The organism is Pseudoxanthomonas sp. PXM02, assembly GCF_014851805.1.
Lineage (GTDB): Bacteria > Pseudomonadota > Gammaproteobacteria > Xanthomonadales > Xanthomonadaceae > Pseudoxanthomonas_A.
The window spans coordinates 373634-429253 of record NZ_JACVAK010000003.1 but is presented as its reverse complement, the minus strand read 5'-3'; the positions used below and the strand labels follow the sequence as shown (position 1 = coordinate 429253).

General features: G+C 67.2%; 52 protein-coding genes (2 of these 52 only partly in view). 34 read left to right on the top strand and 18 right to left on the bottom strand.

What is annotated here, in order from left to right:
- The 4 genes in view from IB225_RS15990 to IB225_RS15975 are tightly spaced (at most 35 nt apart) and all read left to right on the top strand, a layout consistent with a single transcriptional unit that may run on beyond the window.
- Positions 1–512, top strand: the 3' portion of a protein-coding gene (locus tag IB225_RS15990; RefSeq protein ID WP_192274192.1) for a ParA family protein. 121 nt of this gene lie to the left of the window's left edge; only the last 512 of its 633 coding nucleotides appear in the window; the start codon falls outside the window, past its left edge; its stop codon occupies positions 510–512.
- A 30-nt stretch (positions 513–542) separates the two neighbouring features.
- Entirely contained in the window at positions 543–1019 is a 477-nt protein-coding gene (locus IB225_RS15985; RefSeq protein ID WP_192312329.1) for a histidine phosphatase family protein, read from the top strand.
- Positions 1016–1600 carry a YceI family protein gene (locus IB225_RS15980; RefSeq protein ID WP_192312327.1) on the top strand — a complete coding sequence of 195 codons (585 nt, stop codon included), beginning with the start codon at positions 1016–1018 and terminating at the stop codon, positions 1598–1600. Before IB225_RS15985 ends, IB225_RS15980 begins: the two co-directional genes overlap by 4 nt.
- Positions 1601–1635: 35 nt before the next feature.
- Positions 1636–3567 (top strand): phospholipase D family protein, encoded by a 1932-nt coding sequence (locus tag IB225_RS15975; RefSeq protein ID WP_192312899.1) that lies wholly within the window; start codon positions 1636–1638, stop codon positions 3565–3567.
- On the opposite strand, the gene IB225_RS15970 is transcribed toward IB225_RS15975, so the two are convergent.
- The gene (locus tag IB225_RS15970) at positions 3564–4574 is read right to left on the bottom strand and encodes an amidohydrolase family protein (protein WP_192312325.1); all 1011 of its coding nucleotides are present in this window, start codon (positions 4572–4574) and stop codon (positions 3564–3566) included. The two genes, IB225_RS15975 and IB225_RS15970, sit on opposite strands and share 4 nt — an antisense overlap.
- Positions 4575–4664: 90 nt before the next feature.
- On the opposite strand from IB225_RS15970, the gene IB225_RS15965 reads away from it, so the two are divergent.
- The 6 genes from IB225_RS15965 (at position 4665) to IB225_RS15940 (ending at position 10707) form a co-directional block, all read left to right on the top strand.
- On the top strand, positions 4665–5093 hold the full coding sequence (locus tag IB225_RS15965; protein ID WP_192312323.1) for a hotdog fold thioesterase: 429 nt from the start codon (positions 4665–4667) through the stop codon (positions 5091–5093).
- A gap of 94 nt (positions 5094–5187) precedes the next feature.
- Complete coding sequence (locus IB225_RS15960) at positions 5188–5985, top strand: lysophospholipid acyltransferase family protein (protein ID WP_225583915.1); 798 nt, start codon at positions 5188–5190, stop codon at positions 5983–5985.
- Positions 5986–6073: 88 nt separating this feature from the next.
- Positions 6074–7066, top strand: a complete 993-nt coding sequence (locus IB225_RS15955; protein ID WP_192312319.1) for an alpha/beta fold hydrolase — start codon at positions 6074–6076, stop codon at positions 7064–7066.
- Positions 7067–7115: 49 nt separating this feature from the next.
- The gene (locus tag IB225_RS15950; protein ID WP_192312317.1) at positions 7116–9185 is read left to right on the top strand and encodes a tetratricopeptide repeat protein; all 2070 of its coding nucleotides are present in this window, start codon (positions 7116–7118) and stop codon (positions 9183–9185) included.
- A gap of 26 nt (positions 9186–9211) precedes the next feature.
- Positions 9212–9829, top strand: coding sequence for a YbhB/YbcL family Raf kinase inhibitor-like protein (locus IB225_RS15945; RefSeq protein ID WP_192312315.1), 618 nt, complete (start codon positions 9212–9214; stop codon positions 9827–9829).
- Between the two features lie 8 nt (positions 9830–9837).
- On the top strand, positions 9838–10707 hold the full coding sequence (locus IB225_RS15940; protein ID WP_192312313.1) for a hypothetical protein: 870 nt from the start codon (positions 9838–9840) through the stop codon (positions 10705–10707).
- Between the two features lie 33 nt (positions 10708–10740).
- Here IB225_RS15940 and IB225_RS15935 read toward each other — a convergent pair whose 3' ends face one another.
- Together IB225_RS15935 and IB225_RS15930 are read right to left on the bottom strand one after the other, a co-directional pair.
- Positions 10741–11562: an META and DUF4377 domain-containing protein gene (locus tag IB225_RS15935; RefSeq protein ID WP_192312311.1), complete on the bottom strand. Its 822-nt coding sequence runs from the start codon at positions 11560–11562 to the stop codon at positions 10741–10743.
- Positions 11563–11638: 76 nt separating this feature from the next.
- Complete coding sequence (locus tag IB225_RS15930; protein WP_192312309.1) at positions 11639–12433, bottom strand: undecaprenyl-diphosphate phosphatase; 795 nt, start codon at positions 12431–12433, stop codon at positions 11639–11641.
- A gap of 216 nt (positions 12434–12649) precedes the next feature.
- On the opposite strand from IB225_RS15930, the gene glnA reads away from it, so the two are divergent.
- The 6 genes from glnA (at position 12650) to IB225_RS15900 (ending at position 19520) form a co-directional block, all read left to right on the top strand.
- Positions 12650–14059 (top strand): type I glutamate--ammonia ligase, encoded by a 1410-nt coding sequence (gene glnA, locus IB225_RS15925; RefSeq protein ID WP_192312307.1) that lies wholly within the window; start codon positions 12650–12652, stop codon positions 14057–14059.
- A 432-nt stretch (positions 14060–14491) separates the two neighbouring features.
- Positions 14492–14830: a P-II family nitrogen regulator gene (locus IB225_RS15920; RefSeq protein ID WP_055941078.1), complete on the top strand. Its 339-nt coding sequence runs from the start codon at positions 14492–14494 to the stop codon at positions 14828–14830.
- A 15-nt stretch (positions 14831–14845) separates the two neighbouring features.
- On the top strand, positions 14846–16324 hold the full coding sequence (locus tag IB225_RS15915) for an ammonium transporter (RefSeq protein WP_192312305.1): 1479 nt from the start codon (positions 14846–14848) through the stop codon (positions 16322–16324).
- A 37-nt stretch (positions 16325–16361) separates the two neighbouring features.
- On the top strand, positions 16362–17438 hold the full coding sequence (locus tag IB225_RS15910; RefSeq protein ID WP_192312303.1) for an ATP-binding protein: 1077 nt from the start codon (positions 16362–16364) through the stop codon (positions 17436–17438).
- The gene (ntrC, locus tag IB225_RS15905; RefSeq protein WP_192312301.1) at positions 17428–18870 is read left to right on the top strand and encodes a nitrogen regulation protein NR(I); all 1443 of its coding nucleotides are present in this window, start codon (positions 17428–17430) and stop codon (positions 18868–18870) included. Before IB225_RS15910 ends, ntrC begins: the two co-directional genes overlap by 11 nt.
- Positions 18871–18947: 77 nt before the next feature.
- Complete coding sequence (locus tag IB225_RS15900) at positions 18948–19520, top strand: superoxide dismutase family protein (RefSeq protein WP_192312299.1); 573 nt, start codon at positions 18948–18950, stop codon at positions 19518–19520.
- A 52-nt stretch (positions 19521–19572) separates the two neighbouring features.
- Here the strand turns inward: IB225_RS15900 and IB225_RS15895 are convergent, their stop codons facing one another.
- Complete coding sequence (locus IB225_RS15895; RefSeq protein WP_192312297.1) at positions 19573–20457, bottom strand: hypothetical protein; 885 nt, start codon at positions 20455–20457, stop codon at positions 19573–19575.
- Positions 20458–20564: 107 nt separating this feature from the next.
- Between IB225_RS15895 and IB225_RS15890 the strand changes: the two genes are divergently transcribed.
- Positions 20565–21845, top strand: a complete 1281-nt coding sequence (locus tag IB225_RS15890; RefSeq protein WP_192312295.1) for an acetyl-CoA C-acetyltransferase — start codon at positions 20565–20567, stop codon at positions 21843–21845.
- A 45-nt stretch (positions 21846–21890) separates the two neighbouring features.
- On the opposite strand, the gene ggt is transcribed toward IB225_RS15890, so the two are convergent.
- Positions 21891–23633, bottom strand: coding sequence for a gamma-glutamyltransferase (gene ggt, locus IB225_RS15885; RefSeq protein ID WP_192312293.1), 1743 nt, complete (start codon positions 23631–23633; stop codon positions 21891–21893).
- 157 nt (positions 23634–23790) lie between these two features.
- On the opposite strand from ggt, the gene IB225_RS15880 reads away from it, so the two are divergent.
- Positions 23791–24795, top strand: coding sequence for a DUF4349 domain-containing protein (locus IB225_RS15880; protein WP_192312291.1), 1005 nt, complete (start codon positions 23791–23793; stop codon positions 24793–24795).
- Positions 24796–24797: 2 nt separating this feature from the next.
- On the opposite strand, the gene IB225_RS15875 is transcribed toward IB225_RS15880, so the two are convergent.
- The 3 genes from IB225_RS15875 to IB225_RS15865 form a co-directional block, all read right to left on the bottom strand.
- On the bottom strand, positions 24798–26057 hold the full coding sequence (locus IB225_RS15875) for a heme biosynthesis HemY N-terminal domain-containing protein (protein ID WP_192312288.1): 1260 nt from the start codon (positions 26055–26057) through the stop codon (positions 24798–24800).
- Positions 26054–27034 carry a uroporphyrinogen-III C-methyltransferase gene (locus IB225_RS15870; RefSeq protein ID WP_192312896.1) on the bottom strand — a complete coding sequence of 327 codons (981 nt, stop codon included), beginning with the start codon at positions 27032–27034 and terminating at the stop codon, positions 26054–26056. Before IB225_RS15870 ends, IB225_RS15875 begins: the two co-directional genes overlap by 4 nt.
- A gap of 95 nt (positions 27035–27129) precedes the next feature.
- On the bottom strand, positions 27130–27900 hold the full coding sequence (locus tag IB225_RS15865) for a uroporphyrinogen-III synthase (RefSeq protein WP_192312286.1): 771 nt from the start codon (positions 27898–27900) through the stop codon (positions 27130–27132).
- Positions 27901–27916: 16 nt separating this feature from the next.
- On the opposite strand from IB225_RS15865, the gene IB225_RS15860 reads away from it, so the two are divergent.
- The 5 genes from IB225_RS15860 to IB225_RS15840 all read left to right on the top strand — a co-directional run bounded on the left by IB225_RS15860 (position 27917) and on the right by IB225_RS15840 (position 31039).
- Entirely contained in the window at positions 27917–28375 is a 459-nt protein-coding gene (locus IB225_RS15860; RefSeq protein WP_192312284.1) for a YiiD C-terminal domain-containing protein, read from the top strand.
- 8 nt (positions 28376–28383) lie between these two features.
- Entirely contained in the window at positions 28384–28824 is a 441-nt protein-coding gene (locus tag IB225_RS15855; RefSeq protein ID WP_225583913.1) for a hypothetical protein, read from the top strand.
- 63 nt (positions 28825–28887) lie between these two features.
- Positions 28888–29331 carry a rhodanese-like domain-containing protein gene (locus tag IB225_RS15850; RefSeq protein WP_192312282.1) on the top strand — a complete coding sequence of 148 codons (444 nt, stop codon included), beginning with the start codon at positions 28888–28890 and terminating at the stop codon, positions 29329–29331.
- A 99-nt stretch (positions 29332–29430) separates the two neighbouring features.
- Complete coding sequence (gene secB, locus IB225_RS15845) at positions 29431–29949, top strand: protein-export chaperone SecB (RefSeq protein WP_192312280.1); 519 nt, start codon at positions 29431–29433, stop codon at positions 29947–29949.
- 52 nt (positions 29950–30001) lie between these two features.
- Positions 30002–31039, top strand: coding sequence for an NAD(P)H-dependent glycerol-3-phosphate dehydrogenase (locus IB225_RS15840; RefSeq protein ID WP_192312278.1), 1038 nt, complete (start codon positions 30002–30004; stop codon positions 31037–31039).
- Between the two features lie 153 nt (positions 31040–31192).
- Here IB225_RS15840 and IB225_RS15835 read toward each other — a convergent pair whose 3' ends face one another.
- Positions 31193–31750: a diffusible signal factor-reguated Ax21 faimly protein gene (locus IB225_RS15835; RefSeq protein WP_192312275.1), complete on the bottom strand. Its 558-nt coding sequence runs from the start codon at positions 31748–31750 to the stop codon at positions 31193–31195.
- A 275-nt stretch (positions 31751–32025) separates the two neighbouring features.
- On the opposite strand from IB225_RS15835, the gene IB225_RS15830 reads away from it, so the two are divergent.
- Positions 32026–32448, top strand: coding sequence for a transposase (locus IB225_RS15830; RefSeq protein ID WP_192312273.1), 423 nt, complete (start codon positions 32026–32028; stop codon positions 32446–32448).
- A 249-nt stretch (positions 32449–32697) separates the two neighbouring features.
- Here the strand turns inward: IB225_RS15830 and IB225_RS15825 are convergent, their stop codons facing one another.
- From IB225_RS15825 to IB225_RS15805, 5 genes are read right to left on the bottom strand one after another with little or no spacing between them, the layout of a single operon-like run.
- On the bottom strand, positions 32698–33960 hold the full coding sequence (locus IB225_RS15825) for a dicarboxylate/amino acid:cation symporter (RefSeq protein ID WP_192312271.1): 1263 nt from the start codon (positions 33958–33960) through the stop codon (positions 32698–32700).
- Positions 33957–34751 (bottom strand): hypothetical protein, encoded by a 795-nt coding sequence (locus IB225_RS15820; protein WP_192312269.1) that lies wholly within the window; start codon positions 34749–34751, stop codon positions 33957–33959. Before IB225_RS15820 ends, IB225_RS15825 begins: the two co-directional genes overlap by 4 nt.
- Positions 34751–35608: a MurR/RpiR family transcriptional regulator gene (locus IB225_RS15815; RefSeq protein ID WP_192312267.1), complete on the bottom strand. Its 858-nt coding sequence runs from the start codon at positions 35606–35608 to the stop codon at positions 34751–34753. Before IB225_RS15815 ends, IB225_RS15820 begins: the two co-directional genes overlap by 1 nt.
- Before the next feature lie 56 nt (positions 35609–35664).
- The gene (locus IB225_RS15810; RefSeq protein WP_192312265.1) at positions 35665–36762 is read right to left on the bottom strand and encodes a dipeptide epimerase; all 1098 of its coding nucleotides are present in this window, start codon (positions 36760–36762) and stop codon (positions 35665–35667) included.
- Positions 36759–38198, bottom strand: a complete 1440-nt coding sequence (locus IB225_RS15805) for an SH3 domain-containing protein (protein ID WP_225583911.1) — start codon at positions 38196–38198, stop codon at positions 36759–36761. The genes IB225_RS15810 and IB225_RS15805 overlap by 4 nt, the downstream gene beginning before the upstream one ends.
- Before the next feature lie 215 nt (positions 38199–38413).
- On the opposite strand from IB225_RS15805, the gene IB225_RS15800 reads away from it, so the two are divergent.
- The 5 genes from IB225_RS15800 (at position 38414) to IB225_RS15780 (ending at position 45966) form a co-directional block, all read left to right on the top strand.
- Positions 38414–39118 carry an N-acetylmuramoyl-L-alanine amidase gene (locus IB225_RS15800; RefSeq protein ID WP_192312887.1) on the top strand — a complete coding sequence of 235 codons (705 nt, stop codon included), beginning with the start codon at positions 38414–38416 and terminating at the stop codon, positions 39116–39118.
- Between the two features lie 331 nt (positions 39119–39449).
- Positions 39450–42338: a TonB-dependent receptor gene (locus IB225_RS15795; RefSeq protein ID WP_192312263.1), complete on the top strand. Its 2889-nt coding sequence runs from the start codon at positions 39450–39452 to the stop codon at positions 42336–42338.
- A 112-nt stretch (positions 42339–42450) separates the two neighbouring features.
- Entirely contained in the window at positions 42451–43995 is a 1545-nt protein-coding gene (locus IB225_RS15790) for a serine hydrolase (protein WP_192312261.1), read from the top strand.
- A gap of 1 nt (position 43996) precedes the next feature.
- Positions 43997–44704 carry a M15 family metallopeptidase gene (locus IB225_RS15785; RefSeq protein WP_192312259.1) on the top strand — a complete coding sequence of 236 codons (708 nt, stop codon included), beginning with the start codon at positions 43997–43999 and terminating at the stop codon, positions 44702–44704.
- Complete coding sequence (locus IB225_RS15780; RefSeq protein WP_192312257.1) at positions 44701–45966, top strand: FAD-dependent oxidoreductase; 1266 nt, start codon at positions 44701–44703, stop codon at positions 45964–45966. The genes IB225_RS15785 and IB225_RS15780 overlap by 4 nt, the downstream gene beginning before the upstream one ends.
- Before the next feature lie 192 nt (positions 45967–46158).
- On the opposite strand, the gene trmL is transcribed toward IB225_RS15780, so the two are convergent.
- The 3 genes from trmL to IB225_RS15765 all read right to left on the bottom strand — a co-directional run bounded on the left by trmL (position 46159) and on the right by IB225_RS15765 (position 48216).
- Positions 46159–46638 (bottom strand): tRNA (uridine(34)/cytosine(34)/5-carboxymethylaminomethyluridine(34)-2'-O)-methyltransferase TrmL, encoded by a 480-nt coding sequence (trmL, locus tag IB225_RS15775; protein WP_192312255.1) that lies wholly within the window; start codon positions 46636–46638, stop codon positions 46159–46161.
- A gap of 110 nt (positions 46639–46748) precedes the next feature.
- Positions 46749–47111: a hypothetical protein gene (locus tag IB225_RS15770; protein WP_192312254.1), complete on the bottom strand. Its 363-nt coding sequence runs from the start codon at positions 47109–47111 to the stop codon at positions 46749–46751.
- Positions 47112–47511: 400 nt separating this feature from the next.
- A complete protein-coding gene (locus IB225_RS15765; RefSeq protein WP_192312252.1) occupies positions 47512–48216 on the bottom strand; it encodes an SDR family oxidoreductase in 705 nt (234 codons plus the stop codon).
- 142 nt (positions 48217–48358) lie between these two features.
- On the opposite strand from IB225_RS15765, the gene IB225_RS15760 reads away from it, so the two are divergent.
- The 4 genes from IB225_RS15760 (at position 48359) to IB225_RS15745 (ending at position 53742) form a co-directional block, all read left to right on the top strand.
- A complete protein-coding gene (locus IB225_RS15760; protein WP_192312250.1) occupies positions 48359–51223 on the top strand; it encodes a pitrilysin family protein in 2865 nt (954 codons plus the stop codon).
- A 103-nt stretch (positions 51224–51326) separates the two neighbouring features.
- Positions 51327–51644, top strand: coding sequence for a DUF4156 domain-containing protein (locus IB225_RS15755; RefSeq protein ID WP_192312248.1), 318 nt, complete (start codon positions 51327–51329; stop codon positions 51642–51644).
- A gap of 123 nt (positions 51645–51767) precedes the next feature.
- Positions 51768–52784, top strand: coding sequence for a 3-oxoacyl-ACP synthase III (locus tag IB225_RS15750; RefSeq protein WP_192312246.1), 1017 nt, complete (start codon positions 51768–51770; stop codon positions 52782–52784).
- 67 nt (positions 52785–52851) lie between these two features.
- Positions 52852–53742: an alpha/beta fold hydrolase gene (locus IB225_RS15745; RefSeq protein ID WP_192312244.1), complete on the top strand. Its 891-nt coding sequence runs from the start codon at positions 52852–52854 to the stop codon at positions 53740–53742.
- Positions 53743–53955: 213 nt separating this feature from the next.
- Here the strand turns inward: IB225_RS15745 and IB225_RS15740 are convergent, their stop codons facing one another.
- Positions 53956–54336 (bottom strand): YkgJ family cysteine cluster protein, encoded by a 381-nt coding sequence (locus tag IB225_RS15740; RefSeq protein ID WP_192312242.1) that lies wholly within the window; start codon positions 54334–54336, stop codon positions 53956–53958.
- Positions 54337–54429: 93 nt separating this feature from the next.
- Between IB225_RS15740 and oleC the strand changes: the two genes are divergently transcribed.
- A protein-coding gene (gene oleC / locus IB225_RS15735; RefSeq protein ID WP_192312240.1) for an olefin beta-lactone synthetase crosses the window boundary here: on the top strand, positions 54430–55620 show its 5' portion. Its footprint extends 453 nt past the window's final position; only the first 1191 of its 1644 coding nucleotides appear in the window; its start codon is at positions 54430–54432; its stop codon lies beyond the right edge, outside the window.

Genomic DNA, 55620 nt, shown 5'->3' with positions numbered 1-55620 from the left:
AGCATTCCTCCACCCGCTGGGCCGAACGCCGGGCGGAGCTTGAAACTGCCGTGCTGCCGATCGACGCCAGCGGCAAGCGCGCCTGGAAGGCCTGGCTGCCGGAAGACGCCGAGCGCGTGGTGATCGATGCCCCGGCCGGCGCGATGGCCGACGATCTGGAAAGTTTCCTCGAGCAGGCCGATGCGGTGGTGGTGCCGGTGCTGCCGTCGGCGCTGGATATCGAGGCGACGGTCGGCTTCCTGAACACCATGGCCAAGGTGCCGCGCGTGCACAAGCGCAAGCTGCCCGTCGGGCTGGTGGTCAACCGCAGCAAGCCGTGGACGAATGCGTCCCAGCAGGCGGTGGAGATGCTGAAGACCTGGCCCTACCCGGTCATCACCCAGCTGCGCGATACCCAGGCCTATGTGGTGATGGCCGGCCTGGGCCGCAGCCTGTTCGATTACCGGTCGGCGCAGGTGCGCGAGCACCAGGCCGACTGGGAACCGTTGTTGAAATGGATCAAGAAGGCCTGAGAAGGCCCAAGCCAAAGGAGTCGTTGTCCCATGCGTGAACTGATCCTGCTGCGCCATGCCCATGCCGAACCGGCCACTTCCGGGCAGTCCGACCTGGACCGTCCCCTGTCGCCACAGGGCCTGGCCGAGGCCGAGGCGGTCGCGCGCTGGCTGAAGGAGCAGGGCCTGGTGCCGGATCGCGTGCTGTGTTCGCCGGCACGCCGTACGCGCGAGACGCTAGAGGCGGTGCTGGGCGCGATCGGTTACGTGGAACAGCGGCTGGAAGAGCGCATCTACGAGGCCACGCCCGGCACGCTGGCCGACCTGGTGGACCAGCATCGCGAGGCCGAGCGCCTGCTGATGGTGGGACACAACCCGGGCTTCGAACAGCTGGCGGCGCTGATGTATTCCGGCGTGACCAGCGAGTACCGCGGCATGCCGCCGGCCGGCGTGGTGGTGCTGACGCTGCCGGTGGATGCGGCCATCGAGCCGGGAGTGGCACAGCTCTCCGCCTTCTGGTGGCCATGACGCAGGTCGTGCCCGGCGTGGTGCGGCTGGCCATCCTGGGGCTGGGCGCACTGCTCGCGGCGCCGGTCCTGGCGGACGGACGCAATGATTTCGATCCTGCGCACACGCGGCTGGGGTTCGAGTTGCGTACGCGCTGGGGCCAGGTGCTGGACGGCGTGTTCAAGCGCTACGAAGGCTCGGTGGAGCATCTGCCCGATGGACGCCAGCAGGTGCGCCTGCGCATGTACACGCGCGACGTGGAGATCATCGATCATCCGCGCTACAGCGACTGGGCGCGCAGCGACAAGTTCTTCGACGCCGACCGCTATCCGGTGGTCACCTTCACCTCGAAACCGTACGACCCGATGCTGCTGTACGACGGCGGCACGCTGGAGGGCGACCTGAGCATCAAGGGCATCAGCCGGCCGCGCAGCCTGGAAGTGGCGCCCGCCGACTGTTCGCACCCCGCGGTGGGCTGCGACGTGGTGGCGACTGGGGCGGTGCGCCGCAGCGACTACGACATGGACGACTGGATGCTGGCCGTCAGCGACCGCGTCGTGTTCGTGCTGCGGGCGCGGACCAGGAGCGCGAAGACACCGTGAACCGACGCGTCCTTGCTTTCACCGCGCGCTGCGCGGTGCTGTGCGTCGCGCTGCTGGCCAGCGGCTGCGCCAGCCTGTCCGATCGCCAGCGCGATCGCGCCGCCGGCATCGCCGCCGGCGCCCGGTCGACCGTGGTGGCGTGCACGCAGGCCGACGCCTGTGCGCTGTCGTCGCCGCTCTACGACCTGGCCGGCCAGGCGCGGGCCGAGTCCACCGCCGCCGCGCCGCGCCACTACGCCGTGATGCTGGACAAGGGCTCGGACGCGTTGCTGGCGCGCCTGAACCTGATCCGCAGCGCGCGCCAAAGCATCGACCTGCAGACCTACATCTTCGACAAGGACGACAGCGCCCGCCTGGTGCTGGATGAACTGCTGACTGCCGCCCGACGCGGGGTGAAGGTGCGGGTTCTGATCGACCAGCTCTCCGCGATCGCCGATCTGGAAATCCTGGCCGCGTTGTCCGGATCGCACGAGAACTTCGCCATCCGCATCTACAACCCCAGCTTCGGCAAGGCGAAGCTGAACTACCTGGACTACGCCGGCAGCGTGCTGTGCTGCTTCCGCCGCTTCAACCAGCGCATGCACACCAAGCTGCTGCTGGTCGACGACCGCATCGGCATCAGTGGCGGGCGCAACTACCAGGACGACTATTTCGACTGGGACGCGGAGTACAACTTCCGCGACCGCGATGTGCTGGTCGCCGGACCGGAAGCCGCGTCGATGGCGGTCAACTTCCAGGCGTTCTGGGACGCGCGGCGCAGCGTGCCGGCCGAGCGCTTGAACGATGTCGGCAGGACGTTGCTGGATGAGGGCGTGCCGGCCATGCCGGTGCCGCGCTACCTGCGGCCCGAACGCGTGCAGGCGGCCAGCGCGCAGGCCAGCGATCCGCAGGTGATGGAACAGCTGTTCGTCGAGCCGGCCTTCAAGGTCGGGGCGGTGCGCTACATCGCCGATCTGCCGCAGAAGCATCGTCGCGAGCGCCGCGATCATGATGCGCCGGCGGCGCCGGAGCTGGAGGCGCTGATCCGCAGCGCGCAGAAGGAAGTCCTGCTGCAGACGCCGTACCTGGTGATGTCGAAACAGGCGCAGACGATGTTCCGCGACATGCGCAAGCGCCAGCCGCCGCCCCAGGTGGTGGTGTCGACGAACAGCCTGGCGGCGACGGACAACCCGATCGTCTATTCGATGTCGTTCAAGTACAAGCGCCGCTACCTGCGCGAGTTCGGCTTCCAGATCCACGAGTACAAACCGTTCCCGGAAGACGCGCCGGTGGACTACGCCGCACTGATGCCGGACGGGCCGCCCGTATCGTCGCCGGACGAGGGTGCCGGCCGCAGCGGCATTCGTGGGCCGTCCGGTTCGATCGGACCATCATCGGGTGGTACGTCGTCCGACGCAGGCGGCGAGAACACGCGCCGTCTGCAACGTACCGAGTCTCGGCCGTCGTTCTTCAGCAGCGGCGCCGCCGCCGAGCCGTTGCCGCTGAAGCGCGCTGGCGTGCGCATGGGCCTGCATGCCAAGTCGATGGTGATCGACGGCGAGATCGCGGTGATCGGCACGCACAACTTCGACCCGCGTTCGGAGAACTACAACACCGAGGCCGCGGTAGTGATCGACGACACCGCGTTCGCGCAGGCGCTGGCCGGCAGCATCCGTCGCGACATGTCGCCCGAGAACGCCTGGACCATCGCGCCGCGCGCCAAGCCGCCGGTGTTCTCCGGGCTGGACTACAGCCTGGGCAAGGTGTCCGAGGCGCTGCCGATCTTCGACATCTGGCCCTGGCGCTATGCGACCAGCTACGAGTTCCGGCCCGGCCCGGAATGCCCGCTGCCGGTCGGTCCGAAGGACCCCGCGTTCCATCGCTGCTACGTGTCCGTAGGGGACTTCCCCGAAGTCGATGTCGGGCCGAAGTGGCTGTATACGCGCGTGCTGACCGCGTTCGGCGCGGGACTGGTACCGATCCTCTAGCGTTCGCGCGGCGCGTGGTCCGCCGCGATCTGCGCCGGCGTCAGACGGAGGAAGCGCGCGGCGTTGCCGTAGAGGATGTCGCGCTTCTGCGCGGCATCGAGGAACGGCGCAGTCTCGATGGCCTTGATGCCTTCGCCGATCGCATCCGGCCAGTACATCTGGTCGGAGCCGAACATGATCCGCTTGCCGAAGCCGGCGTCGACCATGCGCCTCAGCGCATCGTGGAACTGCGCGCGCGGGAACGCCCAGTTGTTGCAGGCCACGTCCACGTACAGATTGGGGTAGGCGAACAGCATCGCGATCATCTCGTCGACCAGCGGCGACCCGTAGTGCATCACGTAGATGCGTAATCGGGGATGCTTGCGCAGTACGTTTTCCAGCAGGAACGGCGACCCGAGGCCGGCGCGATAGGTGTCGTAACCGGGAAAGCGCGCCGTGGCCGGTGGCCCTTCGCCGAGATGGACGGCAACCGGAATGTCGAGTTCCTCGGCCAGCGCGAAATAGGGCGCGTAACGCGGATCGTCCACACGATGCCCGCGGTACTGGATATACACCTCCCCCAGTACGGCCAACCTGCCCTGTGCATGCAGGCGACGCAGCTCGTCCAGGCTCGGATCGTCGCGCGTGCCGAAGGCCACGCCGGGCATCAGGGTGTCGCCGCCGGCGGCACGTCGCCAGTCGTCCACGCGCTGTACCGCGCCTTCGACCATTGCGCGCCTGACATCGTGGAGGCGCAGCGCGGCGAGCGTGCGGTCGCGCAGGTCGGCATCGTCGCGCGCCGCGAAGATCGGATCGCTGCAACGGATGAGCTGGGCGAAGTCGAACGGTTCCCGCGGGTCCAGGGCAGGCATCACGACATCCTGGTCGCCCGGGCAGGCGGGCACGCCCGGGGGCACTTCATCCATCGCGAAGGCGTGCAGGTGCATGTCGATCACCGGCCCGCCGTGCACGGGCGCGCCCATGGCGGGAAGGCTGGCGACCAGCAGCAGGATGAGGGCGTGGCGCATGGCCGGATCCCCGTCGTCGGTGCCGGATAGAACGCGGCCGGTTCCCGGTGCAGGCCAGTAAGATGGGCGTCCCGCGCATCGAGCCCCGCCATGAGCTTCCTCAAACCCGTCGACCTTGCCGCCGTCAACGCCCACGCCGCCAACACGCTGGTGTCGAACCTCGGCATCGTCATGACGGAGGCCGGCGAGGACTGGCTGCGCGGCACCATGCCGGTGGATGCGCGCACGGTGCAGCCGTACGGGATCCTGCATGGCGGCGCCTCGGTGGCGCTGGCGGAGACGCTGGGCAGCGTGGCCGGCAACCTGTGCGTGGACACGACGAAGGAGATGGTCGTGGGCCTGGAGATCAACGCCAACCATGTGCGTGCGATGCGCAGCGGCGTGGTCACGGGCACTGCACGGGCGCTGCATGTCGGTCGCAGCACGCAGCTGTGGGAGATCCGCATCGAGAACGATGACGGCAAGCTGGTGTGCGTCTCGCGACTGACGCTGGCCGTGGTACCGGTACCCAAGGGCTGATGAGGACGCGGGCCTCGGCGAACGGAGCGCTCGTGGCACGCTGCATATGATCCGTCCCTCACTCCCGCCGCCCGACTCCTGCTATCGTGACGGCATGACGCCGCCCCCTGTTCATGTTGCTGGCGGCAGCGGCGTGGCGCGGGCATTCCGCTATGCGTACCGCGTGCCGTTGTTGCTCATCCACCTGCTGGTCTTCCTGCCGATCACCCTGCTGTGCCTGTCGCCGGTGCTGGTGTGGATCCGCGTGGGCGACGAAAGCGTGGGCGACGTGGCGGTGCGGCACTGGTCCGGTGGGCTGATGCGCATCTTCGGCTTCCGCCTGCGCCGGGTCGGCACGCCGTTGCCGGGCCCGACGATGTTCGTGGCCAACCACGTCAGCTGGATCGACATCGAGGCGCTGCACAGCCAGCGCATGATGGGTTTCGTGGCCAAGCAGGAGATCCGCGGCTGGCCGGTGGTCGGCTGGCTGGCGGCGCAGGGGCAGACCATCTTCCACCAGCGCGGCAGCCAGGAATCGCTGGGCGGCGTGCTGCAGGCGATGATGCAGCGCCTGCGCGAGGGCCGCCCGGTCGGTGTGTTCCCCGAGGGCCGTACCCGCGACGGTCATGCGGTGGGCCCGTTCCATGCGCGCATCTTCCTGGCCGCGGTCGAAGCCGGCGTGCCGGTGCAGCCGGTGGCGCTGCGCTATGGCGCGCGAGGGAGTGCGCAGCCGGTGGTGGCGTTCGGGCCGAAGGAGAGCTTCTTCGCCAATTTCATGCGCCTGCTGGGCGAACCGGCGCGCACGGCGGACATCTGCTTCCTTGAACCGATCCGCGTTGCCGACGTCGAGGGTCGCCGCCGCATCGCCGACCTGTCGCGCGAGCGCATCGTGCAGGCGATGGCCGAGGCCTGAGCGGCCGGCTTGACGGCTATGCGACGTATTCGAGGGAATACTCGGTCGAACGCTGCCACCCTCGTCCCGACGCTGCCGCGATGACGCCATGATCACTGCCGCCGATTTCCGACCGCCGCGCTGGCTGCGCAATCCGCACCTGCAATCGGTGCTGGGTTCCAGCGGGCTGCGCCGTCGGCGGGGCCTGCGCGCATTGGCTGGCAGTGGTGCGGTGACTCTGGAGCACATCGTGGATGGCGGCGACGGCGTGCGCCTGCAGGGCTTCCACAGCCAGGTGGCCGGGCGTATGTCGCGCGGCCTGGTGCTGCTGCTGCACGGATGGGAAGGCAGTGCCGATTCCAGCTACATGCGGCTGACCGCCGCGGAGCTGCTGGCGCGCGGCTTCGACGTGTTCCGGCTGAACTTCCGCGACCACGGCGACACCCACCACCTCAACGAAGACCTGTTCCACTCCAACCGGCTGGACGAGGTGGTGCACGCGGCGCTGGACGTGTCGCGCCGCTTCGCCGGCGATGTGCCGATGCGGGTGGCGGGCTATTCGCTGGGAGGCAACTTCGCGCTGCGGCTGGCGCTGCGTGCGCCGCAGGCCGGGCTGGCGCTGGCGCACGTGGCGGCGGTCTGCCCGCTGCTGGACCCGGCCACGACGATGGACAGCATCGAGAACGGGTTGCCGCTGTACGACTGGTACTTCGCACGCAAGTGGCGTCGCTCGCTGGAGCGCAAGCGCAGCCTGTTCCCGCAGCGGCACGATTTCGACGATACCGTGCTGGCGCTCGACATCCGCGCGCTGACCGACTGGCTGGTGCAGCGGCACACCGGCTTCGGCACGCTGGACGCCTATTTCGACGGCTACGCCATTGCCGGCGAGCGGTTGGCCGGGCTCAGCGTGCCGGCGCACATCCTGATGGCCGAAGACGACCCGGTGATCCCGTTCGACACGTTCCGCGACTGGGCGCTGCCGGCACAGGCCACGCTGGAGATCGCGCCGTGGGGTGGCCACTGCGCTTTCATCGAGAACGTCACCGGCGAAGGCTACGCCGAGCGCTGGGTGGCCGAACGGCTGGCCGGCAGCGCCGCCTGAGCCGGGAAGCCCCGGTACAATCGGCGTTTGACCAAACGCTGGTAGCCCCATGTATGACCCCATCCTCGATGCCCTGCGCCGTGGCGCCCTGGGCGAAGCCCTGACTGCTGCCGAGGCCCTGGTGGCCGAGCGTCCCGACGACCCGCAGGCACTGCGCTGGCTGTCCGCCGCCCAGCTGCAGAACGGCCAGCCCGACGCTGCGCTGGCCAGCATCGATCGCGCCATCACACTGGCGCCTGAAAACGCCGACCTTCACTTGGCCCGCGCGGGCGTACTGGTGGGCAGCCGCCGCAACGAGGACGCGCAGGCAGCGCTGGACCAGGCGACGGGCCTCGATCCCAACCAGTTCACCGCCTACCTGATCCAGGGTCAGCTGGCTCTGGGGCGGGGCGATCTGGACGAAGCCGAGCGTCTCGCCCGCTTGGCCACGCGCGTGTCGCCTGACCATCCGCAATTGGCAGCGATCAATGGCATGGTCAGTCTCCGTCGCGGCAATCCCGACGACGCGCTCAAGATCGTATCGGCTGCGCTGCAGCAGGCGCCGGACGACGTGCAGCTGCGTTACGCGCTGGGCTTCATCCATATGGCGCTGGGCCACTGGGCCTTTGCCGAACAGTCCTTCCGCGGCGTGATCGAAAAGGTGCCCGGTTCCGACAACCTGCGCAGCCTGATCGCCGACCTGATCCGTCGGCAGGGGCGTCCCGCCGACGCGGCTGACGAACTGCTGCCGTTGGTCGCATTGAACAATGCGCCGGCCCTGCATCGCTACATCGGTCACCTGCGTCTGGCGGCTGGCCAAAACGACGAGGCGCTGGCGGCGCTGCGTATCGCACTTGCCGCGCAGCCGCGCGACCGTGAAACCGTGCTGGCGATCATTGAAGCATGGCGCCGTCTGGGTGCGCAGGAAGACGCCCGCAATACGCTGGATGCCGCTCTGGCCACCACGTCGGACGCACACGATCTGTGGCTGGCGCGCCTGCTGTTCGAAGCCGTGGGCAGTCCGGAAGCGCGCGCGGTGGTGGAGCGTTGGGTGGCAGCCATGCCCAAGCATGTCCCGGCGCTGGAAGCGCAGATGTCGGTGCTGGATGCCGCCGGTGACGACGATGCGGCGGAAGCCGTGGCACGTCGTATCGTCGAGCTGGAGCCCGGCCGCGCCAGCGGCGAACAGCGACTGGTGGAAGGTCTGCTGCGCCGCGATCCGACGGCGGCGATTGCGCATGTCGGCGAGCTGGCGAACAAGGCGACCGAACCCCATCACAAGCGCGGCCTGCGCAGCTGGCAGGCGTTCGTCCGCGATCGTGCCGGCCGCCACGCCGATGCAGCGAACACCTGGGCGGAACTGGCCCACGAACTGGCGCCCAGCCGGCTGCCGTTGTGGACGCCGAGTGGTGCGAAGGGGCCGTGGCCGGAACTCGCGCCGATTCCGATGGCGTCTGCGGGCAAGGCGTATCCGATCTTCCTGTGGGGTGCACCGGGCACGGTCGTCGAATCGATCGCCGGCGTCCTGGGCGCGATCAGCAACCGCCTGCGCGGAGATCGCCTGATGCCCAACCCGCCGCCCGATCCCATGCAGAACTACCACACGCCTGCGCGTCTGGTGTCGGGCGAGTTGTCGGGCGAGGCATGCATCGCGGAGTGGCGCAAGACGCTGGCCAACCGCTCCGAGGACGGTGGCATCGTCGACTGGTTGCCGTGGTGGGACAACGCGCTGCTGCTCGCGCTGCGCCCCCATCTGCCGGAGGCATTGCTGATCATCGCCGTGCGTGACCCGCGCGATGCCTTCCTGGACTGGCTGGCGTTCGGTGCACCGGTGCCGCTGGCGCTGGACAACCTGGACAGCAGTGCCGAATGGCTCGCCAGCCTGTTCGCGCAGGTCGCCGACCTGCATGAGCAGGATCTGTTCCCCAGTCGCCTGATCGCCATGGACGACATCAAGGACGATGCCCCCGCCGTCGCGCAAGCCTTGAGCCGTGCACTCGGTGTGCAATTGACCGAGCCGCCCTCGTCCGGCGCGCGACGTTTCCCTGCCGGCCACTGGCGCCACTATGCACAGGCACTGGCGGGTCCGTTCGCCGCGCTGACGCCGGTGGCAGTGCGCCTGGGTTATCCGGAAGCCTGATTCCCTTTTTCTGGCAGGAGCGACGCATGCGTCTGTGGACCGACAGTTTCGAGCACATGGCACCCATCCCGGCCGAGTTCGCGATGGGGCAGCCCGACGGATTCGCCGCCAACCGTAATCCTCACCTCGCGTGGGACGACGTCCCTACAGGGACGAAGTCCTTCGCCCTGCTGTGCATCGATCCTGATGCGCCAACCGTGCCTGAAACGGTCGGCCGTGACGATGTGCAGATCCCGGTCGAGCAGCCGCGCGCGCACTTCATCCACTGGGCGATGGTCGACATCGCGCCGGACGTGCGGACGATCGCCGCCGGCAGTTGCAGCGATGGCGTCACCGCGAAGGGCAAGCAACAGCCTGCGGGACCGGCGGGTGCGCGCCAGGGACTGAACGACTACACCGGCTGGTTCGCTGGTGACGCGCAGATGGGCGGCGACTACTACGGCTACGACGGTCCGTATCCGCCGTTCAACGACCTGCGCACGCATCGGTACTTCTTCCGCCTGTTCGCACTGGATGTCGCCACACTCGACCTTCCTTCGCGCTTCACTGCGGGTGACGTCGAACGTGCGATGCAGGGGCATGTGCTGGGTGAGGCGCTGGTGTACGGCACGTACACGTTGAATGCAGGCGTGGCGGGCGGCTGAGCCCAGCGATGGCTGCGCTGTCCACGGCGATGGCGGGACCGACCCTGGTCGCGAGGATCTGTGCTTTCATCGCACTGCTGGGCCTGATCGCGGCGATGCCTGCGAACGCCGATGAAGCGCGCGCGCCGGATGCAGGAACACGGCAAGTGGTCGAGCTGCACCGGGAGGGCATCGCTTCCGTTGTGCAGGCGATCGACGCGGCACTGGCACGCAATGAGGCCGTGCCGGCGCGATTGCAGCGTATCCGAGCAGACATCGTCCCCGCGCTGTCGTGGGGCTGGTTGGCGGCGGATGGCAGTCTGTTCGCCCTCTATCCCGGAAAACGCGACGGTGTGTGGGGCTTTGTCATCGAAACGGGGCATCCGCTGCTGGACGTCCCTTCGGCGACACTTTCATCCACGGACCTGGATGGCATCAATGCCATCCGCATCCGGCCGGACAGGTTCACGCCGCGCTGGGCGGGAGTGTTCATGGTCCATGAGCTGTCCCACGCATTCGATGCTCGCAACGAGGTCGCGGGAGCGGCTGCCTGCAAGCGGGAGTTCGACGCTTACGTGGTGGAGCGCCAATACTACGATCTTGCGAACGACAACCGGCTCTCCCGAGCGCTCGACGGGATGATCGCCACGCTTGGATTGCGGCGGCCTGAAGACGTGCCCGCGCTGTTCGCGGCCGACCGGGATCGGCTGGCCGACGCGCTGGCTGAGCTGGAGCGCACGCTGGCGGAACCTCCCGAAGCGAGCGATGCCGAGCGCGAAATGCGCGATGGCTTCTACTACGTTTCGTTGGTCGACCGATTGGGCATGCTTGCCGGTATGCAGGAGTCGGAGCGCTGCGAGGCAATGCTCGAAGCGATGCAGCCCGCCAGCAAGTATTGACCTGCTGGCGTCAGCGCCCATAGCGCGAACCGATCAGCGGGCGGTGTTCTCTGACTCCACCACCATGTCCAGCACGTAGGCCTTCGACGACGCGTCGGCCGGCGGATTCTTCACCGTGTAGCGATCCACGCGCAGCACGTTGCGGATGCCCGGCTCGTGCGTATAGCCCTCGATGCCGTCGTAGAAATGCTGGAACTCGCCCGGCGTGCCGGTCTTCAGTCCCTTGTCGTCGTAGGTGATCTCGCGCACCTGGAGGCATTGCATGTCGGGGATCAGCGGATGGCTGCAGGGCTTGGTCTCGGACGCGACTTCCAGGAACACGCGTTCGCCGGGACCGCCGTAACGGGTTTCGGCCGTCGGCTCGCCGGTGAAGGCCAGCACATCGCCGGTAGCGGTGGTCAGCGTCAGCGCGGGTGTTTCACCTGCCGTGGTCGCCAGTTTCAGTGTGCCTTCCAGGCGCTTGCCGACTTCCTGGTCCAGCGCCATGACGGCGCTGTCCGCGCAGGCCATCTGGGTGGCGACCAGGCTGCCCGCAGTCAGCGAGCCGTCGGTGACGGTGTACGTGCCGCCCATGCGGTTGCAGGTGTTGGATACGCCCAGACGACCGTCGCGGAAGTCCAGTTGCACCGGTTGATCGGCGCGTGCGAACAGCGCCGCGATGCGCTGGCCCTTGGCGTCGGTCGCATCGGTCAGTCTCCAGTGGTACTTCGGCAGCAGCGTCGCGTCCGCCGTGCTGGCAGCGACCGCGGGCGTCGATGTGGCGGGCGTTGCATCGGCAGGCGGGGGCGTGGGTTCGGCGGGCTTCGTGCAGGCGGCCAGGGCCAGCGGCAGGGCGATCAACAGCAGTCGTTTCATGGCGGCATCCTCGAAGGGTGGCCTATGCAAACGCGCGAGGGGTTGGAACGGGGTGAAGGCGTGCGTGGATACCGCGTCAGGCGCCCGCCGGCATCAGCAACAACAGCAAGGCGCCCAGCACGATGCGGTAGATGGCGAAGCCGGTGAAGCGATGCGCCTTGATGAAGCCGAGCAGCCACTTCACCACCACGAAGCCGGTGGCCGTGGCGGCGGCGAACGCCAGCGCGACTTCGCCCCAGTTCTCGCTGCCCAGCGCGTCGTCCTTCACCAGTTCCATGAAGGCATAGCCGCTGGCCGCGAACATGGTGGGAATGCCGAGCAGGAATACGAACTCCGCCGCGGAGGAGCGCCGGCTGGTGCCGGCCAGCATCGCCATGAAGATCGCCGCCGCCGAGCGCGACGTTCCGGGGAATACGCCCGCCACCACCTGCGCCAGGCCGACGAGGATCGCCACTTTCCAGGTGATCGTGGCGACGTCGCCGCGCTTCTCGGCCAGGTGCTCGGCCACGATCATCCACACGCCACCGATGATCAACGCCCACGCGATAGGCGTAACGGTCTCGGGGAGCTCCCAGCCTGCCAGGCGCACCGGCAGGCCCACCAAGGCGGTGACCAGGAATGCGGCCGCCAGCTTCAGCGCGTAGTCGCGGGTGGCCGGGTTGCCCCAGCCGGTGGCCAGTTCCCAGATGCGCCGGCGCAGGACCAGCGTGGTGGCCAGGATGGCGCCGGCCTGGATGACGATGTTGAAGAAATCCGAGCGCTCGCCCAGCCAGTACTGCGCGATCAGCAGGTGGCCCGTACTGGAGACCGGCAGGAACTCGGTCAGGCCTTCCAGGATGCCGAGCAGCAGGGCGGCGAGCAGATCGGTCATCAGGTCGGCGAAAAACGAGGGGGGCGGCACAGAATAGTGGAAAGCGCCGCGCACCGTTTTGGGCGTTCCTGTTTCCTGAATGCACCAAAACGGTGATATCGCGTGAAGACGACGTCAGTGCTCTTGTTGAAAATCAACAGGTTGGATGTGAATCAAGGTTGGCACGGCGATTGCTGTGTATGGGCACAACCCTTAATCCAACCCGAGGTTCCAAAGATGTCCCTGGACAACGTTGAGAAGCTGATCAAGGAACACAAGGTCGAATTCGTCGACCTGCGCTTCGTCGACATGCGTGGTGTCGAGCAGCACGTCACTTTCCCCGTCAGCATCGTCGATGCGTCGCTGTTCGAAGACGGCAAGATGTTCGACGGCTCCTCGATCTCGGGCTGGAAGGGCATCAACGAGTCCGACATGGTGCTGCTGCCCGACCCGAGCACCGCCTACCTCGATCCGTTCTACGCCGACCCGACCCTGGTGCTGGTCTGCGACATCCTCGACCCGGCCACCATGCAGGGCTACACGCGCGATCCGCGCGGCATCGCCAAGCGCGCCGAAGCCCACCTGAAGGCCAGCGGCGTCGCCGACGTGGCGTTCTTCGGTCCGGAACCCGAGTTCTTCATCTTCGATTCCGTGCAGTTCGCCAACGACATGGGCAACACCTTCTTCAAGATCAACTCCGAAGAAGGCGCCTGGAACAGCGGCAAGAGCTACGACGGCGCCAACAGCGGCTACCGTCCCGGCATCAAGGGCGGCTACTTCCCGGTGCCGCCGACCGATTCGCTGCACGACCTGCGCGCCGAGATGTGCAAGACGCTGGAACAGGTCGGCATCGAAGTCGAAGTGCACCACCACGAAGTCGCCACCGCTGGCCAGTGCGAGATCGGCGCCAAGTTCAACACGCTGGTGCAGAAGGCCGACGAGCTGCAGCGCATGAAGTACGTGGTGCGCAACGTCGCCCACCGCAACGGCAAGACTGCCACCTTCATGCCGAAGCCGATCGTCGGCGACAACGGCAGCGGCATGCACGTGCACCAGTCGCTGGCCAAGGGCGGCCAGAACCTGTTCTCCGGTGACGGCTACGGCGGCCTGTCGCAGCTGGCGCTGTGGTACATCGGTGGCATCTTCAAGCACGCCAAGGCGATCAACGCGTTCGCCAACTCGGGCACCAACAGCTACAAGCGCCTGGTGCCGGGCTTCGAGGCGCCGGTGATGCTGGCCTACTCGGCGCGCAACCGTTCCGCCTCGTGCCGCATTCCGTGGGTCGCCAATCCGAAGGCGCGCCGCATCGAGATCCGCTTCCCCGATCCGCTGCAGTCCGGCTACCTGACCTTCACCGCGCTGATGATGGCCGGCCTGGATGGCATCAAGAACCAGATCGACCCGGGCGCGCCGAGCGACAAGGACCTGTACGACCTGCCGCCGGAAGAAGAGAAGAACATCCCGCAGGTCTGCTCCAGCCTCGACCAGGCGCTGGACGCGCTGGACAAGGACCGCGACTTCCTCAAGGCCGGCGGCGTGATGTCGGACGACTTCATCGATGCCTACATCGCGCTGAAGATGCAGGAAGTGACCAAGTTCCGCGCGGCCACGCACCCGCTGGAATACCAGCTGTACTACGCCAACTGATGCCGGCGTACGCGCACATCGCGATGCACGCGGAGGGCCGGGCAACGGTCCTCCACGGCGCAGCGGGCGCGCACTGAGTTATCGCGGCGATGGCGACGGATCTCCCCTCCCACCCGTCGCCATCGCCGCACCTTATTGAGCGCATCGTCCTGCGACGCGCTCGACCGGTTGGGGAACCGGGGCACCACCCGTCTTCGATTCACGGAGATCGCACCAACGCTGTAACTGGGGAAATACAGGAGAGGTCCATGAACCGCAGCTCCCTCCCACGTCATCCGCTCCTGCCGCAATCGATCGCGGCGGGCACGGATGCGGTTCATGCATCGCTCCGCACCGATCACGTGCACGCTGCCAGGGGGTTGCGCGCACCGGTGTACTGAAACCGCCGGCCGACTTCGGTCGGCCGGTTCCATCCACCATCGGGGTATGCGCATGAAACTGATCACCGCCATCATCCGGCCGTTCAAGCTCGACGAGGTCCGAGAGTCCTTGTCGCAAGCGGGCGTGTCCGGCATCACCGTGACCGAAGTGAAAGGCTTCGGCCGGCAGAAGGGCCACACCGAGCTGTACCGCGGCGCCGAGTACGTCGTCGATTTCCTGCCGAAGATCAAGATCGAAACCGTCGTCACCGACGAGCGTCTGGAGGCCGTCATCGAGGCCATCCAGCAGGCTGCCGGCACCGGCAAGATCGGCGACGGCAAGATCTTCGTCACCACCATCGACCAGGTCATCCGCATCCGCACCGGCGAAGTCGGCGCGGACGCGCTCTAACACTCGGAGCCCCACATGAAGACTCGACTGTTGTCCGGGTGGAAGACCCGTGCGCAAGTACTCTGCCTGGCCGCGTTGTGCGGCCTGATGACCGTGGGCGTGGCGGCGAACGCCATCGCGCAGGACACCACGCCGCCGCCAGCGGCTGAAGCCACCGCCGAAGCTGCGCCGGCGCCAGAAGTGGTCACCGAAGCCGTCACCGAGACGGTGACCGAAACGCCGGCCCCCGAAGCGCAGCCCGCCGAAGCCGCCGCCGCCGAGCCGACGGTGGACAAGGGCGACGTGGCGTGGATGCTGACCTCCACGTTGCTGGTGCTGCTGATGGTGGTGCCGGGCCTGGCGCTGTTCTACGGCGGCATGGTGCGTTCGAAGAACGTGCTGTCCGTGCTGGTGCAGGTCATCACCGTGTTCTCGCTGCTGGTGGTGCTGTGGATCGTCTACGGCTACAGCCTGGCGTTCTCGGGTGAAGGCGCGTGGATCGGCAACCTCGACAAGCTGTTCCTGAAGGGCGTGACGCCGGAAACGCTGGCGGCCACGTTCAGTGACGGCGTCGCCCTGCCGGAATACGTGTTCGTCGCGTTCCAGTCGACGTTCGCCGGCATCACCGGTGCACTGATCGTCGGTGCGTTCGCCGAGCGCATGAAGTTCGCCGCAGTGATCCTGTTCTCGGTGATCTGGTTCACCTTCGGCTACCTGCCGATCGCGCACATCGTGTGGGCCACCGGTGGTTACCTGTTCGAACTGGGCGCGCTGGATTTCGCAGGCGGTACCGTGGTGCACATCAACGCGGGCGTGGCCGGCCTGATCGGCGCGTACTTCGTGGGCAAGCGCCTGGGCTACGGCCAGACCGCGCTGAAGCCGCACAACGTCACCCTGACCTACGTCGGTGCGTCGCTGCTGTGGGTGGGCTGGTTCGGCTTCAACGCCGGCTCGAACCTGGAAGCCAATGCGGGCGCCGCGCTGGCCTTCATCAACACGCTGGTCGCCACCGCCGCCGCCGTCATCGCCTGGGCGCTGACCGAGAAGATCTTCAAGGGCAAGTCGTCCGCGCTGGGCGTGGCCTCGGGTGCGGTCGCCGGGCTGGTCGGCATCACCCCGGCCGCTGGCCTGGTGGGTCCGTTCGGCGCCGTGGCCATCGGCTTCATTGCCGGCGTGGTCTGCGTGTGGGGCGTCACCGGCCTGAAGCGCCTGCTGAAGGTCGACGACACTGCCGACGTGTTCGGCGTGCACGCGATCGGCGGCATCGTCGGTGCCCTCCTGACCGGCGTGTTCAACTCGCCGAAGCTGGGTGGCCCGGGTGCCGAGGACTTCGACATGGTGGCGCAGGTCATCAAGCAGGCGACCGGCGTGGGCCTGACCATCGTCTGGATCGGCGTTGTCTCGGTGATCGCGTTCCTGATCGCCAAGGTCGTGTTCGGCCTGCGTGTGAGCGAAGACGCCGAGCGCGAGGGTCTGGACATCGCCTCGCACGGTGAATCGGCCTACGAGGCCTGATGGATTGCCGGGGACGGCTTTGCACTAAACTGGTGCAATGTCGTCCCCGGCCCCGTCCCCTATGCGTTTCGACCCCACCACCGACGCGCTGAGCACGCCGGTGGCCTGGGCGGATGCCGCCGGCCTGATCCGCGGCGTGAACCCTGCCTTCGCCCGCTGGCTGGGCGTCAGCACCCGCCGTCTGCTGGCACAGCCGCTGGCGGCCCTGGAGATCGAAGGCGACGCCATGGCGCGCTTCCTGGACAACACCGATCGCGACGTCCTGCGTCTGCACCGCATGGCGCTGGGCATGCCTGGCGAGTCGCCGCGCTTTGCCGAAGGCTGGCTGTCGCGGCTGGATGGCGGCGGCTGGCTGCTGGAGGCGCACCCGGTGGACGAGTTTCCCGCGCTCGACCCGACCCAGGCCCTGCCGAACGCCCTCAGCGCCGCTCTCAAGGGCTTGGCGCACGAACTGCGCAATCCGCTGGCCGGCCTGAAGGGGGCTGCACAGCTGCTGGCCCGTCGGGCCGCGCACCGCAGCGACAACGACGACGAACGCGAACTGATCGAACTGATCGAATCCGAGATCAACCGCCTCAACACGTTGCTGGAACAGCTGCTGTCGCCTTCGCCGCAGCGGCCCCATGCCCTGCTCAACATCCACACCGTGCTGGAACGCGTGCTGCGCCTGGCCGAGAACGAGGGCGGCTGGTCGGTGCGCCTGCAGCGCGATTACGACCCCAGCCTGCCGGAACTGTCCGGTGACGCCGACCGCCTGACCCAGGCGGTCTGGAACCTGGTGCGCAACGCCATCCAGGCGGGTGCCGCCAACATCATCCTGCGCACCCGTGTCGAACACGGGTCGCGCATCCACGACCACCTGCATGCGATGGCGCTGCGGGTGGAGATCGTCGACGACGGCCGCGGCGTGCCTGAAGAGCTCGCCGAACACCTGTTCCTGCCGCTGGTCAGCGGCCGCGCCGAAGGCAGTGGCCTGGGCCTGGCGCTGTCGCAGCAGGTGGCGCGCGAACACCGGGGGTCGCTGACCTACCGCTCGCGCCCCGGCCATACGGTCTTCACCCTGATGCTGCCGCAGTCGCTGCACGACACCGACGAGGAACGTCATGTCCACTGATCGCCTGGCCGCCACCAGCGGCACCGCCGACGCACGCCGCATATGGGTGGTCGACGACGACCGCTCGGTGCGCTTCGTACTGGCCACCGCATTGCGCGATGCGGGCTACTCGGTCGACGGCTTCGACAGTGCCGCCGCCGCCCTGAGTGCGCTCGGTGCGCGGGGTGCCCCGGATCTGCTGTTCACCGACGTGCGCATGCCCGGCGACGACGGCCTGGTGCTGCTCGACAAACTGAAGGCCACGCATCCGCAGCTGCCGGTCATCGTGATGTCCGCGTACACCGACGTCGCCAGCACTGCCGGCGCGTTCCGCGGCGGCGCGCACGAATTCCTGTCCAAACCCTTCGATCTTGACGATGCGGTGGCGCTGGCCGCACGCACGTTGCCGGATGCGGAAGAGACGACGGATGCCGCGCAGGAGGCTGACGCCGCGGCGGCGCCCACCCCGCAGCTGATCGGCGACACGCCGGCGATGCGCGCGCTGTTTCGTGCGATCGGACGGCTGGCGCAGGCGCCGCTGTCGGTACTGATCACTGGCGAGACCGGCACCGGCAAGGAACTGGTTGCGCATGCGCTGCACCACGAATCGCCACGTTCGCGCAAACCGTTCGTCGCGCTGAATACCGCCGCGATCCCGTCCGAGCTGCTGGAAAGCGAACTGTTCGGCCACGAGGCTGGTGCGTTCACTGGTGCACAGAAGCGCCACACCGGCCGGTTCGAACAGGCCGACGGCGGCACGCTGTTCCTCGACGAGATCGGCGACATGCCGCTGCCGCTGCAGACGCGGCTGCTGCGCGTGCTGGCGGAAGGCGAATTCTTTCGTGTGGGCGGACGCGAACTGATCCGCGTGGACGTGCGGGTGATCGCCGCGACCCACCAGGACCTCGACGGGCTGGTTGCAGAGGGCCGCTTCCGCGCCGATCTGCTGCACCGCCTCAACGTCGTACGCCTGCAGCTGCCACCACTGCGCGAACGCCGGGCGGACGTGCCGCAGCTGGCCGAAAACTTCCTCGCCATGGCCACGCGCAAGCTGGACATCGCGCCCAAGCGTTTCAGCAACGCTGCCCTGGACCTGCTGCAGGCCCACGATTGGCCCGGCAATGTGCGCGAGCTGGAGAACGTCTGCTGGCGGCTGGCTGCGTTGGCGCCGGCCGATGTCATCAACACCACCGACCTGCAGGGCGCGCTGTCGCATGCGCCGATCGCCGGCGGCCGCGGCGAGTGGGACCATGCGCTGGGCGAGTGGGCGCGCCGCCGCCTGCTGGAAGGTGCCGAGTCGCTGCATGCCGAAGCACGCGAGCGGCTCGACCGCACCCTGCTGGAAGTCGCACTCGAACTGACGCATGGCCGTCGCGCCGAAGCCGCAGCCAAGCTCGGTGTGGGGCGCAACACGGTGACGCGCAAGCTGGGGCCGGGCCGCAAGCGCGGGTGAAAGCGGTCCGCCGCTTTCATTGAACATGAAGGTAGCCGCGGTTACGTTACCGGGCCACACCTTTCCCGGAGCTTCCCATGCGTATCGCCCTGCTGGCCGCCGCCTCGGCCCTCGCGCTCGCGGCCTGCGGCACCACGCCGTCCTCGTCTTCGCCGCCGTCTACCACGCCGGCCAACGTGCCCACCATCAGCACCGCCAAGCAGGCGGTCGCCGTGCTGGCTTCCGCCTCCGGCAGCCTGGTCAGCGGCAGCGTCACCCTCACGCCGATGGGCAAGGGCCTGCATCTGACCGGTGAGCTCGGTGGTCTGCCGGCCAACGGCACGCATGCCTTCCACATCCACGAGAAGGGCGACTGCAGTGCCGCCGATGCCAGCAGCGCGGGCCCCCACTTCAATCCGTTCAATGCCACGCATGGCAAGGCCGGCAGCGGCGCCCACCACGCCGGCGACATGAACAACCTCACCGCCAACGCTGATGGCGTGGCGAAGGTCGACGTGCATCTGGAAGGCGTCACCCTGGGCGGAAACGCGGTCAACGACGTGGCCGGTCGCGCGCTGATCGTGCACGCCGCGCCGGATGACTACGCCAGCCAGCCGGCCGGCAACGCGGGCGCACGTGTCGCTTGCGGCATCATCAAGGTCACGCAGTAAGCACCAGGTGTTCCGGGCGGCGTCGGGCGACAAGCCCGGCGCCGTTTGCGTTTCAGGACTGCAGTGACTGGCGCGCGTCGCTGTTGCCGGGGCAGTGCGCGAAGGTCACCGGAATGCCGTGCGCTTCGAGCACCGCAGCGATCTGCTGCTGACGCGCCTGGAAATGCTGGTAGGCGCGTTCCAGGCGTTCATCGGTCGCCTCCTGGGACGCATAACGCGCGCGCCAGGCGACCGGTTCGAACAGGGCGATGTGCACTTCGCCCTGCGCGTAGCGCAGCAGCGGTTCCGGCGGCGCATCCAGCCACTGCTCTTCGGTGGGGGCCATCAACGCGGTTTCGATCACCGGCCACAGCGCGCCGAGGCCGCCGTGTTCGTACTGCATCGCGGTCATCGCGGCGAGATCGTGCAGCGTCATGTAGCGTGCGTGTTCGATCTGCGCCCCGAACGCGGTCTGCGCGAGCAGCGCGGTGTCGGCCTGGGCCATGCCGGTTTCCAGCAGTACGCTCTCCAACCGTTCACCGACGGCTTCAACCGTATGGTCATCGCCGCTGAGCAGGAACGGCACCACGCGCAGCAGGCCGCCGCGCAGGCCGTCGTCGGCCTGTAACGGCATCGGGATGTCACCGGTGTCGTCGGCACCGAACGCGATCAGCCGCGCGCCTTCGCCGCGTCCCGGCGCGCGCTGGTGCAGCTCGCGCAGGCGCTGGTGCAGCGACCAGCCGGGCCGCAATGCCTCCGCAGGATCGAAATGCGCGGCGGCCAGGACGAGATCCAGGTCACGCAGCTGCGGCGCGTGCGTGGCGAGGTCGCGCCCCAGCTTTTCCGCCAGTCCGCTCGCCTCGGCCGCGGACAGGGCCGCGCGCTGCGGTGTGTTGCCGGCCGCCAGTTCCAGGGCCATCACGCCCATGACGACGGGGCCGGTTGGGGATCGAGTCATGTCAGCGGTTGGAGGTGGTGGAGGGGCGCATTACACTGCCCATTATGCCTGCCGTACGCAGGCGCATCTTCAACCATCCCGTCGTCGCCATCCGTCCAGAGGTCCCCATGCCCGCATCCCGTCCCGTCGCCATCCTCGGCGGCGTCCGCATTCCGTTCTGCCGCCAGAACACGGCCTACGCGGATGTGGGGAACCTGGGCATGTCGGTGCGCACGCTGGGTGCGCTGGTCGAGCGCTTCGGCCTGCATGGCCAGCAGCTGGGCGAAGTGGCGATGGGCGCGGTGATCAAGCATTCCTCCGACTGGAACCTCGGCCGCGAAGCCGCGCTGTCGTCCGGCCTGTCGCCGCTGACGCCCGGCATCACCCTGCAGCGTGCATGCGGCACCAGCCTCGACACGATCATCCACATCGGCAACAAGATCGCACTGGGCCAGATCGAGTCCGGCATCGGCGGCGGTTCCGATACCACGTCCGAAGTGCCGATCGTCTACGGCAAGAAGCTGCGCGCGCGCCTGCTGGCCGCCAATCGCGCCAAGACCACGCAGGACAAGCTCAAGGCGTTGGTCAGCGGCTTCAAGTTCAGCGAGCTCAAGCCCGAGTTCCCGGGCGTGGCCGAGCCGCGCACCGGCAAGAGCATGGGCGACCACTGCGAGGACATGGCGAAGGAATGGAACATCTCGCGTGATTCGCAGGACGAACTGGCCGTCGCTTCGCACAAGAAGCTGGCGGCCGCGTACGAGCGCGGCTTCTTCGATGACCTGATCGCGCCGTTCCGCGGGCTGGAGCGCGACAACATCCTGCGCGCCGACACCTCGCTGGAAAAGCTGGCGACGCTGAAGCCGGCATTCGACAAGGTGTCCGGCCGCGGCACGCTGACGGCCGCCAACTCCACTCCGCTGACCGACGGCGCGGCCGCCGTGCTGCTCGCCAGCGATGAGTGGGCGAGGGCGCATGGCCACGAGCCGCTCGCCTACCTGAAGGATGCGCAGGTGTCTGCGGTGGACTTCGTGCATGGCGAAGGCCTGCTGATGGCGCCGACCGTCGCCGTGCCGGAAATGCTGAAGCGCAACGGGCTGACGCTGCAGGACTTCGACATCTACGAGATCCACGAGGCCTTCGCCGCGCAGGTGCTGTGCACGCTGCGGGCATGGGAGAGCGAGGACTACTGCCGCAACCGCCTGGGCCTGGATGCACCGCTGGGCAAGATCGATCCGGCAAAGATGAACCCCAATGGTTCCTCGCTGGCGACGGGTCACCCGTTCGCCGCCACCGGTGCGCGCATCGTCGCCTCCGTGGCGAAGGAGTTGCAGCAACGCGGCGGTGGCCGCGCGCTGGTTTCCATCTGCACGGCTGGCGGCATGGGCGTGGTGGCGATCATCGAGCGTTGAGCGGGCGCGGCACTCGCCGCGACGCGTCAGTGTGTTCTTCCGAGTTCAGTGTGCCGGTGCCTGCACCAGCGCACTGCCCACACCATGCCGATGGCCTTCGCTGACGGCGGTCACCGTGCCATCTGTGTTGAATACCAGTGCGTTCGCCGCGCCGATCTCCGCCGCCTGATCCGACCAGCGCTGTCCCATGCCGGCCAATGCCTTGGCCTGCGCACTACCGGCGAAACCGGGCTCGACATCGGTGACGGCGCCATTGCGTTGCGATAGGCGCGGCGCGTCGATGGCCTGATCCATCGGCATGCCGAGATCGACGTAGTTGACGATGGTCTGCAGCACCGTGGTGATGATGGTGGAGCCACCTGGACTGCCGATCGAGAACGCAGGCTTGCCGTCCTTCAGCGCGATTGTCGGCGTCATGCTGCTGCGTGGGCGCTTGCCGGCCTCGGGGATGTTCGGATGCGGCGCGGTGAAATCGAAGTCGGTCAGCTCGTTGTTGAGCAGGAAGCCGTAACCCGGCACCACCATGCCGCTGCCACCCCAGTCCTCGATCGTGAAGGTGTAGGCGACGACATTGCCCTCCTTGTCCGATACGGTCAGGTGTGTCGTATGCGCGCTCTCGGGCTGCAGCGTACGCGGTGCGGGACGCAGCGGATGACTCGGGTCCTGCTGGAACGGATAAGGATCGCCGGCGGCAATGACTCCCGGCGCGGCCTTGTCCGCATCGATCAACCCACGTCGCTGTGCCGCGTAGTCCTTGCTGAGCAGGCCCGGCACCGGCGCATCGACATACTCCGGATCGGCCAGGTAGGCATCGCGGTCGGCGAAGGCCAGGCGGCTCGCTTCCAGATAGAGATGCTCGACCTCCGCGCGAGGCAATGCCTTCAGGTCGTAACCTTCGAGGATGTTCAGTGCCTCGAATGCGGTCACGCCACCGCTGCTCGGCAGCGCCATGCCGTAGAGGTCGTAGCCGCGATAGGTGGAATGCACCGGCAGGCGCAGGCGCGCTTCGTAGTTGGCCAGGTCGGCGAGGGTCATGCGGCTGCCGCGGACCGACACACCGGGGGCGGTGGGTGGCCGATTGACCGTGTCGACGATCGCGCTCGCCAATGGGCCCTCGTAGAACGCGTCGACGCCGCCGCTCGCCAACAGACGATAGGTCCGTGCGAGATCGGGATTGCGTAATCGCGTGCCGGACGGAATCGCCTTGCCGTTCCGCAGGTACAGCGCCGCCGTCGCGGGGAAGCGGTTGAACTTGCGTTCGTTCTGGCTCACCAGGGACGAGAAGTTGGTATCGACGGTGAAGCCCTCGTCCGCGACCGTGATCGCAGGAGCGAGCACCTGTTCGAACGACATCGTGCCGTAGCGCTGCAATGCTTCGTGCCAGCCACGCACGGTGCCGGGTACACCGACGGACAACCCGCTGGCGATAGCAGTGTCGAAGTCCATCTCTTTGCCGTCTTCGATGAAGAGTGTCGGCGTGGTGGCGGCCGGTGCCGTCTCGCGATGGTCGATTGTGATCACGCGCCGATCCTTGGCCAGGTAGACCACCATGAAGCCGCCGCCACCGATCCCGCAGCTGAAAGGGTCCGTCACGCCGAGCGTCGCGGCCGCCGCTACAGCGGCATCGACCGCATTGCCGCCCTGGTCGAGGATCGTGATCGCAGATTGCGTGGCCCGCTCGCTGATGGTCGCCGCGGCGCCCCCGCGACCCGTGGCGACCGGTGTCTTGGCCCCGGCGGTCGTGGTCAGCAGGAAGACGATCAGGACAGCGCTTAGGCGTCGGGTCATGGCGGGTCACCGAAGGGCAGGCCCAAGGATTGTCCCATGCGCGCGGTCGCCTTCACGACCGCTGGACATGGAATGATGCCCGCCAACCCCGGCAGGCCGCGCCGTGCGTTGGAGGTGTGGCCGGCCTGACGGCCTTGACCCTTTGCCAGGAGTTTCCATGCGCACGAACAGGATGTATCGCGTCGCCTACGTCTTTGCCCTGATCACCCTGCTTGCCTCGTGCAGCCGACATGAAATGGCCCCCGCCGAGGCCGATGTCGCAGCAGCGGCCGCGCCTGCGATGGAGGAATCCGCTGCCGATGCCGCGGCGGTCGCGCCGGCAGCGCGCCAGCGCAGCCAGGACGCGACAGGGCTCCAGGGCCCCGGTGTCGCCGCGTCGCAGCTGGCGTCCGATGCGCTGGTGCAGGCCGACCCGCAACGCCGCTTCATCCGCACGGCGATGGCGGAGTTCCAGGTCAAGGATGTCTACCGCACGGCGCTGGCGATCGAGGACGAGGTGGCGAAGCAGGGCGGCTTCGTCGTCGACAACGACATCCAGGCGCAAGTGCAGCGCGTGCAGAGCCGGCCGATCGGCAACGGCAAGCGGCTGGAACTTTCCGAGTACCGCCTGCAGGGCACGCTGACGGTGCGCGTGCCCAGTGAACGCACGCAGGGCTTCCTGCGTGCCATCGCGGGGCAGATGGAATTCCTCGACCGGCGCAACTTCAACGCACGCGATGCGCAGTTCGACCTGCTGCGGCAGCAACTGGCGCGGCAACGCGCGCAGGATGAACAGCAGGAACTCGGTGACGCCGTGCAGGCGGGCGGCAAGCTCGGCGACAAGGCCGACGCCATCCAGGCGCGTGGCGCCGCGCGCACCAGCCGCGACGAAGCGCTGATTGCGCAGAAGGAATTCGAGGATCGCGTGGCGTTCAGCACCATCACGCTGTCGCTGCAGCAGGACGTACAGGTGCGAACGGCCGAGCGGGTGGACGTGGATGCCGTGTTCCGCGACAACGGCCCAGGCTTCTTCAGCCAGCTGGGTGATGCGCTGGCGGTCGGCTGGCGCGGCGGACTGCAGCTCGTGGTGGCGCTGGCCACGCTGTGGCCATTGTGGCTGGTGGCGCTCGCACTGGTGGTCGGGTGGCGCCGCTGGCGCAGGAAGAAGCCTGTCGCCGGCTGACGTCAGTCCTTGAGGCGCGGCACGCCGTGCGCGTCGCGCTCTTCGACGACGGCGGCGTCATGGATCTCCTGCCGCATGTCGCGCACCGGCAGCTTCACCGGCATTTCGCCGCGCGCAGCCTTCACCGCATTGGCGTGGCACTGCTGCGCCGCTGCGGTGTCGCCGGCCTCGTTGAAGCCGATCGCCAGCTCTTCCCAGGCGTCCGCGCCTGCGCCCTGGGCGACCGCGCGATGCAGGAACTCCTGCGCCGCGGTCCACTGCCCTTGCTGTCGCGCCAGACGTCCCAGCGTCACCAGCAGGGCAGGGCTGGCGGGATGCGCGTGCAGCCAGTGCTGCGCGCTGGCACGACGCGAATCGAGCTTGCCCACCGGCAGGCGGCCGTACAGCGCCACCAGATCCTCGTCCCAGCGCGCTTCCAGCGCCTGTTCGATGCTGCGCGTCGCCGCGTCTTCCCAGCGCAACGCGGCGGCGCGTTCGGCATACGCCGTCACCACGAGTGGCTGCAGCCGTAGCGGCTTCGTCAGTGCTTCCCAGCGCTCGGCCAACACGTTGGGATCGGATGCTTCGTGCAATGACTGCGTAGCCAGCCGGACTTCCAGCGCATCGAAAGCGACGGGCGCCAGCGCCTGCTGCTGTTTGAGCGCACCCAGCAGTCCGTACGCCTCGCCCGCGCGTGCGGTGCTGGCCAGGGCTTCGGCACGCAGCGCCAGGCCGCGTGGCGGCAGCGGCTGCACGTCCGTTGCGTCCAGCACGGCGAGCGCATCATGTGGTCGGCCGGCGTCGAGTGCGATCTGCGCTGCTGTGATCGCGTGCGCCTGCACGGAGCGTTCGCGCAGCGCAAGCAGGTGACACTGGACCGCAGCGTCGTCGCCGCGCGCCTGCGCCGCACGTACGGCGGCGGTACGGGCGATCGCGCCGACTTCATCGTCATCCGCGGCGCGCTCCAGCAGTTTCTCCGACTTCTGCCAGTGGCCCGCGTGCAGCGCGTCCAGACCGTCGATCAGGCGCGCCCTCGCCTGCTTGCGGCGATGGCGGCCCCAGGCGCGGAACGGCAGCGTGAGCAGGTGCCAGAGCAGCCATGCGACGCCGCCCAACAGCAGCAGCGCCAGCAGCGCGCGCGGCACGTTCGTGTGCACGTCATAGCCGGCAAAGCGGATGAATACTTCGCCCAGGTCGCGTTCGGTCCCGGCCATCCACTGCGACGCCAGCACACCGGCCAGCAGCAGCAACAGCAACAGCACGACGGTACGGAATGGCTTCATGGCGCGACCTCCGGCGTGTCCATGGATGGCATCGGTGCCTGCACGCGCAGCCCGGCGTTACGCAGCGTGCGCAACTGCTGCAACGTGCTGCCGAGCTCCATGGGGCGGGCCGGCGCCGATGTCGACTGCAATGTGCGCAATTGCGCGTGAACCTGCCGTCGTTCCGGTGAATCCGGCCACAACCGCGGCAGCCAGCCATCGATGCGGGCCAGCGCGGCGCGATAGGCCGCATCGTCGTCGCGTTCCAGCGCCGCACGCGCCAGGCTGACTTCGACCTGCAAGGCGACGTCGGCCGCGGTGCGCTCGTCGGGGGCGATCAGTGTGCTGTCGCGCGTGGGACGGACATCGACCAGCGGCGCCAGCCAGCGCTGCCAGGTCGGACGGGCCGGGGTGTCCGTGGTCGTGACCGCTTCGCGAGGCAGGCGTGTCAATGCGGCTGCGATGGCGTCGAGTTGCTTCATCGCGGCTGCCTGCGGCCCCTCGCCGAGCGCATCCAGCGCGGTGCGCTCCTGGGCCAGTGCCTGCTTCAGGTTGAGCAGGCGATGGTCATCGATGCCGTCGAGCGCGCCGGAGGCAAGTGCATACGCGCGCCTCGCGCCCGCCAGATCATGGGCGATGTCCAGACGCTGCGCCGCCTGCGAAAGCAGCAGCTCCACCTCGTCCAGCCGCAGTGCCTGTGCGCCGTGGCGGGTGGGATCGCTGAGCTTGGCGACGCTCTCTTCGAGCAATGCGCCGCGTTGGCCCAGGCCGAGGACTTCGTCGCGCAGCACGCGGTTGGTCGCCGCGGCATCCAGCAAGCGCTGCGCCTGTGCGCGCTGGTCGCGGCGCAGGGCGTCGGTGCGTGATTCCAGTGCTTCAAGCCGTTGTGCCGCCGCCGACTGCGCCGTCTGTTCCTGCGCGTTGCGCGCCTGCCACCACGCCCAGCCGCGCCAGGCACCCAGGCCAAGCGCCAGCAGCACCAGCGCGGCCACCACCATGGGCGCGCGGTTGCCGGGACGGGAGGGAGGAGAGGGCAGGTCGTCGTTCACGGGCTTCCTTGGCGGCAGGTAAAACGTGATGTGCGCCGCAGATGCTACCGGATGCCGTCAGGACGGACGGTGCACGCCGCCTTCACCAATTGGGCGGGGCGCGGCCCGTCGGCGAGGACGACATGGGCGAAGCCCGCCTCGTGCGCGGCGTCCGCCAGTCGTCCACTGGCGGCCACCACGGGCAATGCCCTGAAGCGGCCCGCAAGACTATCGGGCAGCTGCGCCAGCACCTCCTGCAGGGCGCCGCCGCTGCTGAGCAGCAGGCAGGCGGGCGCTTGCAGCGCGGCCAATGCGGTCAGTGCGCGGGCGCCCAGCGGGACGGATTCGCGCCGGTAAACCTCGGCGCGGTGAATCTCGGCGCCGCGGGCTTCCAGTGTGGGCACCAGCAGGTTGCGTCCGTCCGGCGCGGTGACGAACCCCAGTCGCGTGCCGTGCAGGTCGGCCAGTTCCGGCAGTGCGAGCAGGCCCTCGCTGTCCATGCGCTCCGGGAACGCCACTTCGTGGATCCCGGCGCGATTCAGCGCCGCTGCGGTACCGCTGCCTACCGCCAGCCATGACTGGCCGGGAGCGTCCCGGAGCGGCTGCAGGGCCTGCGCCGCAGACACGGCGGCGGGGCTGGTGAATACGACGACAGGGCTGGCAAGCGCTGCGCGCAGGGCGTCGCGGGAGGCATCGTCGTCGCATCGGGAGATGCGCCACGGCGACAGCGCCAGCAGGCCCGCACCGTGGCGGGCGGCGGCACGCCGGAGCGCGTCGTGGCCACCCTGGGGCCGCAGCGAGATGACGTACCATGCCGGCGGCGTTGGATGTCCCATGCGCGGATTATGAGTGATGAGTCCGGAAGAAGCCCTGCAGGAACTGCGTGACTATTGCCGCGGCATGCCGCCGGTGGCGGCGATGCGCGTGGACGTCGAAGGCTTCCACGACGATGCCCTGCGGCTGATCGCGCCGTTGTCGGCCAACGTCAACGACAAGGGCAACGCGTTCGGTGGCAGCCTGACCTCGCTGATGACCGTGGCCGGCTGGGGTCTGGTGACGCTGAAGCTGCGGTTGGCAGGGTTGAAGGCGGAGGTCTACGTGGCCGACAGCCAGATCCGCTATCTCGCGCCGCTGTACGGCGACTTGGTCGCGGATGCGCGCTTCGCCGAGGGCCAGTCGCTGGAGACCTTCATCGACACGCTGGTGCAGCGAGGCCGCGCACGCATCCAGGTGGAGGCCTGCATCCGGTTGCCTGAAGGCGGCATGGCTACCACGTTGAGCGGGCGCTTCGTCGCGATGGCGAAGCGGTAGCATGCGGCATGACCAAGGGGACAAGCATGCACGTGATCGGGAAATGGATGTTGGCCGTGGCCATGGTGCTGGTGCTCGCGCCGGCCTCCGCGCAGGGTCGCCTGCAGCGCAGCAAGCTGCAGCAGGTGCAGGAGGCTTACGCGGCGGCGATCCGTTGGGGTGATTTCGAGAACGCCTGGCAGGCCGTCGATCCGGCCTACAAGGCCGAGCACCCGATGAGCGAGCTCGAGTTCGAGCGCTACCAGCAGGTGCAGATCTCCGGCTACCGCGATGTGTCGACCAATGGCGGGCCGGATGGCACCGTCGAACGCGCGGTCGAGCTGCGCGTGATCAACAAGCACACGATGGCCGAGCGGACGATGCGTTATCGCGAACGCTGGCGCTGGGACCCCGAGGCCAAGCGCTGGTGGCTGGTCGTGGGCCTGCCGGATCTCTGGAACGGGGAATAGGCCGCCGGCGCCCGGACGGCGTCCTGTGCGACAATCGCCGCCCGCTCGAAGATCGCCAACCCCGTGAATTTCGAAGAAATCCTGGCTTTCGCCACCCGTTCTCCCTTCAACCAGATCCTGTCGTTGGCGCTGGTGGGCCTGACGGTCGCCATCGTCTACACCGAGATCGCGCGCCTGTTCCGTGGCTACAAAACGCTGCGCCCGGCCGAGCTGACCCAGCTGGTCAACAGCGAAAACGCCCTCGTCGTGGACCTGTCGGCGAGCAACGACTTCGAAAAGGGCCACATCGCGGGCAGCCGCAACGTGCTGCCCAGCAACTTCGACCCCGAAAACAAGCTGCTGGCCGGGGCCAAGTCCCAGCCGGTGGTGCTGGTCTGCCGCACCGGGCAGGCGTCCGGCGGCGCAGCCAAGCGCCTGAAGAAGGCCGGTTTCGAAAAGGTCTACGCGCTGGAGGGTGGCATCGCCGCCTGGCAGCAGGCCGACCTGCCCCTGATCAAGGGCCGCTGATCCCCCGGTGGCCGCGGACCCGCCCTTGAACCGGGCCCCGCGTGTCGCCATGAGATAGTTTCCATTCACCGCTGCAATCCAGATTCCGGAGTCAAAGAAATGTCCGACGAGACCACCAACGGCGCGGTTGCGCCTGCCGCCGAAGCCGCTGGCCCCGCTTTCACTGTCGAGAAGATCTACGTCAAGGACGTTTCTTTCGAAGCCCCCGGTGCGCCGGCCGTGTTCGCCGAGAACGTGCAGCCGGAACTCCAGCTCAACCTGAACCAGCGCGTGCAGCGCCTGGGCGAGAACGCCTTCGAAGTCGTGCTGGGTGTGACCCTGACCTGCAAGGCCGGCGACAAGACCGCCTACGTGGCGGAAGTGCAGCAGGCCGGCATCTTCGGCCTGATCGGGCTGGAGCCGCAGGCCGTCGACGTGCTGCTCGGCACCCAGTGCCCGAACATCCTGTTCCCGTACGTGCGCCAGCTGGTCAGCGACCTGGTGCAGGCCGGCGGCTTCCCGCCGTTCTTCCTGCAGCCGATCAACTTCGAGGCGCTGTACGCCGAATCGCTGCGCCAGCGCGCCGCGCAGGGTAGCGATGCCGCCCTCGCCAACTCGGAACCGGCCGGCAACGCCTGATCGCCGGTGCATGGTCCCGTCAGGGCGGCGATGCCGCACACAGGGGTGACGGATGTCTGACCCGAAATCCGCCGATGTGCTGAAGATCGCGGTGCTGGGCGCCGGATCGTGGGGTACCGCCCTGGCCGCGCTGATGGCGCGGCACGGGCACCACGTCACGCTGTGGGGTCGCGACCCGGTGGTCGCGGCGGCCATCGACAGCCAGCACGAGAACACCCGTTACCTGCCCGGCATTCCGTTGCCGGAGACGCTACGCGCCACCACCGATCTGGACACCTCGCTCGTCGATGCGGACCAGGTGCTGGTGGTCGTGCCCTCGCACGCCTTCACCGAGACCCTCCGCAAGCTGGCGCCATTGCGTCCGGCCAAGGCAGGCGTCGCGTGGGCCACGAAGGGCTTCGAGACCGGTTCCGGTCGGTTCCTGCACGAGGTCGCCGAGGAAGTCCTCGGCCCTGACGTGCCGATCGCCGTCGTCACCGGTCCTTCGTTCGCCAAGGAAGTCGCGCTGGGCCTGCCTACCGCCGTCACCGTGCATGGTGCCGATGCGGATTTCGCGCAGGCGGTCGCGGACGTGATGCATGGCCCTGCGTTCCGCGCCTACACCGGCGACGACATGGTAGGTGCCGAGCTCGGCGGTGCCATGAAGAACGTACTGGCCGTGGCGACCGGCGTGTCCGATGGCATGCAACTGGGCCTCAATGCACGCGCCGGCCTGATCACGCGCGGCCTCAATGAGATGCTGCGCCTGTCCGCCGCCATCGGCGCCAAGCCGGAAACCCTGATGGGTCTGGCCGGTCTTGGCGATCTGGTGCTGACGTGTACCGGCGATCTGTCGCGTAACCGTCGCCTCGGCCTGGCGCTTGGCCGCGGCCAGTCGCTGCAGGATGCGGTGCGCGAAATCGGCCAGGTGGTCGAGTCGGTGCAGACTGCCGATGAAGTGATGCGGCAGGCCGACCGTCACGGCATCGATCTGCCGATCTCCAGCGCGGTACGTGCCGTCCTGCACGGCGACCTCACGCCACGCGATGGCCTGCAACAGCTGCTCGCACGCGAACAGAAGCCGGAGTATCCGGAGACGTTGTTCAAGTAAGGCGCGTCCGCGAATCATCCGACAAGCCCGGCCATGCCGGGCTTTTTCTTTGGCGCGTGTACCGAGCAAAAGAAAAGCCCGGCCGTGGAGGCCGGGCTTTGGGGTGCGACGCGGGGAGAGAGGGGGACGCGTCGCGGGGAACGCTGTTGCGATTTACCAGCTGAAGCGCGGGCCGACGAACCACTGGGTGTCGCCGTCGATCAGCTTGACGTCGGCCGAGGCGCTCCAATTCGGGTTGAACTTCACCTGCGCACCAAGGCGGCCGTAGAACTCGCCATCGTAGAAGTCGGTGTCTTCGTAACCCGCCAGCGCATAACCGTTGATGCGGTTCGTCAGCGAGCTGTTTACGCCGACTTCGGCGCTGTAACCGGTCAGGTCATCGAACGGCAGCTCGTAGCGCTCGTAGGCGACGCGGGTCAGCAGGTCGACGCGCTGGCTGATCTCATGGTTGTAACCCAAGCCCAGGCGCCAGTTGTCGACGTCGAGATTGGTGTTGTCGAATTCCTGTGAGGCGTAATCGCCAAACACATGGAAGTTCGGCGCGATCGCGACGGATCCCTTGACGCCCCAGCCGTCCGCATCGGGAATGCCGTTGCTGAGGTTGGAGGCAACGTAACCGCCTTCGACGTAATTGTAGGAAACACCTTCCGCAGCCGAAGCGGCAAACGGAGCGGCGGCCAGCAGGGTCAGGGCAAGCAAGGACTTCTTCATGGATGTCTTTCTCTCTTGTTGTTGTATGTCCGTCGCCTCGTAGTGCGACGGTGGGCGAAGTATCCGCTTCACCTCACAACATCCCCTGAATATAAAACTGACCAGTACATAAATTTGCTCGCGACGAAGGGAACTTCCTCACTTGCACATTCGTGGAGCGAGAAGCGCAAACGTGTCCGCTTGCATCGAAGCAACACGAATAAAGAATTCATGCGGAAGGATTTCGCGGCGCGTGGATTCGCGCAGTGGTTTTTCGGGGCGCCAAGAGGCAGGCGATGATGGAAGAACGGAGTGAAGAGCAGGGACGCGAAGACGGGTATGCGGAGATGGCCAACACGGACACCTCATTGCAGCTGGACCAAGCGCGTTGGGATGCGATCGTGGCAACGCTGCCGCCGCTTGTACGCGCACGAGCAAAGAATGGCGTAAGGACGCGCGCATTCCTTGAGGCCGTATTGTGGATCGCCATCACCCGGCAGCCTTGGGGTCGACTGCCTAAAGCGTGGGGGCCGTGGCACAGCGTCTACGTCCGCTTCACGCGTTGGGCACAGGACGGCATATGGGATGAGGTGATCGCATCGATGCAATCACAGGCCGATATCGCGGAGCCGTTACGCAGGCTCGTCAGCGACTATCTGCTTTCGCGTCATCCCGCATCCGTTGCGCGGCGGGCGGGGCCTCGATACTCGCCGTTCTGATTGCAGATGGCCTTTGGCGAGGCAACTCGCCAAGCGGCACCGTCAAGTTTCACGGGAACGCCGGCGTCACTGGGGTAAATGCTGTCGCCAGCAACCCATACCTCGCTCAACGTCCAGGCTGGTATTAAGCGATCAATGTCTCAGATCGATCGCGTGTCGTCGGCCATGACACGTGGCGCCCTTGAGATGGCAAGGCGCCGTCCACGCTTCAAGAATGGTGAGTGGAGCTCCGGCATGACATGCGAGTGATCAGCCGGCATCTCCATCGCTATCGCGTGCGTCGGGCGATTGGCGGGCGACGATGCTGGTAGCGGTCAGGTCGCCGGTGACATTGCCGGTAGTGGCGAATACATCGGGAATGGTGTCGACGGCCAATAGCAAGCCGAGTGGTTCGATCGGTAGACCCATCGACTGCGTCACCGGCATCACCGTCGCCATGAAGCTGACCTGGCCCGGCAGGCCGATCGAACCCAGGCTGATGACCACAGCCAATGCCGCGCCAGCGGCCAGCGTCACTGCGCTGACGTCGATGCCGTACGCCCAGGCCACGAAGCAGGCGGCGACGACGTACTGGATAGGGCTGGTGATGCGGAACAGCGTGACCGCCATCGGCAGCACCAAGGCGGCGACAGCACGCGGATGCCCCAGTCGGAAACGTGCGCTTTCCACCATCGCAGGCAACGAAGCCAGCGATGACTGCGTGCTGGCGGCCACCACCTGCGCGGGCAGGATCGCCTTGGCGAAGGCGAGCGGCGACTGCCGGGCGAAGACGGCGACCAGCAGATAGCAGATCAGCGTCGCACCGAGGTACATGCCGCACTGCAGGGCAATGTAGCCCGCCAGCGCGCCGATCACGCCGATGCCGGCCTGTGCGCAGACGGCGAGTACCAGCGCGAACACGCCGATCGGGGCGGCCAACAGCATCCAGCGGACGATCACGATCATCGTATCGGCGATGCCATGGCAGAAGCTGATGACCTGTGTACGACGATCTTCCTGCACCCGCGTGAGCGCGAAACCGAAGAACAGCGCGAACACGACCACCGGTAGCATCGCACCCTGGGCCGCGGCCATGATGGCGTTGCTCGGCACGATGGATCCGATCCAGTCGGCGAGCGCCGGCGCGCCGGCCGCGCCCGCAGGCGGGAGCGTGCCATGCAGGGTGGCCTTCAGCGCTTCGCTGGGTGGCACCATCGACAGCACCAGAGGCGCGACGATGGCCGCATAGGCGGCGAACAACGACAACAACGCGATGAACACGATCATCGCGCGCCGTGCCACGCGGCCGGATGCGGCGGCATCGCTGGCGGTGGCGACGCCCAGGATCACCAGTGACAGGACCAGGGGTACGACGGTCATCTGCAGGCCGCTCAGCCACAGTTTGCCGATGGGCTGGGCAATGGCGACGGCGGTCGCAGCGGTCGATGGCCACCAGTGCGCCAGAGAAAGACCGACGACTGCGCCGGCGGCAAGCCCGAGGAGGACGCGCGCGGTGGCGCCGGGCCACCTCATCGCACCGCCTCCGGCAACTGCCAGTCATGGGCAAGGCGGGCGTACTCGTCACGGGGCAGCAGCACAAAAACCGGACGCGCGTCCGGTCGCAGCCAGGTCATGATGCTGTCCATCGTTTCGGCCGCCATCGCCGTGCACCCCGCAGTCGGCTCGCCCGGTGTGCGCCACAGGTGCGCGAAGATGCAACTGCCCGCGCGTGGAGTCGCCTCCGGGTTGTGACCGATGACCAGGCCTTCCCGGTAGCGGACATCGCCGTTGTTGTGCAGGTCCAGCCGCATGGGTTCGGTCGACCCTTTCGCGGCGGCTTCGCCTTCGGTGCGTGTATCGATGATGCGGTTGTACAGCGGTGAATCCGGCACGTCGATGCAGTAGCTCGTCGCCTGCATCGGGCGATAGGGCATGGCGGTATTGATCCTGGCCGCGTAGCCGAACGCTTCGCCGAGGGTGAACACGCCCGCTGGCGCACGGCCGTCGCCTTCCTGCTTTTGCGGTCCTTGCGGCTGCGCGGGATGCAGGCCGCGGCCCCACGCCGCGCCGTTCCGGCCGACTGAAATCGGTGCGGCGGTAGCGACGGCGTGCCAGCGCCCGCCACGCACTTCAAAGCGCTGCAGCGACCCGGTCGTGGCGTCCCAACCATCGGTCAGCACCAGCACCAGCTGGCGCGCGTCGCGCCACGATTGCGAGGCCGGCGCGGGCCCCTCGGTGGCGATGGCCGGGACGCTGCTGGCGAACAGAGCCGCAGCCAGGGTGAGTGAACGGACGGAGGGCGACAGAAACGACGGCAGGGGCATCACGACTCCAGCAGGTGATGGATGCGTTCGAGATTGATGGCGAGCTGGCGGTTGCGGTCCGGATTGGTCTGGCACAACAACACGAAGACGAAATCCAGCAGCGACTGCAACGATGAGCGGTAAAGCAGTTGCTCAACGTGCGGCGCGGGATCGTGCGCCGAAATGACCAATGAAGCATCCGCATGTGCGCGCAGTGGATTGGCGGTGTGGCGGGTGATCGAGATGACCTTGCCTTCGCAGGCCTGGAACTGGCGACTGACCTGCGACAGTTCCGGCAGCTTACCGAATTCGGAGAACATCAGCAGGACATCGCCCGGGCGCGCGGCCGAGAGGTTGGCCATCATCAGGATCGGATCGGCGTGATGCACTGTCAGCAGGCCCAGCAGCGAGAGCCGCATGGCGAATTCGCGCGCGAACAGGCCGTCGTCGCCCAGCCCGCACACGAATACCTTGTCGGCATGATCCAGCAGCTCGACGATCGGCTCGATGTTCTGGCGTGGATTGAGGCTGCGCGTCTCTTCCTCTGCGGCCACCTTGCTGCGCCGCAGGTCGTCCTGCAGGCGCTCGTAGGCATCCGCGACGTCGCTCTTGGCGGCATCCAGCGGTTGCGCCTGGCCATTGCCGGTGCGGGCGATGGTCTCGCCGATCGTGTACTTGAGATCCGGATATCCCTTGAAGCCGAACTTCTGCGCGAACTTGACCACGCTCGACTGGCTGATCCCCAGTGCGCTCGCGAGTTGCTGCGAAGAGTAGTCGCGCAGCAGGTGCGCGTTGTCGAGGATGAAGTCGGCCACGCGGCGCTCGATGGCCGACATCTGGTCGCGTTCGGAGCGGATCTTCACCAGGGGTGTTGTCATGGCATGAGTGTGATGGCGGTGGACAGTGCTGACAACGGGCCATCGTGCCGCCGGGCTCAGCCCGGCAGCATCTCCAGGCCACGGATCTCGCGGATGCCGAGGCCGGGCGCGTCGGTAATGGTGATTTCCGACTCGTTGAAGATCACGCCTCCCTCGACCGGATTGAACTGTCCCAGCGACGGACCGTCCAGATCCACCTTGGTGATGACGCTGGCCTTTGCCGCGGCCACGTGGACGGCGGCGGCCACGCTGATGCTGGTTTCGATCATGCAGCCGATCATGCACTCCACGCCGTACAGCGACGCGATGTCGGCAATACGGATGGCATTGGAAATACCACCGGTCTTCATCAGCTTGATGTTGATGATGTCGGCGGCTCGCATCTTGATCAGGTCGATGACCTCGGTCGGTCCGAATACGCTCTCGTCCGCCATCACGGGCGTGTGCACACGGTCGGTGACGTATTTCAGGCCGTCCAGGTCGCGCGCCTTCACCGGCTGTTCCAGCAGCTCCAGCACCACGCCCGCGTTTTCAAGGTGCTGCATGGCGAACACCGCCTGCTTGGCGGTCCAGCCCTGGTTGGCATCCAGGCGCAGCAATGCGCGGCCTTCCACGGCGGAATAGATGGCCTTCACGCGCTCGATGTCCAGGCCGATGTCCTTGCCCACCTTGATCTTCAACGACTCGAAGCCGCGCTCCACCGCGCTGATCGAATCGGCCACCATCTTGTCGATGTAATCCACGCTGATGGTGATGTCGGTGGTGATGACGGGATCGCCACCGCCAAGCATCTTGTACAGCGGTGCGTCGTAGAGTTGCGCCCACAGGTCGTACACCGCGATCTCGACCGCCGCCTTGGCGCTGGTGTTGCGCTCGAGTGCGGTCTGGATGAGATCGGTGATGCGGTTGAGGTTGGCGATGTCCTGGCCGATCAGGCGCGGGCGGATGAACTTGGCGATCGCCTCGATGATCGAGCCGTGCGTATCGCCGGTGATCACCGCCGTCGCCGGCGCTTCGCCATAGCCGACGTGGTCGGTGTCGGTCTTCACGATCACCACGATGTCTTCCACCGTGTCCACGGTGCGCAGCGCGGTCTTGAACGGTGTCTTCAACGGCACGCGCAGCATGCCGAAGGTGATGTCGGTGATCTTCATGGAGCCCCTTGGGGACGGATGCGCTGGATGGCGGTGATGCGATCGACGGTGGATTGCTCGCTGTTGAACAGCAAGGGTTCCAGTGGCGTGACCGCCACCGAGTTGAGCGTGGCGCGCACGACCTGGCCGTCGCTGCCGCGGTACGTGATGCCGGTGGTGTCGTGGATGGTGTACGTGATGCCGTTGTCGTGGCCGATGACCATCATCACGTGGCCGGGAATATAGACCAGGTCGCCGACCTGCAACGTGCGCAGCACGGCGAGACGCGTTTCGTGGTTGTCGCCGGCTTCGAAACCGATGCGCTCCAGGGCCGGACTGACGGCCTGCGCACTGGTGTTGCGCGGGAGGACGATGCCCATGCTGCGGTACACCTCGGAGACGAATCCGCTGCAGTCGCGGCTGTCGTAGCGGTGACCCCAGCCGTAGCGTTCGCCGAGGAACTTGAAACTCTGGCGGAGCAGGTTGGCCGACGTATAGGGCAGGTAGTCGGTGGCGACGTCTGCCGTCCGCGGCAGCAGCGCGGGCAGCAGTTCAAGCGCACCGTCGGGCCGGCGCACCGGCAACTGGATGACGTGCGAGGTGTAGGGGTGTTGTCCGTTCACCGATTTGTCGGCCGGCCAGTCGGACAGCACGGGAACGCGCACACCCATGTCGAGTTGCAGGGCGGACAGGCCGGGCTCTTCCGGGTTGTAGACCGTGCGTGCGGTCGCGCCGGTCACCACCAGTGCGGAGGCCGCCGCCCCATAACTGAGCACCACGTCGCGCGGGCCCTCGCCGACGTACTGCTTTTCTATCCACGCGGCGTAAAGCGGGCTCACCACGAAGTACCAGTCGCCGTCGGCGCTGGTATGCGCGATCACCACCGGCGTGCCCGGGAACAGGGCGCTCTCCTGGAAGCGATCGATGTCGATGTCGCCCTTGGAGCTGAACACGTGCTCGCGGGTCGGGAACGTGCGCAGGTCGGCACGATGCACGACCAGGCCGTAGCGCGTGGGGGCCTGGGCGGGAACCGCGTCGATGTTCGCGTTGGCGACGATGTCGCTTATCTGCTCCGGCGTCAGCGCCCGCTCCTGCGCGTCGTACAGCACACGGGTCGGCGGCGACGACAACGGGACGAGCCATTCCCGCACGCTTGCGGACGTCAGCTGCGCGGGCAGCGCCTCCAGCGAATAAACGTGCTTATCCGTCTTGCGCATGCGCGCGTTCTGCGCCGCGATGGCGGGGGGCGCCAGAAGCGGTTGGCCCGCCGCCGACTGTCTGGCGATCCAGTAGTCGGCCGACAGGTGTTGGTCGGCGACGCCGATGACGCCATGGTCCGGAAAGGTGCTGCGTGCCTGGCCGGGATTGGCCAGGGCCACGAGCACCGCGGCCAGCCACGCCGTGCGGCGTCGTCGGATCGCGCTGCGTCGGGTCCCGCACTGCATGCTCGGCTTCATCCCGCTCCTCCGCGTCGCGTCGTCCGCGCGGTGGGAGAATATTTATTTCTTGTCTTTAAAAAATCAAGAATAAATTATTGACCCTTCCGTCGAGGCCATGGTACACAGCCCGGGACGGTTGGCTTGGGGCGTTCTGCGTGGACGGCAACGGCATCGACGTAAGGAGCGTGGCAACGGGTCGCCGCTGGCAGCGTCTGCTGTGCGTGGGGCTGGTGATGCTGCTCGGCGCCTGCGCGCACACCGGTCCGCGCAATCCGCTGGCAACGTGGGTGCCGTCGGAGAACTTCGACGAGCGGCGCCCCGTGGTGATCGTGCTGCACTACACCGAGCAGGAATCGGTCGAGCAGTCGCTGAAGACACTGCGCAGTCGCAATAAGGGCGGGCGGGTCAGCTCGCACTATCTGCTGGGCAAGGATGGAAAGATCTACCAGCTTGTCAGTGACTCGCAACGTGCCTGGCATGCCGGCGCCGGCCGCTGGGGCGCGATCGCCGACGTCAACAATGCTTCGATCGGCATCGAGATCGACAACGACGGCAAGAGCCCGTTTCCCGATGCGCAGATCGATAGCCTGATCGTGTTGCTGCGCGATCTGACGCAGCGACTGCGCATTCCACCCACCCAGGTTATTGGCCATTCCGACGTGGCGCCGACGCGCAAGGTCGATCCGGGCCCGCTATTCCCGTGGAAGCGGCTTGCTGATGCGGGATTCGGTCTATGGCCTGCAGAAAGCGCGGGCGATCCGCCTCCAGGTTTCGATCCGTGGCTGGCGCTGCAGGCGATCGGCTATTCCATCGACAACCGCGCGGACACTGTGCGCGCCTTCCACCATCGATTCCGGGGGATGGAGGGCACCGAGCTGGATACGGAGGATCTGCGCATCCTGCATGCGCTTACCGCGCCAGCGACTTCCGTGCCGTGATGCGCAGGAATATTCAAGTCAGTTTTTTCGGAGCCCAAGAATAATTTATTGACTGTGATCAGGCTGCGTGCTACACCGCCATCACAGGGGTTTTTTTGCCGGCAGGGGTGCCGGTGCAGTTCCGTTTCACTAGGCAGTCTGCGATGCGCATCCGGGACGGGATGCGCTGGAAGGCGCGAATGGGGAGCCATCCGTGCCGGGGATCGACGAACGACAGCGACGCCGCCACGCCGTGGGCGAAGGCGTCGGCCCCGGAACGACGCGTCGAGCGCATCGCAGCCCATCACATCGCTCGCGCGCTACGCGCGTCCAGATTCCAGAGGAGATCCGCATGCCCGCTCGACGTTCTTCGCTCAGGCCCACCCATCTCGCCACCGCCATCCTGTTGGGCTTGGCCGTCCCGGGCGTTGTGCTTGCGCAGGAGGCGGCGCCTGCCAGCGGCGCCCGCACGCTGGACACCGTGACCGTCACGGGTTCGCGCATCAAGCGCACGGATGTCGAGGCGGCACTGCCTGTCACCATCATCCAGAAAGCGGAGATCGAGGCGCAGGGCATCACGTCCGCGGAACAGCTGCTCCAGTTCCTCAACGTCGCCAGTAATGCGTCCGACAGCCTCGCGTCCAACGCCGGCATCGCGCCAGCGGACCTGCGCGGCAACAACGGTGTGTCCGGTGCCAACCTGCGTGGCCAGGGCGCCGACGCGACACTGGTGCTGTTGAACGGCCGACGCGTCGCCACCCACGGCCTGCGCGGCCAAGCGGTCGACCTCAACTCTATTCCGTTCGCCGCCATCGACCGCGTCGAAGTGCTGCGCGACGGCGCATCCGCGGTTTACGGTACGGATGCCATCGGTGGCGTGATCAACTTCATCACCCGCAGCGACTATCAGGGCATCACGGTCAACGCCGGCTTCGACGTCACGCAGGACGGCGGTGGCAACGTCTACACCTACAGCATATTGGGCGGCCTGGGCGACCTCGACAGCGATGGCTGGAACGTCTGGGGCACGATGAACTATCGCGAGAACGAGATCCTGCTGGGCAGCGATCGCGACTTCGCGAACACCTTCCAGCCTGACCGCGGACTGTCGCCCGACACGCGCGGCACGCCGTTCGCCACCGTGACGAACATTGCCGGTGGCATCATCAACGGCAGTCTGGTTGACCCGGCCGGCGGCGCGAACCAGGGCCTGGTCAATATCCTCAACCTGCCTGGCGCGGCGGGCTGCGAAGCTGGTGGCGACATGATGGGCCCCTATGCATACCAGCTCTGGGGCGTGGCGAATTCCAAGTACGCCTGCGCCTGGGACTACCCGGCGGCGCAGGTGATGCAGCAGCCGCAGGAGAGCCTGCAGGCATTGGGTCGCGCGACGTTCAAGATCGGTGAGAACCATCGCTTCTACGCCGAGGCAATGGCCTCGCGTTCCGAGTCCAACCGCCAGTTTGAAGCGCAGCAGATTTCCTCCAGCGCCTCGACGGCCGCCACGGCACTGGGTCCGGACACCTGGTTCCCGTACCTGCCGGACAACGCGCAGGCGCTGGCGACCTACAACATGGTCTTCAATGCACTGGAGGACTACTTCGGTTCTGCCAACCTGGTCTATGGCCAGGACATCCCGTACCGCTGGCGTTGCGAAGTCTGCGGTCCACGCCAGATCGAGACGACCACGAAGGCATATCGTTTCCTGGTAGGCGTGGACGGCACGCTGGGCAGCTGGGACTACGATGTCGGTCTGTCGCGCGCATCGAGCGAAGCAGAGTCCGTGCTGGGCAGTGGCTACTACTTCACGCCCGGCTTCAGGGCGGCGCTGGGCAGCGGCTTGCTGAATCCGTTCCTCATGCCGGGCCAGGGACAGAACCCGGAAGGCGTGGCGATGCTGCAGGCGGCGTCGGCTGCCGGCGTTCGTCTGTACGGCGGTGAGTCCACCGTCACCACACTGGATGCCGCCTTCTCCGGCGGGCTGGGATTCAACCTGTGGGGTGGCGAGGTGATGGCGGCGGTCGGCGTGGACCTGCGTCGTGAAGAATTCGAGTTCGGTTCGACCAAGGACGGCATCGTCCTGGACAACAGCTATATCTTCGGTGCGCCGTTCGACGCGACCAACAATCTGCCCAAGGTGTCGCGCGACGTGAAGGCGGTCTACGCGGAAGCCTTCCTGCCGATCGTGGACAGCCTGGAAGTGAGTCTGGCGGTACGTCGCGACGACTACGACGGCTTCGGCAGCACGATCAATCCGAAGTTCTCGTTCAAGTGGCAGCCCATCGACTCGCTGGCGTTCCGTGGCGCGATCAGTGACGGCTTCAAGGTGCCGGAGTTCACCAAGCTCTTCAGCGGCGTGACCTCCAGTCCGTACACCGGTTTTGACCTGGTCGATCCGGCCAGTTGCCCGGGCGGTATCGTCAATCCCGCCGTGCCTGGATGCGCGGCCATCCAGCCGGACGTCCTGACGGGCGGCAAGGCCGACCTGAAGCCCGAGACGTCCGACCAGAAGAGCTTCGGTGTGGTGTTCGCGCCGAACGAGCACTTCAACATCAGCCTGGACTGGTGGGAGATCGAGCGCACCAATACGATCCGCGTGCCGAACCAGGCCACGCTGATCGCCAACTACGATCTGTTCGCCGCCAACTGGATCCGCGACAGCAGCGGGCAAGTCGTCGCCATCGATCGCCGCTTCATCAACTCGGGCGGTACGCTGATCAGCGGCGTCGAACTGGATGCGAACCTGATCGGCGACCTGGCCGGTGGCACCTTCCGCGTCAATCTCAACGGAAGCTATATCGACAGCTTCCAGGAAAAAGCGCTGGAAAGCACGCCGTACGGCCCCAACCAGGTCGGCAAGTACATCCGCTACTACAACCTGCCGCTGAAGTGGAAGCACACGCTGAGCTTCGCATGGGCCAAGGGCGACTGGTCGCACACGCTGACGCAGATCTACCGTGACGGCTACAAGGACGAGCTGCCGGTCAGCGTGGCCAACGGCAGCTACATCCCGCCGAACTGGAACCCGGACGTCGACGACTACATCACCTACAACTACAGCCTGGGCTGGACGGGTCTGGAGAACGCCAAGTTCACCTTTATTGTGCGTAACCTGCTCAACGAAGACCCGCCGTTCACCGCGCACCAGAACGATTTCGCATCGGGTGCTGCGTGGGAACCGCGTGTTGCCGATCCGCGCGGCCGTTCGTTTGCGCTGATGGTCGAGTACAGGTTCGACTGATTCCTGCCTCCATCGGAGCGTCTGGAAGTTCGGGCCGTCGCCGGCATGTCGGCGGCGGCCCGTCTGCATGCGGGCCGCGCCGTCCGAGATCCTGCGAGAGCCAAGTCACGCCATGAAGCATGTCCTCGCCTGCCTGTTCCTGCTGGCGCCCCTCGCCCATGCCGCACCCGGCGACGCAGCGATCGATGCCGCGGTAGAGCAGACGTTCGAGCGCTACCAACTGCCCGGACTCGCGGTCGGTGTCATCCGTGGCGGCGAGGTCGTCTATACGCGCACGCTGGGCAAGTTGCGCGTAGATGGTGGCGAGGAGGTCGACAACGACACGCTGTTCAAGATCGCCTCCAACAGCAAGGCGATGACCGCAGGCGTGCTGGCGCGCCTGGTCGATGCCGGCAAGTTGAAGTGGGACGATCCGGTCACGAAGTACCTGCCGCAGTTCCGCATGCACGATCCGTGGGTCACGCAGCAGATGCAGGTGCGCGACCTGCTGATCCACAACAGCGGGCTGGGTCTGGGCGCGGGCGATCTGATGCTGTGGCCGGAACCGAACCGTTTCACGCGCGCCGACATCATCGCGGGTCTGCAGCACCTCAAGCCGACGCATAGTTTTCGTTCCACCTATGCCTACGACAACCTGCTGTATGTCGTGGCCGGTGAAGTCGCAGCCGCGGCCGGCGGCGCCTCCTATGAGGAACTGGTGGAGCGCGAGCTGTTCCAGCCGCTCGGTCTGTCGCGTTGCCAGGTCGGCGAATGGAATCGCGAGCAGGTCGGCAACGTGGCGCAGCCGCACATGCAGACGCCGCAGGGCAACCGCGTCATCCGCGAGGATGGCGATGTCATTCCCGATGCCACCTCGATGGCGGCCGGCGGCATCCGCTGCAGCCTCGATGACATGCTGGCCTGGATGCGCATGTGGCTGTCGCCAGACGCGCAGCCCGCGTGGTTGTCGCCGGCGCAGCGCAAGACGGTGTGGACGGCGCACATGCCGATGCCGGTCAGCACGCGCATGCGTGCGTGGGACAACAGTCACTTCTCCGCGTACGGCTATGGCTGGCGGCTGTCGGATGTCGATGGCGTCTGGAAGGTCGCGCATACCGGCACGCTCGCGGGCATGTATTCGTCGGTGATCCTGTTGCCCGACCAGCGTGCCGGCATCGTCATCCTAATCAACGGCGATGGCGAAGCGGCGCGCACGGTGCTGGGACAGGTGCTGACCAAACAGTTCACCGCTCCTTCGTCATCGCCGACAGTGGCGCACTATGTCGGGTTGCTGGAGCAGGAACGTACCGGCGAGCGGACCGCAAAGCCCAAGCCCGACACGCGCCATCGCACCGTCGGCGGCGTACGATCGCTTGCGGCATGGGCCGGGCACTACCGCGATCCGTGGTTCGGCGAGATCTCGCTGTGCCCGGCGGGCGACCGCATGCGCTTCGTTGCCGCGCGTTCCCCGATGCTGGCGGGCACAGTCATGCGCGTCGACGAGCGCTGGCTGGTGGATTGGGACGACGACAGTGTCGATGCCGAACCGTGGCTGCATTTCACGGCAGCGCAGGCCGGCGGCGACGCGCGGCTTACACTGTCGCATGTCGATCCGGACGCGGATTTCAGCTACGACTATGCCGATCTCGATTTCCACCGTACGCAGGATTGCCGCTGACATGCGTGGCGCCTGGCTGTTGCTGGCGTGTGCGCTGCCCTGGCTGGGCGCCTGCGCCTCGCCGCCGGGCGTGCAGGTGTCGCCTGCGCAGGAGGCAGCGCAGGTGGACTTGGTCGATGCCGCCAATGTCGTATCTGGATTGCGCACGGAGATCCGCTACGCCGGCGACAACAACTTCATCGGCGCGCCCGTGACCGGCTACGAAGCGCCGAAATGCCTGCTGCTGGCGCCGGTGGCGCTGGCGCTGGCGCGCGTGCAGCAGGATGTCCAGCGCGAAGGGCTGTCGCTGAAGGTGTTCGATTGCTACCGGCCGGTACGTTCAGTGCAGCACTTCGTGCGGTGGGCACGTGATCCGGCCGATCAGCGCACGAAGGCGGCCTACTACCCGAATCTGGAGAAGGCCAGCCTGCTGGACGGCTACATCGCCGAGACGTCCGGCCACAGCCGCGGTGCGACGCTCGACCTGACGCTGGTCCGCTGCGAACGCGATGCCTGTGAGGAACTCGACATGGGCACGCCGTTCGATTTCTTCGATCCGCGCGCCAACACCGCCCATCCGTCCATCACCGAGGAGCAGCGTCGCCATCGCGAACAACTGGTGCAGGCGATGGCGCGGCATGGTTTCCAGAACTACGCAATGGAATGGTGGCACTTCACCTTCCGTCCCGAACCCACCCCACGAACCGCCTACGACGTTCCGATCCAATGAGTGCTTCCTCTTCCTCCACCTCGCCGCGAACCACCGATGTCGCGGTGATCGGCAGCGGCATCGTCGGCCTGTCGACGGCGCATCACCTGATGGATCGCGGCCTGTCCTGCACGCTGATCGATGCCAAAGGCCCCGCGGGCGAAACGTCGTTCGGCAATGCCGGTTCCATCTCGGTCGGCAACGTGATGCCGCAGTCCACGCCGGGCATCGTGACCAAGGCATTGCGCATGCTCACCAACCCCTTGGCGCCGCTGAAGCTGGATTGGGCCGTGAGTCCGTCCTATGCGCACTGGCTGCTGCAGTTCCTCAGCCAGGGCCGGATGCAGCACGTGCTGCCAATCATCGATGCGTTGAATGCCATCAACACCGCGTCGCGCTGCGCGTGGATCGAGCTTGGCGACCGCATCCAGGCCAGCGAGCTGATCGCCCATACCGGCTACCTGCACGTCTACAGCGAAGAGGCGACGTTCGCGAAGGGCGAGTGGGAGCGGGGGTTGATGCGCGAGCGCGGCGTCGCGTTCGATGTGCTGGATGCCGCCCAGTTGCGCGATCTCGAACCCGGTATCGGTAATGGATTCCAGCGTGCGGTGTTCCAGCGCGAGTCGCTGGCGATGCGCGATCCCGGTGCATTCTGCCGACGCCTGTCCGATGATCTTGGCGCACGTGGCGCGGCATCGTTGATCGCCAGCGCATCGGCGATCGTTCGCGAAGGCGGCGGATACCGGATCGATACCGACCAGGGGCCGGTGCACGCAGGTCGCGTGGTCGTGGCGGCGGGCGCGTGGAGCAATGCGCTGCTGCGGCCCTTCGGCCTGAAGATCCCGGTGATCCCGGCGCGCGGCTATCACCTGATGTATCCGCAGGCGCAGGCCGTGGTGCAACGTCCCACGCTGTGGGCAGAGCGCTACATGGTCGTGTCGCCGATGCAGTCGGGCATCCGCATGACCAGCATCAAGGAACTGACCGCACTCGGCCGTGATCCGAACTACGCGCTGATCCACCGGCTCGATCCGGAAGCCCGCAAGCTGTTTCCCGGTATCACCGGTGAACCGGTGTCGGAATGGGCGGGCAACCGTCCGTGCACGCCGGACTCATTGCCGATCATCGATCGCGTGCCGGGCGAGGAGATTTTCGTCGCCACCGGCCACGGACATCTGGGCCTGACGCAGGGGCCGGTGACAGGTCGTCTGGTCGATCAGCTGATGGCGGGCCAAGCAACGGATATTCCGCTGGCGCCCTACGGACTGGCGCGGTTCGGCTGAATCTCGTTTCGATGGTTGTGGGAGCGACGTAAGTCGCGATCGCACGCGTGGGTGGTCAGTGCAGGCTCAATCGAGACGAAAGGTCCATGCGATATGGAAGCCGTCTCCGAGTTGCTCGACGAAAGCCAGGAATCTGGACATCTTCCAATCTGCGTTCGCGACTTACGTCGCTCCCACATGACGGCTGGGCGACTACGTGCCGCCGGGGAATCCCGCCTGGCGCCAGACCTCGAACACCACCACGGCCACCGTGTTGGACAGGTTGAGGCTGCGGTTGTTCGGACGCATCGGCAGGCGAAGGCGCTGTTCCGCGGGTAGGCCATCCAGCACGTCCTGCGGCAGGCCGCGCGTCTCGGGGCCGAACAGGAAGGCGTCGCCGGGCTGGTAGACAGGCTGGTCGTAACGCACGGTGCCGCGCGTGCTCAGTGCGAACAGGCGGGCAGGACGAAGCTGTTGCAGCGCCGCTTCGAGCGATGCGTGGACCTGCAGCGTGGCGTATTCGTGGTAATCCAGGCCGGCGCGCTTGAGCTGCTTGTCTTCCAATGCGAACCCGAGCGGTTCGATCAGGTGCAGCCGCGCGCCGGTGTTCGCGCAGAGGCGGATGGCATTGCCGGTATTCGGTGGAATTTCCGGCTGGTACAGCAGGACGTCGATGTCCAGGGTGTCGGTCATGGCGCGCATTCTACGCGGCGCTGCATGACCTCACGGGCGGGTATTGCGGTGGAACTCCGGCCGCCGCCGGCTTGCGTGATGACGCAGGTGGAACGTGTATTGCCTGCGTATCAGCGCGAAGCCAGCTGGCCGGCCATCACTGCGATCTGCTGCATGTCTTCGGCCGACGGACGCACGGTGACCACCGGCATGTCGACCACGCGCACTGCCTGCTGGGCGACGAACTGGGCCAGGTCTTCGGCGGCCGGCTTCACGGTGATCGTGGCCAGGTCGACGATCTTGGCGTCCTTGTAGATGTTGTAGTGGGTCAGGTCTGCGGCATCCGGCGTCACCGTCACGGTCGGCATGTCGATGATGCGAGCGGTCGGGGCGGCGGCGTTGTTGTCGGCGTGGGTGGCGGAGACGACCATGGCACCGGCGCACAGGGCAAACACGGCGGCGGCGGTCAGGGGGAGAAGGTTCTTGGCGTTCATTGTCATGCCTCTGTAGTGATGTTGTTTGGTGGTGTGGTAGTAAGGTAGTACACCTAGACAGAGCGGTCAAGCGAAACCTTTAGTTTCGTCGAGTCTATTCAGGCTTCAGTCAGGTTTGGTCCGGGCGACGCTGTTCTTGTTAGAGGTGACGCAGAAACCGTGCCAAACGCAAGTTATTGATCCAGAAGAACTAAAGTGTGTGTCCGAGCTGTCCGGTGTCCGAGATGCGTGTCCGCCCCGGTGTCCGTTCTGCACAGTGCAAGACGCGGTGGGAGGCGAGGTGTGACTGCGAACACGCCGCTTCGTCCCGTGTCCGGTCACTCCGGCACGTAACGGTTTGGATGCAGTTCAACTTGGAACCGTTGCGGTCCCTGCCGGCTTGCGCAGCCGGCATTCAGTTTCACCAGGGCAGCGGCTCGCCCTGCCAGTCGAGGAAGCGTCCGCTGTCCTCCGGAGTGAGATGGTCGATCACGTGCAGCAGCCCGCTGGCCGATTCCGCCGCGGACAGGGCCGCGTTGTCGCCGCCCATATCGGTGCGCACCCATCCGGGATGCAGGGCAACGACTTTGATGCCGCGCGGTGCCAATGCCTGCGATAGCAGGGAAGTGGCCATGTTCTGCGCGGCCTTGCCGATGGCATAGCTGGGCGTGCGGAACTCCTGCCGCAGCGCGATCGAGCCGATCTCGGAAGAGATGTTCGCCACCACCGCCCCCTCGGCCAACTGCGGCGCGAGCGCCTGCGTCAGCAGGAATGGACCGGAGGCATGAGTGTGGAAACTCGCGTCCAGATCTTCGGCGGCCACCTGGCCGAAGCGCTCGCCGCCGCGGAGCACGCCGGCATTGTTGATCAGCAGGTGCAGGGGCGCTTCGTCGGTGACCAGCGGCAGCTCGCGCAGCAGGGCGTCGCGGCTGCGGGCGTCGGCGACATCCAGGGGCAGCACGTGCAGGCGACCGGGGTGCTCCCCGGCCAGGCGGTTCAACGCCGTCGCCTTGCCGGGATGACGGCAGGTTGCGATCACATGCCGCTGGCGGGCCAGGAGCTGGGAAGCGAGTTCCAGGCCCAGGCCGCGGTTGGCGCCGGTCACCAGGCAGTGCTTGCGGTCCATGTCACCTCCACGGCAGCGGGGCGGGCCATGCCCTGGCGCGATCTGTGCCGTTGGTCATGGCTTGTGGCCTAGTGTAATGACCGTGGGTGGCGGCTAGCATCGGGGGTTCTGCTGGTCCATTCAGTATTCAAAGGAGTGCCCGATGTCCGTTTCCCGCCGGCCCCGTGCCGCCCTGCTTGCCGTCGCCCTGTCTGCCGCCCTCGGTGGCCTGGCGTACGCACCGGCTCCCACGTATGCGAAGCCGGCCGCCGGCGCGGACATCGTGATCCCCTATGAGGAGTTCACCCTGCCCAACGGCCTGCGGGTGATCGTGCATACCGACCGCAAGGCGCCGATCGTGGCGGTCAACATCTGGTACCACGTGGGCAGCAAGAACGAGGCGCCGGGCCGCACCGGCTTCGCGCACCTGTTCGAACACCTGATGTTCCAGGGCAGCGAGAACCACGACGGCGAGTTCTTCACCCCGTTTGAGCTGGTGGGCGCCACCGACCAGAACGGCACCACCAACCAGGATCGCACCAACTACTTCCAGAACGTGCCGACCACCGCGCTCGACATGGCGCTGTGGATGGAATCCGACCGCATGGGCCACCTGCTCGGCGCGATCGACCAGAAGGCGCTCGACGAACAGCGCGGCGTGGTGCAGAACGAGAAGCGCCAGGGCGAGAACCAGCCCTACGGCCGTCGCATCAGCGCGCGCATGTTCGAAGCGCTATATCCGGCCGGGCATCCCTACAGCTGGCAGACCATCGGTTCGATGGCCGATCTCGACGCCGCCACGCTGGATGACGTGAAAACCTGGTTCCGCAGCTGGTACGGCCCCAACAACGCCGTGCTGGTGCTGGCCGGCGACATCGACGTCGCCACCGCCAAGGAGAAGGTGACCCGCTACTTCGGTGATATCCCGGCCAGCGCCACGCTGACCGACATGAAGACCAACATCCCCACGCATGCCAAGGACACCCGCGAGACCATCCCCGACCGCGTGCCGCAGGTGCGCGTCTACCGCGCCTGGCCGGTCGCCGAGATGGGCACGAAGGACGCGACGCTGCTCGACCTGTTCGCGCAGGTGCTGGGCGGCAGCGCGGCCTCGCGCTTCGACACCCGGCTGGTGCACGGCGACAAGATCGCCGACCAGGCGACCGCCTACCAGTGGAGCAGTGAGATCAGCGGCACCTTCTTCCTGATGTCCACGGTCAAGGAAGGCGTCGATCCGGCCAAGGTCGAGGCGGCGCTGGACGAGGAAATGAAGCGCCTGATCACCCAGGGTCCGACCGCCGAGGAGCTGGAGCGCGCGCGCGTCTCGGGCGTGGCCGGCTTCGTGCGCGGCATCGAGCGCATCGGCGGCTTCGGCGGCAAGTCCGACGTGCTGGCCTCGTGCGCCGTCTACCAGACCAAGCCCGACTGCTACAAGGACGACCTGGCTATCTACGCCAACGCCACGCCGGCCGAGGTGCAGGCCGCGGCCAAGAAGTGGTTGAGCGGCGGCTCCCACACCATCCTCGTGCAGCCCAGCGAGACCCCGGCCTCGGCCCTGCCGGAAACCGTGTTCGCGGCACCCGCCACCACGCCGGCCGCCACGCCGAAGGTCGATCCGAAGTTCAAGACCGTCGCCAGCATCGTCGACCGCAAGGCCGGCGTGCCGAAAACCGCCACGTTCCCCGACCTGAAGTTCCCGGCCGTGCATCGCGCCACGCTGTCCAACGGCATGCAGGTGACGCTGGCCGAGCGCCATGAAACGCCGGTCGTGCAGATCAACGTGGAATTCCCGGGCGGCTACGCGGCCGATGTCGGCAAGAAGCTCGGCACCGCCAGCTTTGCGCTGCAGATGATGGACGAAGGCGCCGGCCAGTACGGTGCCCTCGACTTTGCCGCCCGCAAGGAGGCGCTCGGTGCGGAGCTGGAAACCGGCGCCGGCCTGGATTCGGCCTCGGTCGGGCTGTCGGCGTTGACCGACAAGCTGGCGCCGTCGCTGGACCTGCTGGCCGACGTGCTGCGTCGTCCGACTTTCGCCCAGGCGGAAGTCGAGCGCGTACGCGCCACCTGGATCGCCGGCATCAAGCAGGAGAAGGCGCGCCCGCAGACCGCCGCGCTGCGCACGCTGCCGCCGCTGCTGTACGGCGCCGGCCACCCGTACGCCATCCCGTTCACCGGCTCGGGCACCGAGGCCTCGATCGCGTCGCTGACCCGCGACGACCTGGTCGCGTTCCACCGCGACTGGCTGCAGCCGTCGCAGGCGCGCATCACCATCGTCGGCGACACCACGCTGGCCGAGATCGTGCCCCTGCTGGAAGCCCGCCTGGGCGACTGGAAGGCCGCGCCGAACGCACCGACGCTGGCCGCCGTGCCGAAGGTCGCCAACGCCGCCAAGCCGCGCGTGTTCCTGATCGACCAGCCGGGCGCCATCCAGTCGAACGTCTATGCCGCACAGCTGGTGCCGCCTACCGGTGACGCCGGCACCATCGATTTCGACTTCGCCAATGGCGTGCTGGGCGGACAGTTCAGCTCGCGCCTCAACATGAACCTGCGCGAAGACAAGCACTGGGCATACGGGTCGTACAGCGGTGCCCGCAACACGCTGGGCCAGCGCCCGTGGTGGGCCAGCGCCGCCGTGCAGAGCGACCGCACGGCCGACTCGATGAAGGAACTGCAGAAGGAGATCAGCCAGTTCGCGACTGGCCAGGCGCCCGCCAAGCCGGAAGAGATCACCAAGATCCGCGCAGCCAACACGCTGGAACTGCCGGGCGCCTACGAAACCGCGTCCGCCGTGCTGGGCCAGATCGCCTCCAACCAGCGCTACGGCCGTCCGGACGACTACATCGTCCAGTACAAGGCGCGTAACGAAGCCATCGGCGCCGCCGACGTCGCCAAGGCGGCGGCCACCCTGTCGCCGTCCTCGCTGACCTGGGTGGTCGTGGGCGACCTGTCCAAGGTGGGCGAGTCGGTCCGCGCGCTGCAGCTGGGCGAAGCGGTCGAACTGGATGCCGACGGCAAACCGAAGAAGTAAGCGTCTCCGCGTCGCCGCCCCTCCCCGAGGGGCGGCACGTGGCCCGGCGCGATTCATCCGGCGTCGGCCAGAATGGCCCCGACTCACATTCCAAGGTGACCCCATGCGTCTCGTCCTGCTTGCCGCTGCCTCTACCGTGCTGCTGTCCGCCTGCACCTGGGTGCCCCTGGCCCCGAATGCCAAGAGCGTGCGCGTTGTGGCGGCCGGTGCCCTGCCTGCCGGCTGCGAGAAGCGCGGCGAGGTCACGGTCTCGGTCAAGGACAGCGTGGCGTTCTACGAGCGCAACACCCTGCGCGTGCGGGACGAGTTGGAAACCCTCGCCCGCAACGAGGCGCCCGGCCTGCAGGCCGACACTCTCCAGCCGCTGGGCGATCCGGCCAACGGCGAGCAGCGGTTCGCGGCCTATCGCTGCGGCTCATGAAATGTGAACTGAGTCACATTTAAGGCGGGGCGCAGCCGGTCCGGCGCCCTCGTAAAGATGCGGTGAAGGCGGGAAGCCGTTACCCTTGTCGGCCCCTTCGCCTGAGCCTTGGCGCTAACCTCGATGCTCTTCAAGAATGTCTCCATCGCGGGACTGGCGCATATCGATGCGCCGCACACGCTGACGTCCGCCGAAATCAACGCCCGTCTGCAGCCCACGCTCGACCGCCTGGGCATCAAGACCGACGTGCTGAACGACGTGGCCGGTGTGCATGCCCGCCGCCTGTGGGACGCCGACGTGCAGGCCTCCGACGCCGCCACCCTGGCGGCCAGGAAGGCGCTTGAGGATGCCGGCATCGGCGCCGACAAGGTCGGCCTGGTGGTCAACACCTCGGTCAGCCGCGACTACCTGGAGCCGTCCACGGCCAGCATCGTCTGCGGCAACCTGGGCGTGGGCGACCACTGCCAGACCTTCGATGTCGCCAACGCCTGCCTGGCCTTCATCAACGGCATGGACATCGCCGCCCGCATGCTGGAGCGCGACGAGATCGATTACGCGCTGGTCGTCGACGGCGAAACCGCCAACCTGGTCTATGAAAAGACCATCGAGCGCCTCAACGCGCCCGACGTCACCGAGCAGCAGTTCCGCGACGAACTGGCTGCCCTGACCCTGGGCTGCGGCGCCGTGGCGATGGTGCTGACGCGTCGCGCGCTGGCGCCGGAAGCGCCGCGCTACAAGGGTGGCGTGACCCGTTCGGCGACCGAGTGGAACAAGCTCTGCCGCGGCAACCTGGACCGCATGGTCACCGACACCCGCATGCTGCTGATCGAGGGCATGAAGCTGGCCAACAAGACCTTCGCCGCCGCCAAGGTCGCGCTGGGCTGGGCGGTGGACGAACTGGACCAGTTCGTCATCCACCAGGTCAGCCGCCCGCACACGCAGGCGTTCGTGAAGTCCTTCGGCATCGACCCGAAGAAGGTCATGACCATCTTCACCGAGCACGGCAACATCGGACCGGCCAGCGTGCCGATCGTGCTGAGCAAGCTGAAGGAACTGGGCAAGCTGAAGAAGGGCGACCGCATCGCCCTGCTCGGCATCGGCTCGGGACTGAACTGCACGATGGCCGAGGTGGAGTGGTAACCCCACCCGGCATTCGCATACCAGGGGCCGGTTCGCCGGCCCTTTTCTTTGACGGCGGCGACGCGCGATGAACCTTCCCGGCTATCCCTCCCATCCGAAGCGCTTCGAGGTCCGCCCGGGCCTGTCGATGAACTATCTCGACGAAGGCCCGCGCGATGGCGAGGTCGTCGTGATGCTGCACGGCAATCCGTCGTGGAGCTACTACTGGCGCACGCTGGTGGCGGGCCTGTCCGACAAGTACCGCTGCATCGTGCCCGACCACATCGGCATGGGCCTGTCCGACAAGCCGGACGACAGCCGCTATGAGTACACGCTGCAATCGCGCGTGGACGACGTCGCCGCGCTGCTCACGCACCTCGGCATCACTGGCCCGGTCACGCTGGCGGTGCACGACTGGGGTGGCATGATCGGTTTCGGCTGGGCGCTGTCGCACGCCACGCAGGTGAAGCGGCTGGTGGTCACCAACACCGCCGCGTTCCCGATGCCGGCCGCGAAGAAGATGCCGTGGCAGATCGGGCTGGGTCGCGACTGGACGATCGGCGAGTGGATCATCCGCGGCTTCAACGCGTTCTCCGCGGGTGCCTCGTGGATCGGCGTGGAGCGCCGCATGCCGGCCGATGTGCGCCGCGCCTACGTGTCGCCGTACGACACCTGGGCGAACCGCATCTCGACGATCCGCTTCATGCAGGACATCCCGCTGGGACCGCAGGACAAGGCGTGGTCGCTGCTCGACGCCGCCGGCAAGGCGCTGCCGTCGTTCGCCGATCGGCCCGCGTTTTTGGGCTGGGGCCTGAAGGACTTCGTGTTCGACAGGCATTTCCTCGACGGCTTCCGCGCCGCGCTACCGAATGCCGAAGTGCACGCATACGAAGACGCCGGCCACTACGTGCTGGAAGACAAGCACGAGATCCTGGTGCCGCTGATCCGCGACTTCCTGGATCGTCACCCGCTGGCCTGAACCCTTCTCCCCTTGCGGGAGAAGGTGGCGCGCAGCGCCGGATGAGGGGACGCGAGCGTAGCGAGCATGCTCGGACGTTCGCCCAGCATGGCAACGGCAAGAGCGCCCCTCATCCGCCTTCGGCACCTTCTCCCGCAAGGGGAGAAGGGAAAAGCGGCGGTCGGGCCTGGCTTTCAACAGCCGAATGGCTGGTCAGGCCCTGCTACAGGCAAATCAGAATTCGGGCAGCGGATTCTTGTCCGCGTCCACCACGCCCACCCAGTCCGCTTCCACCAGCAACGGCAAGCCATGCGCCAGCCGCGCCTTGTCGCACTGCGCGCTGCGTTCGCCGAACTCCAGCGACGCCGGCACCAGCGCGCACACCGACGGGCGCCGGTCGTGGATCGTGCAGCGGCTGTAGCGGCCGATGTCGGCATCCAGCGCCACGCACCACGGGCTCTTCTGCGAGGTGCCGCGCATCACGCGCTCGTGCACGCGCAGCGGCTCGGTCAGTTCGATCGGCACCACGCCGCCCTGGTCGGGATCCGCCTCGCTCCAGTGGAAGCTGACGCGGAAGTGGGCGCAGCAGGCGCCGCAGGTCAGGCAGGGATGCATCGGAGGTCGGCTGGCGGCGGTGCGCGGGCGGGACGCGCATTCTGCCAACGCCGCGGGCTGACGCAAGTACCGTCCAGCGGCGACAATGGCCGCATGACCGAACCGTGCAACATCGCCGCCAGCCTGCCCCGGCTGGCCCGCGAGCGGCCCGACCAGGTGGCGATGCGCTGCCCCGACGGCGCAGGCCGCTACACCCGCGACCTCACCTACGCGCAGCTGGATGCGCGCAGCGACGCCATCGCCGCCGGCCTGGCCACCTACGGCATCGGCCGCGGCACGCGCACGGTGGTGATGGTGCGGCCCACGCCGGAGTTCTTCCTGCTGATGTTCGCGCTGTTCAAGGCCGGCGCCGTGCCGGTACTGGTGGACCCGGGCATCGACCGTCGCGCGCTGAAGCAATGCCTGGACGAAGCCGAGCCGGATGCCTTCATCGGTATCCCGCTGGCGCAGGTCGCGCGCTGCGTGCTCGGCTGGGCGAAGTCGGCGAAGAAGATCGTGACCGTCGGCACGCGCTGGGTCTGGGGCGGCACCACGCTGGCGAAGATCGAGGCGCGCGGCACCGGCGCCGGTCCGCAACTCGCCGCCACTGCACCGGACGACATCGCCGGCATCCTGTTCACCAGCGGCTCCACCGGCGTGCCGAAGGGCGTGGTGTATCGCCATCGTCACTTCGTCGCGCAGATCGAGTTGCTGCGCAGCGCGTTCGGCATGCAACCCGGCGGCGTCGACCTGCCCACGTTCCCGCCGTTCGCGCTGTTCGATCCGGCCCTCGGGCTGACCTCGGTGATCCCCGACATGGATCCCACCCGCCCGGCCAGCGCCGATCCGGAGAAGCTGCACGCCGCCATCGCGCGCTTCGGCGTCACCCAGCTGTTCGGTTCGCCGGCGCTGATGAAGGTGCTCGCGGACCACGGCCAGCCGCTGCCGACCGTGCAGCGCGTGACCTCGGCCGGCGCACCGGTGCCGCCGGATGTCGTCGCGAAGATCCGCACGCTGCTGCCCGAGACCGGGCAGTTCTGGACGCCGTACGGCGCCACCGAATGCCTGCCGGTCGCCGTGATCGAAGGGCGTGAGCTGGAAGCCACCCGCGCCGAGACGGAAGCCGGCGCCGGTACTTGCGTCGGTCGGGCCGTGCCGCCGAACGAGGTCCGCATCATCCGCATCACCGATGCGCCGATCGAACGCTGGGCCGACGTCGAAGTGCTGCCCGACGGCGAGGTCGGCGAGATCACCGTCGCCGGCCCGACCGCCACCGACACCTACTTCCGCCGCGATGCCGCCACC

What these genes read in the sequence shown, in the direction of transcription:
- IB225_RS15985 (WP_192312329.1), top strand. Translation starts at nt 543, where the DNA reads ATGCGTGAACTGATCCTGCTGCGCCATGCCCATGCCGAACCGGCCACT.
- IB225_RS15980 (WP_192312327.1), top strand. Translation starts at nt 1,016, where the DNA reads ATGACGCAGGTCGTGCCCGGCGTGGTGCGGCTGGCCATCCTGGGGCTG.
- IB225_RS15970 (WP_192312325.1), bottom strand. Translation starts at nt 4,574, where the DNA reads ATGCGCCACGCCCTCATCCTGCTGCTGGTCGCCAGCCTTCCCGCCATG.
- IB225_RS15965 (WP_192312323.1), top strand. Translation starts at nt 4,665, where the DNA reads ATGAGCTTCCTCAAACCCGTCGACCTTGCCGCCGTCAACGCCCACGCC.
- IB225_RS15960 (WP_225583915.1), top strand. Translation starts at nt 5,188, where the DNA reads ATGACGCCGCCCCCTGTTCATGTTGCTGGCGGCAGCGGCGTGGCGCGG.
- IB225_RS15955 (WP_192312319.1), top strand. Translation starts at nt 6,074, where the DNA reads ATGATCACTGCCGCCGATTTCCGACCGCCGCGCTGGCTGCGCAATCCG.
- IB225_RS15950 (WP_192312317.1), top strand. Translation starts at nt 7,116, where the DNA reads ATGTATGACCCCATCCTCGATGCCCTGCGCCGTGGCGCCCTGGGCGAA.
- IB225_RS15945 (WP_192312315.1), top strand. Translation starts at nt 9,212, where the DNA reads ATGCGTCTGTGGACCGACAGTTTCGAGCACATGGCACCCATCCCGGCC.
- IB225_RS15940 (WP_192312313.1), top strand. Translation starts at nt 9,838, where the DNA reads ATGGCTGCGCTGTCCACGGCGATGGCGGGACCGACCCTGGTCGCGAGG.
- IB225_RS15935 (WP_192312311.1), bottom strand. Translation starts at nt 11,562, where the DNA reads ATGAAACGACTGCTGTTGATCGCCCTGCCGCTGGCCCTGGCCGCCTGC.
- IB225_RS15930 (WP_192312309.1), bottom strand. Translation starts at nt 12,433, where the DNA reads ATGACCGATCTGCTCGCCGCCCTGCTGCTCGGCATCCTGGAAGGCCTG.
- glnA (WP_192312307.1), top strand. Translation starts at nt 12,650, where the DNA reads ATGTCCCTGGACAACGTTGAGAAGCTGATCAAGGAACACAAGGTCGAA.
- IB225_RS15920 (WP_055941078.1), top strand. Translation starts at nt 14,492, where the DNA reads ATGAAACTGATCACCGCCATCATCCGGCCGTTCAAGCTCGACGAGGTC.
- IB225_RS15915 (WP_192312305.1), top strand. Translation starts at nt 14,846, where the DNA reads ATGAAGACTCGACTGTTGTCCGGGTGGAAGACCCGTGCGCAAGTACTC.
- IB225_RS15910 (WP_192312303.1), top strand. Translation starts at nt 16,362, where the DNA reads ATGTCGTCCCCGGCCCCGTCCCCTATGCGTTTCGACCCCACCACCGAC.
- ntrC (WP_192312301.1), top strand. Translation starts at nt 17,428, where the DNA reads ATGTCCACTGATCGCCTGGCCGCCACCAGCGGCACCGCCGACGCACGC.
- IB225_RS15900 (WP_192312299.1), top strand. Translation starts at nt 18,948, where the DNA reads ATGCGTATCGCCCTGCTGGCCGCCGCCTCGGCCCTCGCGCTCGCGGCC.
- IB225_RS15895 (WP_192312297.1), bottom strand. Translation starts at nt 20,457, where the DNA reads ATGACTCGATCCCCAACCGGCCCCGTCGTCATGGGCGTGATGGCCCTG.
- IB225_RS15890 (WP_192312295.1), top strand. Translation starts at nt 20,565, where the DNA reads ATGCCCGCATCCCGTCCCGTCGCCATCCTCGGCGGCGTCCGCATTCCG.
- ggt (WP_192312293.1), bottom strand. Translation starts at nt 23,633, where the DNA reads ATGACCCGACGCCTAAGCGCTGTCCTGATCGTCTTCCTGCTGACCACG.
- IB225_RS15880 (WP_192312291.1), top strand. Translation starts at nt 23,791, where the DNA reads ATGCGCACGAACAGGATGTATCGCGTCGCCTACGTCTTTGCCCTGATC.
- IB225_RS15875 (WP_192312288.1), bottom strand. Translation starts at nt 26,057, where the DNA reads ATGAAGCCATTCCGTACCGTCGTGCTGTTGCTGTTGCTGCTGCTGGCC.
- IB225_RS15870 (WP_192312896.1), bottom strand. Translation starts at nt 27,034, where the DNA reads ATGGTGGTGGCCGCGCTGGTGCTGCTGGCGCTTGGCCTGGGTGCCTGG.
- IB225_RS15865 (WP_192312286.1), bottom strand. Translation starts at nt 27,900, where the DNA reads ATGGGACATCCAACGCCGCCGGCATGGTACGTCATCTCGCTGCGGCCC.
- IB225_RS15860 (WP_192312284.1), top strand. Translation starts at nt 27,917, where the DNA reads ATGAGTCCGGAAGAAGCCCTGCAGGAACTGCGTGACTATTGCCGCGGC.
- IB225_RS15855 (WP_225583913.1), top strand. Translation starts at nt 28,384, where the DNA reads ATGACCAAGGGGACAAGCATGCACGTGATCGGGAAATGGATGTTGGCC.
- secB (WP_192312280.1), top strand. Translation starts at nt 29,431, where the DNA reads ATGTCCGACGAGACCACCAACGGCGCGGTTGCGCCTGCCGCCGAAGCC.
- IB225_RS15840 (WP_192312278.1), top strand. Translation starts at nt 30,002, where the DNA reads ATGTCTGACCCGAAATCCGCCGATGTGCTGAAGATCGCGGTGCTGGGC.
- IB225_RS15835 (WP_192312275.1), bottom strand. Translation starts at nt 31,750, where the DNA reads ATGAAGAAGTCCTTGCTTGCCCTGACCCTGCTGGCCGCCGCTCCGTTT.
- IB225_RS15830 (WP_192312273.1), top strand. Translation starts at nt 32,026, where the DNA reads ATGATGGAAGAACGGAGTGAAGAGCAGGGACGCGAAGACGGGTATGCG.
- IB225_RS15825 (WP_192312271.1), bottom strand. Translation starts at nt 33,960, where the DNA reads ATGAGGTGGCCCGGCGCCACCGCGCGCGTCCTCCTCGGGCTTGCCGCC.
- IB225_RS15820 (WP_192312269.1), bottom strand. Translation starts at nt 34,751, where the DNA reads ATGCCCCTGCCGTCGTTTCTGTCGCCCTCCGTCCGTTCACTCACCCTG.
- IB225_RS15815 (WP_192312267.1), bottom strand. Translation starts at nt 35,608, where the DNA reads ATGACAACACCCCTGGTGAAGATCCGCTCCGAACGCGACCAGATGTCG.
- IB225_RS15810 (WP_192312265.1), bottom strand. Translation starts at nt 36,762, where the DNA reads ATGAAGATCACCGACATCACCTTCGGCATGCTGCGCGTGCCGTTGAAG.
- IB225_RS15805 (WP_225583911.1), bottom strand. Translation starts at nt 38,198, where the DNA reads ATGAAGCCGAGCATGCAGTGCGGGACCCGACGCAGCGCGATCCGACGA.
- IB225_RS15800 (WP_192312887.1), top strand. Translation starts at nt 38,414, where the DNA reads ATGCTGCTCGGCGCCTGCGCGCACACCGGTCCGCGCAATCCGCTGGCA.
- IB225_RS15795 (WP_192312263.1), top strand. Translation starts at nt 39,450, where the DNA reads ATGCCCGCTCGACGTTCTTCGCTCAGGCCCACCCATCTCGCCACCGCC.
- IB225_RS15790 (WP_192312261.1), top strand. Translation starts at nt 42,451, where the DNA reads ATGAAGCATGTCCTCGCCTGCCTGTTCCTGCTGGCGCCCCTCGCCCAT.
- IB225_RS15785 (WP_192312259.1), top strand. Translation starts at nt 43,997, where the DNA reads ATGCGTGGCGCCTGGCTGTTGCTGGCGTGTGCGCTGCCCTGGCTGGGC.
- IB225_RS15780 (WP_192312257.1), top strand. Translation starts at nt 44,701, where the DNA reads ATGAGTGCTTCCTCTTCCTCCACCTCGCCGCGAACCACCGATGTCGCG.
- trmL (WP_192312255.1), bottom strand. Translation starts at nt 46,638, where the DNA reads ATGACCGACACCCTGGACATCGACGTCCTGCTGTACCAGCCGGAAATT.
- IB225_RS15770 (WP_192312254.1), bottom strand. Translation starts at nt 47,111, where the DNA reads ATGAACGCCAAGAACCTTCTCCCCCTGACCGCCGCCGCCGTGTTTGCC.
- IB225_RS15765 (WP_192312252.1), bottom strand. Translation starts at nt 48,216, where the DNA reads ATGGACCGCAAGCACTGCCTGGTGACCGGCGCCAACCGCGGCCTGGGC.
- IB225_RS15760 (WP_192312250.1), top strand. Translation starts at nt 48,359, where the DNA reads ATGTCCGTTTCCCGCCGGCCCCGTGCCGCCCTGCTTGCCGTCGCCCTG.
- IB225_RS15755 (WP_192312248.1), top strand. Translation starts at nt 51,327, where the DNA reads ATGCGTCTCGTCCTGCTTGCCGCTGCCTCTACCGTGCTGCTGTCCGCC.
- IB225_RS15750 (WP_192312246.1), top strand. Translation starts at nt 51,768, where the DNA reads ATGCTCTTCAAGAATGTCTCCATCGCGGGACTGGCGCATATCGATGCG.
- IB225_RS15745 (WP_192312244.1), top strand. Translation starts at nt 52,852, where the DNA reads ATGAACCTTCCCGGCTATCCCTCCCATCCGAAGCGCTTCGAGGTCCGC.
- IB225_RS15740 (WP_192312242.1), bottom strand. Translation starts at nt 54,336, where the DNA reads ATGCATCCCTGCCTGACCTGCGGCGCCTGCTGCGCCCACTTCCGCGTC.